The sequence below is a fragment of the Nocardia sp. NPDC004278 genome (assembly GCF_053602975.1).
Genome location: NZ_JBSGEQ010000006.1, coordinates 212,930 through 270,600 on the forward strand (window position 1 = coordinate 212,930; position 57,671 = coordinate 270,600).

Below are 57,671 nucleotides of genomic sequence, written 5' to 3' on the forward strand. Positions count from 1 at the left end.
GTCTCGGCACCAGCCTCGAGCGCTTCACCGAAATCGACGGCGGCGCGGTCTTCGCATACTGGGTATCGGATCCGACCGCCTACGGCGTCGTCGAATTCACCGACGGCCGAGCGGTTTCGATCGAGGAAAAGCCCAAGGTGCCCCGATCCAATTACGCCATCCCCGGGCTGTACTTCTATGACAACGATGTCGTGGAGATCGCCCGCGAGCTGCGGCCGTCGGCGCGCGGCGAATACGAGATCACCGATATCAATCGCGCCTATCTGGAACAGGATCGGCTGCGCGTCGATGTGCTCGCCCGCGGTACTGCGTGGTTGGACACCGGCACCTTCGATTCGCTGCTGGACGCCGCCAACTATGTGCGCACCATCGAACAGCGGCAGGGCCTGAAGATCGGTGTGCCGGAAGAGGTCGCGTGGCGGCAGGGCTTCATCGACGATGAGCGGCTGTGCGCGCTGGCCGAACCGCTGGTTCGCTCCGGATACGGAAGCTACCTGCTCGATCTGCTCGAGCGCGGACGGGATTGGTGAGCGATGGAGTTCCGTGAACTCGCCGTGCCGGGCGCATGGCTGATCACACCGCGCCAATTCGGCGATGACCGTGGCATGTTCTGCGAATCGTTCAAGACCTCGGAGTTCGAGAAGGTGACCGGTCGGCAGTTCGATCTGCGCCAGGTCAACTGCTCGGTCTCGGCAGCAGGGGTGCTGCGCGGCATCCACTACACCGAGGATCCGCCGGGGCAGGCGAAGTACGTGACCTGTGTGCGGGGTGCGTTTCTCGATGTGGTCGTCGACGTGCGGCCGGGTTCGCCGACCTACGGGCGCTGGGACAGCGTGGTACTCGACGATGTGGACCGGCGCTCGATGTTCCTATCCGAGGGGCTCGGCCATGCGATCCTCTCGCTGGCCGACAACTCGACCGTCACCTATCTGTGTTCGCTCGAGTACACACCCGAATTCGACCGGGATATTGATGCTTTCGATCCGCGGCTCGGCATCGAGTGGCCCAAGACCGGTCTCGACGGTCAGCCGCTGACCTATATCCGGTCTCCCAAGGACGCCGCCGCACCGCCCTTCTCGTAAACGCCGAACGCCACCGCCTCCGATGAGGGAGGGAAGCGGTGGCATTCGACTTACTGTCGGCCGGAAGGGGATTCAGCCGACGAGTTCCAACTCCGGCTCCTGCGCCCGCGCCTTGGCACGCTTGGGCAGGTAGGCCGTCATGGCGATGAGCGCGCCGACGATGGCCACACCGGCGGCGAACTGCAGGCCGGGCCGGAAGTTGTCGAGCACCGCGGCCGGGGTGCTCGCCCCGTGGCTGCCCGAGGAGATGATCGCCGTGTTCACCGCGAGCACGATGGCCGCACCGACCTGCATGGAGGTCTGCAGCACACCGGCCGCCAGACCCTGCTCATCGTCATCGATGCCATTGGTCGCCTGAATGTTGATGGCGGGGAAGCCGACCCAGCCGATGCCGATCAGCAGCACCGCGGGCAGGATCATCGTCAGATACGACGGCGTGGTGTCCAGCCGCAGGAACAGCAGGTAGCCGATCGCCATCACGACCATGGTGACGGCGATGATCGGTCCGGTGCCGAACCGATCGACGAGCTTATCGGAGAAGAACGCCGACGCGACCACCAGCAGACCCACCGGCAGCAGTGCCATGGCCAGCTTCAGCGGCGACCAGCCGAGCGAATCCTGCAGGTACAGGGTCACGATGAACTGCCAGCTGAAGTACGAACCCGCGACCGCGATGATCGCGAGGCTGGCCCGGACCAGCGTCACCTTGCGCAGGATGCCCAGGCGCACCAGCGGGTACTTCACCTTCTTCTCCACCGCGACGAATCCGGCGAGAAGCACGGCGGCGGCGATGAACGAGATGATGGTGCGCGGCGAGCCCCAGCCCGCCTCGGGTGCGGAGACGACGGTGTAGACCAGCAGCAGCATGCCCGCCGTGGACAGCAGCGCACCGAGAATGTCGTGCCCGCCCTCCTCGGCGGCCTCGTCCTTGGGCACCAGCACCCAGGCCGCGCCCAGCGCGGCGAGCGCGATCGGAACCGGAAGCAGGAAGGTCCAGCGCCAGCCGATGCCGGTCATCAGACCGCCGAACAGCAGGCCCATGGAGTAACCGCCCGCACCGAACACGGTGTAGATGGACAGCGCCTTATTGCGGGCCGGGCCCTCGGCGAAGTTGGTGGTGATGATGGACAGACCGGTCGGGGCGGTGAACGCCGCGGCCAGGCCCTTGATGAAACGGGTCAGGATGAGCAGCGGGCCGGAGGTGACCAGACCGCCGGCCAGCGAGGCAATTGCGAACACGGCGAGCGCGATCAGGAAGACCTTGCGCCGCCCGAGCAGATCGGCGGTGCGCCCGCCGAGCAGCAGCAGGCCGCCGTAACCGAGCACATAGCCGCTGACCAGCCACTGCAGGGTGGAGGTTGAGAGATCGAGTTCGGCGCCGATGGACGGCAGCGCGACACCGATCATCGAGACGTCGAGACCATCGAGGAACAACACAATGCAGAGCGTGATCAGCATGCCCCAGAGACGGGTGGACCATCTGATCGGATCGGTCGCCGTGGCGTCCGAAAGGGTTGCTGCAGAAGTCATGGGCGGAACATTACATGCGGCCACATTAAATGCCAACACATTTAATGTGGTTGCATGGTTTACTCCGGAGCACTAGGATAGGGCCATGTCGAAGCCGTCGACAACAGAATTAGTAGGGCGCGATGTGGCGCCCGCCGGGTTGGTCGCCGAGTGGCGCGAGCTGCTCGACCGGCACGCCGCCGTGAGCTGTGCGCTCGAGAAGGAGCTGCAGGGCAGGCACGACATCGGACTCAGCGAATTCGAGACGCTGGACCGGCTGATCGATGCCGACTGCGGCAACTACCGGATGAGCGATCTCGCCAGCGACATCTATCTGAGCCAGAGTGCGCTCTCGCGCGCGGTGGCGCGCCTCGAGCGCGACGGACTGGTCTCGCGCAGCATGTGCACCGAGGACCGGCGGGCGATCTTCGTCTGTCTCACCGAGAAGGGCCGCGAGGTCTACGAATCGGCGCTGCCGACCCATCGCGAGGTGCTCGGGCGCACCTGGGGCAGCCGCCAGAAGTGCTGAGCGGGCCAGCTACCCGGGCAGCTGCTAGATACTCTCGCGCGCTTCGTCGATGACGCGGCGCGCGTCAACCGCAGCCGATTTGATGTTCGCGAAAGCCTTTCGGTACCGCTCGACTTCGGGTTCCTTGTCCAGGTACACCGGACCGGTGAACGCCTCGACATAGACCACCGGCGGCTCGCGCAGTTCGCCCTGCGCCTCGGCGAAATCCAACAGCACGAACCGGCCGGAATCCATGCCGTCGTGATAGCCGGAATCCGAGGGCACCAACTGAATTCGCACATTCGGCAGATCACACATGCGCCGCAGGTGGCTCAGCTGCTCGGCGGTCACCGCGTCACCACCGATGCGCCGCCACAGCAGCGCCTCGCTGATCACCACATCCAATTGCAGCGGCGCATCCTTGCGCGTGACCAGCGCCTGCCTGGCCATGCGCAACTGCACCCGGCGATCGATATCGGTCTCCGCTGCCTCCGGCCGCGCGGACCGCAGCAGCGCGCGGGTATAGGCCTCGGTCTGCAGCAGTCCGGGGACCAGCTCGCTCTCATAGGTGGACAGCGCGCGAGCGGCCTCCTCCAGCCCGATGTACACCTCGAAGCCCTCGGCGATCACATCGCTGTAGCCGGTCCACCAGCCCCTGGCCTTGGTCTCCCTGGCCAGCGCGGTCAGCGGTTCGACGAGATCGGTTGGCGCACCGTAGATCTTGCACATGGCCTCGACGTCCAGGCTGCGCAGCGAGGTCTGACCGGTTTCGATGCGCCAGATCTTGGCCTCGGACCACTCGAGCTGCTGGGCCGCCATCCTGGTGGTCATCCTGGCCCGATTGCGCAGATCACGCAGATGCCGTCCGAGCTGCCTACGCGGCATGGTCGAACCAGTCGTGCCCTGCGGTAAAGCCATGCTTCCCCCTCGCGCCGTGCGCCGAATCACCCGGATGTCCTCCCGAGTCTGCCGGTCCGGCGCGCCTCCAACCGGTATCCGCAACAGATATCCGGATATCCGAACAGCATTGTTTCACAGTAAAACTGACACTGGTCACGACGGGCGTCCCAGGTACGCCGGTGGCGCACGAGCGCCGAAGAGGTTCCCGCTCGGGATGATCCGGCAATTCAGCCTGGTTCTACTTCCGCGTGCCGCGCTTGCCGAAGCGCCAGAACTGCACGGCACGAACGTCTTCGGAGAGCTGGTTGACCGGCTCGGCGACATCGGAGAGCGCCTGGAACAGATCGTCGGCGAGATCGGCGATGTGTTCGACCCTGGACGCCAGCTTGGCGGCGTTCTCGAGGAATTCGAGCAATAGGCGCACCACGGCCGCGATGGTCAGGCCGAGCGGTACCGCGAGCAAACCGGTCAGCACCCCGAGAACCGCCGAGACCTGCCACATCAGGACCGTCAGCGCGATCGGGATACCGATCGCGAAGGCCAGGCCGAGCATGTAGGCGAGGGGCAGCAGGGTACGGGTCGCGGGACGGTGGAACTGCACGTCGAGCAGGCCGCGGGCGGCCTCGGCGCTCCAGGCCCGCGGACTTTCGAAGGGTTCGGCGGGTTCCGGCTCGTCCGTACCGCGCGCGAATCGCCTCGACGCATTCTCTTTCCAAGCGATCCAGCGGGATTCGGTTTCGAGTTCGGCCGAATCCGGCGCCTCGACCACGTCGGGGTCATCGGGCGCATTCGTCGCCCGGCCCCCCGTCGAATCGCTTCGCGATGCACGCCCACCCGTCACTCGACCGCCGCCCCCCATCGAATCGCTTCGCGATGCTCACTCATATGGCGATCCTTCCCCCATTTCCACGGCCCGCCAATAGATGCCCGGGTGATAGCTATTGCGCACCGGGTGAGACGAATCCGACAGTCAACAAGATCTTTTGTACAACCCGTAACGCTCTGCCCACCCCGTCCCGATACCCACCACGTATGCAGGACCCAGGTCTATCGGGGAATGGAGAAAAACAGTGCGCACCACGTTTCCGACTTCCGCATCGGCGGCAGATATGACTGCCGCGGCGCAGGACTACATCCAGCGCGGGTGGACGATCGCTGAAACGGCCAACGGGATCTGCCTGATCACCGACGAGGACGTATCGGGCATCGAGATCAGCGGTGAGCTGGCCGGCGAGGTTCGCCGGTACCTGCGCGCTAACGACCTTGCCGGCCCGGTGATCGAGATCCCCGGTGCCGAGCGTCGCGAGATCCACTTGGTCACCGGCCTGCGCAAGGCCGCGATGGCGCTGGAGGCACTGCGCGAGGCGGGCGCCACTGTCTACACCGACGGCGACGGCATCCCGCTGCCCCCCACCCAGCTCACCACCGGCGAGGCATGCTGGGGCGTCACCCCGGGCGAGGCCCGCTGGATCCCGCCGGTCGTCGCGATCGGCGCGGCCGTTCGCTCGGCGCTCACCCGGCGCGGCGCATCCGCCGTGGCCAGCGTCGCCTGCTGAGCTCACGCATCCGTCGGGCGGGGTCCGCACTGCCCTGACCGACCGTGACCGGTATCCGCTCATTCGCGGATACCGGTCATTCTTGTTTCCGCATGCGCAGACATCCATCGCGCGCGATGATGTGGATATGGCCCAGATCACTGATGACACCCGGACGCTGTTGCGGACCTGCCCGCTGTGCGAGGCGGTCTGCGGACTCGAGCTCACCCTCGATGCACAGGACCGGGTGACCTCGGTTCGTGGTGATCGGGACGATCCGTTCAGCAGGGGGTTCATCTGCCCCAAAGGGGCCAGCTTCGGACATCTGGATCAGGATCCGGATCGGCTGACCGCCCCGATGATTCGGGATCGGGCCACCGATACCTGGCGTACCGCCTCCTGGGACGAGGCATTCGATCTGATCGCCGAGCGATTCCCGGCGATCGTGGCCGAGCACGGAAATCAATCGGCAGCACTGTATCTCGGCAATCCGAACGCGCATACGGTCGCGGGGGCGCTGTATGTGCCCGTGCTGGTCCGGGCGCTCGGCACCAAGAATCTGTACTCGGCGAGCACCGCCGACCAGATGCCCAAGCAGGTGGCGAGCGGATTGATGTTCGGGGATCCGCTGACCGTGCCGGTGCCGGATCTGGATCGCACCGACTATCTGCTCATGCTCGGCGCGAATCCGCTGGAGTCGAACGGATCACTGTGTACCGCACCGGACTTCCCGGGCAGGCTGAAGGCGCTGCGCAAGCGTGGCGGCAAGTTCGTCGTGGTCGATCCCCGGGTGACCAGGACCGCGAAGCTCGCCGATGAGCATCTGTTCATCCGGCCCGGTAGCGATGCCTATCTGTTGTTCGGGATCGTGCATACGCTGTTCGCGGAAAACCTGACCGATATCGGGGTCGAGGTGGCGGGACTGGACGAGGTACGCAACGCCGCCGCGGAATTCACTCCCGAGGTGGTCGCTCAGCGAACAGGCGTACCCGCCGAGGCGGTACTGCGACTCGCCCGTGAGCTGTCGGCCGCGCCGACCGCGGCGGTCTACGCGCGCATCGGCACCTGCACAGCCGAATTCGGCACGGTCACGCAGTGGCTGGTCGAGGTGATCAATGTGCTCACCGGCAATTTGGACAGACCCGGCGGCGCCATGTTCGCGAATGCCGCGGCCGGTGGCATCAATCGCACCAAGCCGTTCCGCACCGGGCGCTGGGCCAGCCGGGTGCGCGAGCTGCCCGAGGCGATGGGCGAACTTCCGGTGGCGACGTTGGCCGATGAGATCACCACGCCAGGGGCCGGACAGGTGCGCGCGCTCGTCACCGTCGCCGGGAATCCGGTGCTGTCCGCGCCGAGCGGGCCGCGGCTGGATGCGGCGTTCGCGGCGCTGGAATTCATGGTGAGCGTGGACCGGTACCTGAACGAGACCACCCGCCACGCCGATGTGATCCTGCCACCGCCGCGGCCGGTGCAATCGCCACACTACGATTTCGCGCTGCTGCAGTTCGCGGTCCGCAATTACGCGCGGTACTCACCGCCCTTGGTGCCACTGGGTGAGCAGCCCTCGGAGGCCGCGGTGCTGGCACGCCTCGGGGCAGCGCTGACCGGCCAGCCGCATTCGGGCGCCGACGGACCGGATCCGTTGACCGCCGTGGACGAGTTGGTCATCGCGGGCACACTGCACAAGGCGGGTATGGCGCAGCGGCGGCCCGAACTCATCGGGGCGAACAGCACCGAACAGCGCATCGATATGCTGCTGCGGCTCGGGCCGTATGGCGAATGGAATGGCGGCACGCTGAATCTGCGGGTGCTGCTGGACAATCCGCACGGCGTCGATCTCGGTCCGCTGCAACCGCGACTGCCGGGAGTGCTGCGTACGGCATCCAAGAAGGTGGAGTTGGCGCCGCAGCCATTGCTGGACGATGTCGCGCGGATGCGCGCCCGGCTCGCCGACGCCGCGCCGGAAGTGGTGTTGATCGGACGGCGGCAACTGCGATCCAACAACAGCTGGATGCACAATATCCCCACGTTGGTCAGCGGATCGAATACCTGCACGCTGCATATCAATCCGGCGGATGTGGCGCGGTTGGGGCTCGGCACTACCGCCGTGGTCAAGTCCGCCGCGGGGACGCTGACCGTGCCGCTGGAGCCGACCGAGGCCATCATGCCGGGGGTGGTGAGCCTGCCGCACGGGTGGGGCCACACCGATAGTGCGCAGCCGGTGGCCAGGGCGCACGCCGGGGTGAATGCCAATGTGCTGACCGATGATTCGGTCGTTGACGTGCCGTCCGGGAATGCGGTCTTCAATGGCGTTCCGGTGACCTTGACACCCGCCTGAATTCATCCCGAATCCGACCGGCCGCGCATAAGATCCCGGCCGGTCGGATTTTGGCTACCTCACGGAAACCCTTGCGCTGACCAAACATTCAGTGCATTCTCAACGTGGATTTCGCTGCTTTGCCGGACTAAAATGTACGAGATTTCGGTTTAGTCGCGGGGTTCAGCGCGGAACCTACTGAGCCGTGCCGGATTCCAGCTACCAGAGGGGGCACAGATGCCCGGTACAACTTGCGGCAGTGACGGCGAGCACGAACTACAGGACAGGTACGGCACGCAGGACCGGGCCGAACGCTTCTACCAGGACCAAGTGCTCGATCGGCTGAATCCGACAATGATCGAATTCATCGCCAGGATGGATATGGCCTTCATCGCCACCGCGGATGAACACGGCGAATGCGATGCCAGTTTCCGCGCCGGTCTGCCCGGTTTCCTGCACGTGATCGACGAACGCACGATTGCCTACCCCGAATACCGGGGCAACGGTGTCATGGCCAGCCTTGGCAACATCCTGGAGAACCCGCACGTAGGCATTCTGCTGATCGATTTCGTCCAGGACCTGATCGGATTGCACATCAACGGCTCGGCCCGGATCGTCGACGATTCCGCACTGCGCCACACCGTGCCCGAACTCCCGAAGAGCGTCAAAGGACGTGCCGCCGAGCGCTGGGTGGTGGTCGATGTCGAAGAGGCGTACATCCACTGCCGTAAGCACATCCCGCATCTGGTACCCGCGACACGGGAGCAGCGGGATTGGGGTACCGACAATGTGCGCGCGAAGGGCGGGGACTACTTCGGCGCGAAGGCGCAGGCCAACGGCGAGGTCCTGGTTCCGCGCTGAGCCGGCGGGCGCCCTCAGCGGAGCTTGAAGATGACCACGCGCTGGACGACGAAGTTGATGACCGTGGCGGTGCCCTGAGCGATCACGAAGGCCAGCGGCTGGCGCCACCAATCGCCGGGCAGGGTGGCGTAGAGCACCTGGTTGATGCCGACCTGGACGGCGAAGGTGACGGCGTAGAGGATCACCACCGCAATGAACCGGGCGCGGCTCGGCGGAGCCTGGAAGGTCCAGCGGCGATTGATCAGGTAGGCGGTGGTGGTGCCCGCAATGAAACTGATCGACTTGGCGACGCTGACCGGCAGGCCGATCAGATTCAGCAGGAAGCTGTAGATCCCGTAGTCGACGATGGCCGACAGGCCGCCGGTGAGGGTGAAGCGGACGATCTGCGTCTTCAGGTCGACTTCGGTGCTGTTTTCGATTCGGCGCTCCCGGGGCCCTACCTGCTCACGCAGGCTGCCTCCTTCGGGCGCGTCGCTCGCGCCGGCAGACTCGTCGACCGGCGGCAGTTCGGCCGGGAGCGGCAGGTGGGGTTCGGCTTGCACGCCGACGAGCGTAACGGCGTGACGAGGAACACGCGGACCGAGCACCGCTTGGACATTTGTGCGGCGCGATGGAACCCATGTCGGACCTCACATACTGGGGAGTACGGCGACGCCGACCGGATATCGGCTCATGCATGTAGCCTCTATGCCGATGTCCACGAAAGCTCCGACCGCCACCACAACCGGTAACACCGGCGATGTCACCGACGGCACCTTCACGCTGCCGACGCGGACCAAGGCATTGACCGGGTGGGGTCGCACCGCAGCAACATCTTCCGAAGTGCTCTCGACCAGCGATCCCGAACTGATCGCCAAGGCCGTCGCCATGGTCGCCGAGGACAACGACTCCAAGCCGGCCCACCTGCGCCGCGGCATCATCGCGCGCGGGTTGGGACGCTCCTATGGCGATCACGCGCAGAACGCGGGCGGCCTGGTCGTCGATATGACGGCGCTGAACAATATCCACCGGATCGACCGGGACACCCGGATCGTCGACGTGGACGGCGGCGTCAGCCTGGACCAGCTCATGAAGGCGGCCCTGCCGTTCGGGCTATGGGTTCCGGTGCTGCCCGGCACCCGCCAGGTGACGATCGGCGGCGCCATCGCCTCCGATATCCACGGCAAGAACCATCACAGCGAGGGCAGCTTCGGCAACCACGTGCGCTCGATCGATCTGCTCACCGCCGACGGGCAGGTGCAGCACATCACGCCCAAGCGCAATGCCAAGCTGTTCTGGGCGACCGTCGGCGGCAACGGGCTCACCGGCATCATCCTGCGAGCCACCATCGAGATGGCGCCCACCGAGACGGCGTACTTCCTCAACGATGGCGTGAAGACCACCACGCTCGATGAGACCATCGCCGCGCACAGCGACGGCAGCGAGGCGAACTACACCTACTCGAGCGCGTGGTTCGACGTGATCAGTCCGCTGCCGAAGCTCGGCCGGGCCACCATCACCCGCGGCCGCCTCGCCAAGGTCGACGAACTGCCGAAGCGATTGCAGCGCAAGCCGCTGAAATTCGATGCGCCCCAACTCATGACGGTTCCGGATATCTTCCCGAACTGGACCATGAACAAGCTGACGCTGATGTCCATCGGCGAGGCGTACTACCGCATGGGCGGCAACTACACCGGCAAGGTGCAGAACCTGACCCAGTTCTACCACCCGCTCGATATGATCGCGGAGTGGAACCGCGGCTATGGTTCCAATGGGTTCTTGCAGTACCAGTTCGTGGTGCCGACCGAGGCGGTCGAGGAATTCAAGCGGATCATCATCGATATCCAGGCCTCCGGGCACTACTCGGCGCTCAACGTTTTCAAGCTGTTCGGACCGGGTAATCCGGCTCCGCTGAGCTTCCCGATGCCGGGCTGGAACATCTGCGTCGACTTCCCGATCAAGCCGGGGCTGAACGAACTGGTGAGCGAGTTGGACCGCCGCGTCATGGAGTTCGGCGGGCGGCTGTACACCGCGAAGGATTCCCGCACCACCGCAGAGACCTTCCACCAGATGTACCCCCGGATCGACGAGTGGATCAAGATCCGCCGAAGCGTCGATCCCACAGGCGTATTCATGTCCGATATGGCGAGAAGGCTGGAGCTCCAGTGATTAATGCCGTAGGCAACCCGCAGACCATTCTGCTGCTGGGCGGAACCTCGGAGATCGGCTTGGCGATCTGCGCCGAGTACCTGCGCAAGAGTCCGGCGCGCATCATTCTGGCCGCATTGCCGGGCGATCCGCTGCGCGAGGACGCCGTCGCCCAGATGAAGGCGGCGGGCGCGACCCAGGTCGATGTCATCGACTTCGATGCGCTCGATACCGACAGCCACCCGAAGGTGATCGACGCGGCCTGGGACGGCGGCGATGTGGATGTCGCCATTGTCGCCTTCGCGCTGGACGGCGATCCGGAAGAGCTGTGGCAGAACCAGCGCAAGGCCGTACAGGTCGCCGGGGTCAACTACACCGCGGCGGTTTCGGTCGGCGTGCTGGTCGGCGAGAAGATGAAGAAGCAGGGCTTCGGGCGGATCATCGCCATGTCCTCGGTCGCGGGTGAGCGGGTGCGCCGCTCGAATTTCGTCTACGGCTCGACCAAGGCCGGACTGGACGGGTTCTACCTCGGCCTCGGCGAGGCACTGCGCCCACACGGCCCGCGGGTGCTGGTGATCCGGCCGGGCATGGTGCGGACCAGGTTCTCCGCGCACGTCAAAGAGGCTCCGCTCACCGTCAACAAGGAAGACATCGCGGCACTGGCGGTTTCGGCGTCGCAGCGGGGCAAGGATTTGGTCTGGGCACCGGGCACCTTCCGCCTGGTGATGATGATCCTGCGCCACATCCCGCGCCCGATCTTCCGCAAGCTGCCCATCTGATCTCCCCGAGCCGCACCTCGTTCACCGCGCACGGCGTGCGCGGCACGGGTGCGGCTCGTCTGTATCCGCAACACGCGGTTCCGTGGCAGCCCAGAGCCGACGCCGAAATAAAGTCCGGCATCAGCGCACGCCGCGGCGCCATTTCGGTGGATACCATCGTCGCGGTTCGCCGGGACCGGTCGATGCGGGATTCGGCACCCTGCCCGTGCAAGCGGCCGGGCGGCGTGGCAAGTTCGGAGCCGACCTCGAGCCGTCGCATTGTCGAAGGAGCACTCCGTTGAGCACAATCACGGCAGAACGCGCCGAGCACTCCGCACCGGAGCGCGGCCGTGGGGCGCTGCTGGTTCGGCATATCGGCTCCGGGGTGGGTGAAGCGGTGCTGGCCGCGGTGGTCGCGACGGTGGTGGCCGCCATTGGGCTGGTGGCGTTTTCGATGGTGCAGTGGCCAGCGTTCAATTCGTCCAATGTGACCCGTGCGCTGACCACCGTCGGGCAGGTCGGGGCCGCGGTGCTGCTGGGGGTGGCGATCTGGCTGGTGCGGGCGCGGCGGTGGCCCTGGGTCGCGAAAACGCTGTCGTGGGTGGGGATTTCGACGTTCGTCACGGTGACGCTCGGGATGCCGCTGGCGGCGACGAAGCTGTATCTGTTCGGCATCTCGGTGGATCAGGAATTCCGCACCGAATATCTGACGCGGCTGACCGATGGCGCGGCACTGCACGATATGACCTACGCCGACCTGCCCCCGTTCTATCCCGCCGGGTGGTTCTGGATCGGCGGTCGGGTGGCGAATGTGCTCGGGATGGATGGCTGGGAGGCGTTCAAGCCGTATGCGATCGGGTCGCTCGCGGTCGTCGCGGTAATCGCATGCGTCCTGTGGTCCAAGCTGATTCGCGCCGACTGGGCGATCGGGGTCACCGCGGCGACGACCGCGGTGACGGTGGCCTACGCGTCGCCGGAGGCCTACAGCGCGGTCATCGTGCTGCTGCTGCCACCCGCGCTGGTACTCGCGTGGGGTGCGCTGTACCGCCCGCTCGCGGTGACCAGCGCCGTTGCGGGCACGGCATCGGATGTCGAAGCGGCGACCGGTGGCGCTGTCGCGTCAGGTCACGCTGCGGCACCGAGTACCGATGACATCGCGAGCAGCGCCGCAGCATGGGATGGCGCAGCCGCGTCGGTCGACAGCGCGGATGACGGTGGTGCGGATCGCGGCGCAAAGCCCGCAAGTACCGAAACGGCCGGAGGCTGGGGTGCGGTGCTCGGCGCCGGTCTGTTCCTCGGGATGGCGGCCTCCTTCTACACGCTGTACTTCGCGGTGGCGGCCTTCGCGGTCGGACTGATGGGTCTGGTCTCGGCGGGGCTCGCGGTGCACCGGTCTCGGCGCGGGGCCGGATCGGGTGCGGTGTGGCGGGCGGCGGTGCCGCCGCTGGTCCGGCTGGTGGCGATCGGCGCGATCGCGGGTGTGGTCGCGCTGGTCGTGTGGCTGCCCTTCGTACTGAAGATGCTCAGCGGGACGATGCCGAGTTCGGGGACGGCGTTCCACTATCTGCCGGAAGGCGGGGCGGAGTTGCCATTGCCGATGGCGGAGTTCTCGCTGCCCGGCGCTTTCTTCCTGCTCGGGACCGCATGGCTGGTGCTGCGGGCCGGATCGTCACGGCGGGCGCAGGCGCTCGGCATCGGTGTGGTGGCGATCTACCTGTGGTGCCTGCTGTCGATGACGGCGACCGCAGCGGGCACGACATTGCTCTCGTTCCGGCTGACGCCGGTGCTCGAGGTGCTGCTCGCGGCGGCCGGTGCCTTCGGTTTCGTCGAGTGTGCACGGGAGGCCTACCGGGCATTGAACGAGCCGGGGCGGTTCAAGATCGCTGTGGTCGCGGTCGCCGTCGTCGGCGCGCTCGCGTTCACCCAGGACATCCCGCGGGTGCTGAAGCCGGAGATCACCACCGCCTACACCGATACCGACGGCCATGGCGAGCGCGCCGATAAGCGGGCTCCCGGCGCGGCGGCGCACTACCGCGATATCGATGCGGCACTGCTCGCACAGACCGGCCGACCGCGCTCGGATTCGGTCGTACTCACCGCCGATACGAGCTTCCTTTCCTTCTACCCGTACTACGGTTTCCAGGCACTCACCTCGCACTACGCGAACCCGCTCGCCGATTTCGCCGGCCGCGCCGCGACCATCGAGGCCTGGAGCAAGCTGGAATCCCCCACCGCGCTGGTCGACGCGCTGAACAAGAGCCCATGGCGCGCGCCGGACGCGTTCCTCTTCCGCAGCAGCGGTGACGACTACACCCTGCGCCTGGCCAAGGACGTCTACCCCAACGACCCCAATGTGAAGCGCTACACGGTGAGCTTCCCCAAGAAACTCTTCGCTGACCCGCACTTCACCACCACCGTTATCGGCCCGTTCACCCTGGTCGTGGTCAATCGCTGACCCGCTCGATTCATCAGTGCTACCGCTGTGAACGGTCTCGTCGTCGACGCATGATTGCGCGAGGACATGGGTAACTTGCCGGGGACCGACCAACCGAACCCGCATTGACCGACGGCAGCCTCGCGGCACTCGAGCCGCAGCTGTTGCCGGGCGGGACACAGGGTAGTTGGGTACGGTGAACGGCTGATTCAACCGATAGCGGGAGAAGTTTGTTTTGCGGATCGAGGCACCACCGGCAATAGGCGTCGTCACCAGGGGATCGACACCGGCTGGCGGGCCTGGACCCGATCAGCGAACGGCCGAGCCGACACGGAGACGGATCCGGGTCGGCCGGAGTGATCTGGTCGTCTCGGCGGGCTATCTGGCGCTGGCCGCCACGGTGCTCTCGGGGCAGTGGCGCAATACCCACAGCGGGTATCTGATCAAGAGTGGTCAGGACCAGACCATGTGGGAGTGGTTCTTCGCGGTCACCGCCCATTCGGTGGCGCATCTGGAGAATCCGCTCGGCACGAATCTGCAGAACTTCCCGGCCGGGGTGAACATGATGGCCAATACCGCCATGTTCGGGGTCGGGGTGCCGTTGACGCCGGTCACGCTGCTGTTCGGGCCGACGGTCACCTTCGTACTCGTGCTCACGCTCGGGCTCGCCAGCACCGCCATCGCCTGGTACTGGCTGTTCTCGCGGGAGTTGGTGCGGTCCCGGCTCGCCGCCGCGATCGGCGGATTGTTCTGCGGATTCGCGCCCGCGATGATCTCGCACGCCAATGCGCACCCGAACTTCGTAATGCTGGTGCTCCTGCCGGTCATCGCCCTGCTGCTGATCCGGATCGCACGCCGAGCGACGGCGGACCCGGCCGACGACTCCGGCGCGAGCATCGCAAAGACCAGGCCGCGCAGGCGAGTTCGCGATGCGGTCGCGCTCGGTCTGCTGGTCGCGACGCAGATCGCACTCGGCGAGGAACCGCTGCTGATCTTCGCGCTCGCCTTCGGGCTGTTCGCCGTCGTGTACTACCTGCACACACCGCGCACCGGCTGGCGGGTACTGCGCGCGGTCGCGCCGACCGTCGCATTGGCGGCGGTGATCACCCTGATGCTCACCGAGATTCCGCTGTGGTGGCAGTTCTTCGGGCCGCAGAGTTATCGCTCGATCGATCACGGGCCGATGGGCAACGATCTGAAGGCGATCGTGCAGTTCCCCTCCGAATCGTTGGGTGGGCTGTTCGCGCCGGGACAGTATGTGGCCATCAACGACACCGAGCAGAATGCCTACTTCGGCTGGCCGCTATTGCTATTGCTGGTCGTGACGGTCGCGCTGTTCTGGCGCGACCGGGTGGTCCGGGCCGCGGCCGCGGTGATCGTGGTCTTCGGTGTGCTGTCACTGGGTGCTGTTGCCATGTTGGGCAAGCAATCGACCGGAATCGAATTGCCGTGGCAGTGGGCCGAAAAGGTCCCGCTGCTCAATACCGTGCTGGAGACCCGGCTCACCATGGCGGCGATTCCGGCCATCGCGGCGGTGCTCGCGCTGGCGACGCAGCGGGCGGTCACCTGGTGGCGGCGGTCACCGGTCGATTGGCGGCCGCTGGCCTGGTTCCCGGCGCTGGCCCTGGCGTTGGTTCCGCTCGCCCCGACGATCCTTCCGGTGATCGAGCGCGCGCCCACGCCGGAGTTCTTCGCCGACGGGACCGTGCGGCAGTATGTGAGCGGCGGTGCGGTCGTACTGGTGCCGCCACCGCGCCCCGCCGGGGCGCAGGCGCTGCGCTGGCAGGCCGACGCGAATTTCGACTTCCCGCTGGCCGGAGGCTATTTCGTCGGCCCGACCGGCGCGAATAAGAAGGGCATCTACGGACCGGACTTCCGCCCGACCACCGCCCTACTGGTCCGCGCCCAGGACACCGGCGACGTCCCGCCCATCGACGCCGAGACCCGGGCGCAGGCATTGGACGATCTGCACTTCTGGGAGGCCGATGTGGTCGTACTGCCCGCGACCAAGAATTCCGAGGTGCTGCGCACCACCATGACCCAGCTGCTCGACCTCGCGCCGCGACAGGTCGATGACGTGTGGCTCTGGGACGTCCGGCCGCTGCGCTAGCCGGAGTGCGGAGCATGGATCATCTCGGTGGCGGGGGTCACCAGCGGGGGTGGTTAGCATGGTCCCTCGTGCGACCGGACCGAACTTCTGCGGCGTTCACCCGCAACCGCTTGATCGCCCTCGTCTCCGGACTTCTCGGATTCGTGCTGGCGCTGCTGACACCGTTGCTGCCGGTGAAACAGGACCAGGCCGCGCTCGACTGGCCGCAGGCGGGCAGCAGCACCAGCGTCGAGGCCGCACTGGTGTCGTATGTGCCGCTGCGGCTGCATGCGACGCTGCCGTGTTCGGTGGTCACCGCCGGGCCGGGCACGGTTGTGTCGACCATTCCGGTCGCGTCGGGTCAGGCGAGCGCCAAGGGGCTGGTCGTCTCGATCGCCGATGGCACGCTCTCGGTGCTGCAGCGCGATATTCCGCTGCTGTCGGCGCCCGTCGCGGAGATCGCCGGATGCGAGTCCGTCACCATCGACTCGACGGCGGCGGCGACCACGGTGGAATTCGTCGGTGTGAAACGCCAGGACGGTACGCCGTTCCGCAATGCCGTCACCCGTGATATCCGCCCGCAGGTGGTCGGCGTCTTTACCGATCTGGACGCCGGGAAGCTCGACGGCGCGAAACTGCACGCCGATATCGACGCGCGCTTCTCCTCGACACCGTCGGCACTGAAACTCGGAGCCATGATCGCCGCGGCGGTCTGCACCATCATCGCGCTGATCGCACTGCATCTGCTCGACAATGCCGATGGACGGCGGGCCCGCCGCTTCCTGCCCGCGCACTGGTGGCGGTTCACCCTGGCCGATGCCGCGGTGCTCGGCATCCTGGTGCTGTGGCATTTCATCGGCGCCAACACCTCCGACGACGGCTACATCTTGAATATGGCCCGAGTCTCCGAACATTCCGGGTACATGGCCAATTACTACCGGTGGTTCGCGGTGCCCGAGGCCCCGTTCGGCTGGTCCTACGAGGTACTGGCCTGGATGACCAAGATCTCCGATGCCAGCCCGTGGATGCGGCTGCCGACGCTGGCCGCCGGAATCGTGTGCTGGATGGTGATCAGCCGAGAGGTGCTGCCGCGCTTGGGCGCCCGGGTGCGCAGGAATAAGGTCGCGCTGTGGACGGCCGGGCTGGTCTTCCTCGCCTTCTGGCTGCCCTATGACAACGGACTGCGCCCCGAACCGCTGATCGCCGCGGGCGCGCTGCTGACCTGGTGCTCGATCGAGCGGGCCATTGCCACCGGGCGGCTGCTGCCCGCCGCGGTCGGCGTGCTGATCGCGGCATTCTCGTTGGCGGCCGGTCCGACCGGGCTGATCTGTGTCGCGGCGCTGATCGCGGGGTCGCGGCCGATGCTGCAGATCATTATCCGGCGGGCCCGCGATGCCGCGGGAACCCTGGCCGATACCGAACCTCGGACTGCCACCGCTCCGGCCGATCACAGCACCTCGCGCCTGGCCTCCGTTTTCCGCTACGCGGCGCTGCTCGCGCCGGGACTCGCGGCCGGAACTCTCGTGCTGGTTGTGGTTTTCGCCGATCAGACGCTGGCGACGGTCATGGAAGCGACCCGGGTGCGCACCCTGGTCGGGCCGAATGTGGCCTGGTTCGACGAACGGACCCGCTGGGATTCGCTATTGATGCTCTCGCCGGACGGATCGCTGGCCCGGCGCTTCGGTGTGCTGATCATGCTGCTGTGCCTGCTGGTCTGTGTGCTGCAGGTGCTGCGGAAGGGGCGGATTCCCGGCACGTCGCGTGGGCCGTCGGTGCGGATTCTCGGCATTGTCTTCGCCTCGCTGCTGCTGATGATGTTCACCCCGACCAAGTGGACCCACCACTTCGGCGTATACGCCGGACTGGCCGGGTCACTGGCCGCGCTCGCGGCGGTCGCGGTCGGCACCAATGGGATTCGCTCACCGCGCAACCGCGCACTGTTCGCGGCGGCGGTGCTGTTCCTGCTGGCGATCACCTTCACCGGCTCCAATGGCTGGTGGTACGTCTCCAGTTACGGCGTGCCGTGGTGGGATAAGGCGCCGCTGATCGGGGGTAAGGGCCTTTCCACGCTGTTCCTCGGGCTCAGCGCGGTTGCGCTGGTGGCCGCGGTGTGGCTGCACTATCGCGCGCCCTACCGCGAGAAGTCCGATGCGCCGGGCCGTTTCGAGCGTTATGCCTCAGCGCCGTTGACCATCGCGGCTGCGCTGCTCGTACTGTTCGAGGTCGCCTCGCTGGCCAAGGCGGCGGTCACGCAGTACCCGGCGTACTCGATCGCGAAGTCGAATCTCCAATCGCTGAACGGAAATACCTGCGCGCTCGCCAATGAGGTGCTGGTGGAGACCGATACCGCCGACTCACTGCTGCTCCCCTACACCGGCTCCCCCGCCGATGGACTGTCGACGGAATCAAAGGGATTCATCCCGAGCGGCGTGGCCGCCGACCTCACCGCCGATGCCGAGGAGACGGTGACCGGCGGTGCGAATTCGGTCAATAAGGATTCGAAGAACAAGACCACCAACACCACCGGCGCCGGTACCGGCGGCGGCACCAGTCAGCAGGCCGGAATCAACGGCAGCACCGTCGCCTTGCCCTTCGGACTGGATCCGACGCGGACCCCGATCATGGGTAGCTACCAGGAGAACGAGCAGCAGCAGGCCACGCTGACCTCACAGTGGTACCGGCTCGATCTGACCGACAGCATGCGCAACGATCCGGCCTACCGGGTGCTCGCCATTACCGCGGCGGGCCGCATCCGCTCGGTCGACGCCGACGGCGTTGTCACCTACGGACAGGAACTGCACCTGGAGTACGGCGTGCGCGGAGCCGACGGTGCGGTGCAGACGCTCGGTTCGGTCGATCCGCTCGATATCGGGCCCGCCCCGTCCTGGCGCAATCTCCGTGTGCCACTGGACAAGTTGCCGACCGAGGTCAATGCGGTGCGGCTGGTCGCGGTCGACAACGACATCACCAAGAAGCAGTGGCTGGCCGTCACCCCGCCCCGGCTGCCCAAGCTGGCCACCCTGAATTCCGTTGTCGGCCGGACCGATCCGGTCCTACTCGACTGGCATGTCGGCCTCGCCTTCCCCTGCCAGCGCCCGTTCGACCACCACGACGGCGTCGCCGAGGTCCCGAACTGGCGCATCCTGCCCGACCGCGTCGGCTCCGACGCCGCCAATGCCTGGCAGGACGATATCGGCGGCGGACCGCTCGGCTGGACCGGACTGCTGCTGAAGTCCCAGACCATCCCCACCTACCTCGACCACGACTGGAAGCGCGACTGGGGCTCCCTGGAAAAGTTCACCCCCTACGCCCCCACCGCCCAGCCCGCGACCATTGCGACAACCGTCGCAACAGTCAACGGCTGGCAGAAATCGGACCCGATCCGAGCCCGATAGCCCACTGCGCGGTGGGCATTCCAGCCCCATTCAGATCAAGCGTCTAGTTGCTAGACTTGTCTTCGTCTATCAACTAGACAATACTGATGATTGCGGAACACTCTACCCGTGTGATCATCAAGGAGTTGGCCGATGCCGGATGGAGCCGCAAGCGCGATGCCAAGGGTAGTCACAGCCTCTGGCAATGCCGCGACGGTCGACACACGATCACCGTTCCAGATGGACATCGCACGATACGTCCCGGCGTGGTCCGCGTGATCCGCAAGGCGATCATGTCGTGCGACTGTCAAGGAGGTGCCTGATGGCCTACACAGTTCGTGTATCCCGCGAGGGCCGGTGGTGGGCACTGGCCATTCCCGAACTCGGCGAGGACGCGCTGACCCAAGCGCGGCGGCTGTCCGAAGTGGAGCGCGAAGCCAGGGACTACATCGCCGTGACCATGGACGTGGCACCGTCGAATGTCGAGGTCCGCGTGGTCCTCGATGATGTCGGACTGACCACCGAGGCGCTGGCACGGTCCGAGGAGCTGCGCGCATTGCGCGCCAAGGCCGATGACATTCAAGAGCAGATCACGGTGAAGTCGGCGGCGCTGGCCAAGGAACTGGCCGCGAAGCGGCTGCCCGTGCGCGACATCGCGGCACTGATAGGCATTTCGCACCAGCGCGTGAGTCAACTTCTTTCGGCCTGAACACAATCACGCGTGGTTCAGACGTCCGTTGTGGGATATAGAACCGATGCGGATGCGTATTTCGGTACGGCGTTGCGGTCGGGGCCCGCGACGGATCGCTCAGTCGACCAGGTCGCTGGGATCGGTATTGGCTCCACACAGCACGACACCGATTCGTTCACCGTCGCGTGGCTGGTATGCCCGGGTAGCCAGCGCCGCCAAGCCGGTCGCCGAGCCGTGTTCGACGACGAGTCGATGCCGCTCCCACAGCTGCCGACGCGCCCGTACGATCGCGTCGTCGTCGACGACTACCGAGCGCACGTCTGTGGCCGTGGCCCAGGCCAGCGCGGCAGCGGAAACCCTTGGCGCGCCGAGAGAATCGGCCGCGATGGAATCCACGTCCACGTCGAGCACCGCGCCGGCAGCCAATGCGGCATTGAGCGCCCGGCTACCATCGGGTTCCGTGCCGACCACTCGAATGCCGAAATGGTCGGCGACCGCGGCGATTCCGGAGAACATGCCGCCCGCGCCAACTGCGAGGACGATCGTGTCCAACCCGGCTACCGCGTCGACGAATTCGAGCAGGATGGTGCCCGCGCCGGCCGAGGTCAGGTTGTCGTCGTAGGTGTAGGCGTCGATCGCACCGGTGCTCGCCATGAACTCGTGGGCGGATTCCCTTGCGTGATCCTGTGTTTCGCCTGCCAATCGAACCTCGGCGCCCAACCCACGCAGCCGCGCTACCTTGGCCCGAGGCGTCGAACCGGCCAGAAACACCGTCGCCCGCACGTCGAATGTCCTTGCCGCCCAAGCGAATCCGATATCGGCATTGGCGCCGGTAGCGGACACGATACCGGCATCCGGCATGGTCCGAGTTTCGATCAGTCCCGCCATCAGGTTGGCCGCGCCGCGAGCCTTGAAAGATCCGGTGTGCTGCAGGAATTCGAGTCCCAGGAAAATTTCGGCGCCGCCCGTCTCGGTCGACGCCCGGAGGGAACCGGCGACCTGCTCGTCATCCGATTGCCGGCCCATCGGCGCGATGGTCAAGGGCCGGACTACCCCGGCAATACGTGCGGCGGCCGCCTCGACCTCGCCATAGGTAGGAGTGCGCATCCGACGGTTCTCCTCATCGATCTCAGGTTTCCGTCGACGCCGCCAGGTCCGGCAAGACCCGGCGTGATCGCACATGCCCTCATCTCAATACCGTTCGGTACTTTAATCGCAGCTCGGCGAGTCGGCATTGCGAGCCTCGAACCGCCGACGCACCGCCCTCGGCCTGAATACCCGGGTCCGAGGGCGGCTTGCGGCCTTCACGAAGTCGCCGTGCCCGCACTCCACCGATCGAGCGCGGCATACGCGGGCTGCCACTGATCGCGGTACGCGGCACGCACCGGCTCCGGCAGCGGGGCGAGCAGCACTTGGACCGTCTGCTCGTCGGCACCGTCCAGCAGCCACGGAATCAGTTGCGGAGCAGCGGGACCGATGCGACTGCCGTGCAACTGACCGAACGCCTGCCACTGCTCCGGTGTCACGACCGCCTGAATCAGCGGCAATGCCTCGCCCTCCTCGTGCTTCAGGTGCCCGGTCAACCCGGTCGCCAAGGCATCGAGCAGACCGGCGAGGCGTTCCGGGCCACCGTCGGGATCGGCGAAGGTCGCGTCGATCTGCTCGAGCAGCGGATCGATAACGGCATGCTCGGCCTCCATGGCGTCCAGCAGTGCCAACTCGTCGGGTCGCTCGGCGAGCGTCTGCCGCATCACCGGCCACAGCGCGTCATCCTCTGCGGTGTGGTGCACCAGAAGGGATTTGGTGAACATTTGCCAACCGGCAGCGGTGGCGAGGATCTTGCGCGGATCGTCGTCGATCCGATCGGCGATTTTGGCGATGTATTCGAGTTCGCGCCGCAGCGCATGGTGCATGGCGTACATCGTCGTCATGTCGAGGGTCACGGGTTTCTCCTGGTGGAACGGTATGGATCGGTTGCGCCAACGGGGTCGGCGCTCACGGACGCGCCGCTTCCGGCGGCGGTGCGGAGAGCAGGGCGTGCACGATGCCCCGCCCGATCCGCAAGGTCGCCGCGATCGGGTCGGGACTCGGATCGCGGCGCGCCGTCGGCCGCAGCGCCCATGAAGCGGCCGCGAATCCGGCGAGAACCGTTGCCGGCATGGCGAATTTGCGTGGATTGCCGTTCGCCAGATGCGAGGCCGCGCCGCCGAGATAGACGGCGAGGGAACCGGCGTAGGCCCACTCCTTGAGCCGCGGCATTCCCGGGGCCAGCAGCACTGCGGCCATGGGCAGTTTGCAGACGCCTTGAATCGTCAAGAAATACCTGGGGTAGCCCAACTGATCGAAGGTTTCGACCGCGAACGGCTCCCGGGTCAGATCCCACATGCCGCCTTTGAACATCTCGGCGGCGACCGGCAGCGTCGTCACCCAGTACGCGGCGGTCCGGATCCGAGAAAGTGCGTCTGATCGCGAGTTCTGTGAAGTCATCGTCACACTCCGTTCAGGCCCAGCTGGCGCCCGCGGGCTCCTTGATGGTGGTGTTGAGGCGGTTGAACAAGTTGGTCAGCGCAATCATGAGAATGACCGCGGAGAGCTGGTTTTCGTCGTAGTGATCGGCGATCTCGTCCCACACGGCGTCCGGCACGGCATCCTCGGACTTGTCGGCGATCCGGGTGGCGACCTCTGCCAGCAGCAGCGCCGCGCGCTCGGCCGCACTGAACTCGGCGGATTCTCGCCACGCGGCGACGGCGAACAGCTTCTCGTCGCCGGCCCCCGCCTTACGACCGCCCGCCAGGTGTGCGTGTACACAGGCGCTGCACCCGTTGATCTGGCTGACCCGCAGTGCAACCAATTCCAGCAGTTCGGCGGAAACTCCGCCCTGATAAGTGGCCTTGTAGAGGGTGTTGATGCCCTTCATCGCGTCGGGCAGGACCATGGCGGGGTTCTTCATGCGAGCGTTCATGTCAGGTGTTCCTCTCGGGGGTGTTGATAATTCGAAATCAGTGGTGGATGCGGGCCTGCTGGTCGAGCCAGTCGGCGAAGCACGGACCGGACAGGACGGCATCCGGCCCGGGGAGCAGAGCGCCGCTCTCGTACAGGTCGCGGTCGGGGTTGGCCGGATCGCTGACCTCCTCGATCGGCCTGTCGTCCCCGCGTCGCGCGTTCACCAGCCGGGCCATCTCGGCCAGGTATTCGGCGCGCGGTCCGGCGATCTCCGGGAACGAGCCTGCTCGGTGCGCCGACCATGGGCCGGTCGCGAATTCGGCCAGCTGTTCGGCGACCGCGCGTGCGGAGACCAGTTGGGTACGCATCTTCGGGATGTAGATCACCGAATCTTGTGCGCCCCACTGCATCATCTGTTCGACGAGCTCGTGGAACTGCGCGGCCCGCAGAATTCGCGTCGGCACCGGGCCCGCCAGCAGTGCCTGCTCGTGCACCAGCTTCGCGGCGTTGTATCCAGCGGTGGAGCCGTCGATGCCGATGATGGACACGGCCACGATCCGCCGCACTCCGGCCGCTTGCGCGGCCGCGTGCAGGTTGCGGGCCGAAGCGGTGAAGAAGTCGGTGGCTGCCTGCTGCTCGAAGGACGGCGTGCTCGACACGTCGATCACTGCGGTCACGCCGTGCAACGCTTCGGCGAGTCCGGCACCGGTGACCACATCCACTCCGGTCGACCGCGACATCGCCACGACCTTGTGCCCTGCCTCGGTGAGCACGTCTACGACGTGGCGGCCGAGCCGTCCGGTGGCGCCCGCTACCGCGATCGTGCTGTCTGGCATAGTCATTCCGCTTCCTTTTTGTCGTGGGCGTGGTCCGTATGCCGGACCAACGGCCAGTCGATGTCCACTCGTCCGGCCAGGACGAGGTAGTTGTCGAAGATCGCCAGCGCCACGTGAGCGATGACGTCGACGAGTTCGGTAGGCGCCAGTTCCGCCTGGGCTGTGGCGAGTTCGTCGTCGGTGATTGCGCCGCGGCGGCGGATCAGTGCCGCCGCAAAGGCCAGAATCGCCGCGTATTTCGGATCGTCGGCCGCGCCGAATCGGGCGTTGCTGAGCTCGTCCTCGGTCATCCCCGCGAGGCGGCTGCCGAGGAAGCTGTGCGCCGAAAGGCAGTAATCACACCCGTGCTCCTGGGCGACCAGCAGCCCGACGGCCGAACGTGCGAACGCCGGCATCTCGCTGCCGCCCAGCGCTTCGGTAAGGGCGACATACCCCCGCAGGGCGGCCGGGCTTTGCGCCATCACCTTGACGTTGTTCGGTGTGACGCCGAACAGCTGCTGGCTGACAGTGAAGAGGTGTCCGGCAGCGTCACCCGCGTTCTCCGGGTCAATAGGGGGCATTTGCGGCATGGGAACAGCGTGTTGCGGCCTGTTGATACTTTTGCGATGCCTTCACGATGGGTGTTGTATGGAGCCGAGATGGGTGTGCGTTTTACGGTCCTCGGACCAATGAAAATCGTGGTCGACGGCCGCGAATCGGCCGCGGCGCCGAGACATCGGGCAGTGTTCGCCTATCTCCTGGTCAATGTCGGCAGAGTGTGCAGCGCAGACCGAATCATCGAGGCCATGTGGGGCACCGATCCCCCGGACACGGCGCGCTCGCAGATCCACGCCGCGGTGACGGCGATCCGCAAGGTGTTGCGCGAAGCTGATGCGGCGCAGGTACTGCAGACCAGATCTGCCGGATACGTTGCACTGCCGGAGCCGGGGCAGTTCGATCTCGAGGAATTCACCAGCCGGGTCGGTGCCGGCCGATCGCTGGCCGCCTCCGACCCCGCGGCCGCGGTGGCGGAACTGCGTGCGGCGCTGGCGCTGTGGCACGGCGAGGCGCTCGCCGATCTGAACGCCGACTACGTCGCGCCCGCGCGGCGCCGCCTGCAGGACAAGCAGTTGGCGGCGTTCGAGCAGTTGACCGCGGTGGAACTCGGGCTGGGCCGGCACGAGGCGGTGCTCGACGAGTTGGCAGCGATGGTGACCGCAAACCCGCTGCGGGAGAAGCTGGTCGGTCAACTGATACTCGCACTGCATCGAGCGGGCCGACAGGTCGATGCGCTCGCCGCCGCACGATCGTTCCGGACGGCACTCGCGCAGGCACAGGGTCTGGATCCGGGACGCGCATTCGTCGAGCTGGAGCAGGCAGTATTGCGTGACGACGGCGAACCTGCCACCCGCGTAACGGCACTGGCCGCCCGCACCGAACCCGTGCCACGTTGTGCAAACTTCTTGCCCTACGACATACCGGATTTCGCGGGCCGAAACGCCGAACTCGAACACCTCCTCGCACCACTCACCGGCACCGCGTCGACCGTCTCCACGATCGACGGCATGGCGGGCATCGGCAAGACCGCGCTTGCCGTACACACCGCGCACCGAGTAGCCGACCGATTCCCGGACGGTCAGCTGTTCATCGATCTCCAAGCGCACACGATCGACCGGCAACCGGTGGCGACGGATGCGGCGCTGGAAATCCTGTTGCGCCAGATCGGAATTCCCGCCGAACGCATTCCGCAGACCACCGCCGATCGCGGCGCGCTGTGGCGGTCGGAACTGGCCGGGCGGCGAGTGGTCGCGGTGCTGGACAACGCTGTGGATGCCGATCAAGTCCGGCCGCTGCTGCCCGGCGGGGCGGACAGTCTCATCCTGATAACCAGCAGGCGGCGGCTGGTCGACCTGGATGGTGCTCGGGCATTGTCGGTCGATCCACTGCCGGCACGCGATGCTGTCGACCTCTTCGACCGGATCGTCGGCGAACGCGCCACCGCCGAACCGCTCGCGGTGCTGGACGTGCTGCACCTGTGCGGATTCCTGCCATTGGCGGTGCGGATCGCCGCCGCTCGACTACTGCACCGTCCGCAGTGGACCGTCGGCTATCTGGCGGGGCGGCTGCGTGGGGAGCGGCGCAGGCTGGCCGAATTGTCCACGGCCGAACGGGGTGTCGTTGCCGCCTTCAACCTCTCCTATCGGCAGCTTCGCGCGGACGGGCAGCGGATGTTCCGGCTGCTCGGCCTGCACCCTGGGCGGGATATCGATCCCGGCGCAGCGGCCGCGCTGGCCGATATCTCGGTGGACGACGCCGAAATGCTGTTGGAAGACCTCCTCGACGTTCATGTGATAGCTCAATACGAGCCCGGCCGCTATACCTTTCACGACCTGCTGCGCCAGCATGCCCGCGCCATGGTGTCGGTGGACGAATCCGACGATGCCCGAACCGCCGCGCTGTCACGACTTTTCGACCACTACGTGCACACCGCGCGGGCAGCGGTGGATCTGCTGTTCCCCTACAGCGCCGATCACCGCCAACCGCTGCCGCCCTCCGCGGCCCGATTGACGACGCTGGACGACGCCGAGGACGCGGCCGAGTGGCTCGATGCGGAACGCGAAAACCTCATCACCACTGCGGCCTACGCGTCCGACCACGGTACGCCCGCGCACGCCAGAGACACGGCTGAAACCCTACGTCCCTATCTCGACGGCAACTCCCGCCACTCCGACGCCGCACGCTTGCACCAGGTGGCACTGCTGGCGAGCAGACAGCTGGCCGACTCGATCGGCGAGGCCAGAGCGTTGACCGACCTGGGCTGGGCCTGCTGGCGACAAGGCGATTACGAGTGGGCGACCACGCATTCGCAAGCGGCACTGCGGATTGCCCGCGCCTCCGGGGATCGCTATCAAGAGGCCAGAGCGCTGAACACGCTCGGCAATGTAGCGTGGCGCAAACGGGACTACGACGAGGCCAGGCGATACCTGCGCGAGGCGCTCGAGCTCGCCAACCGTCTGGGTAACAAAGTCGGCGAGGCGCACGTGCTCGGCAACCTCGGCATGCTGCTCGGCGCCGACAACAACCAGTACCGCGACGCCCGTGCACATCTCGACCGCGCGCTGGCACTGCACCGCGAGGTGGGCAATCAGCGCGGCGAGGCGTTGGTGCTGAACTATCTGGGATCGCTGTGCCGCCGCAACGACCTGCTGGACGAGGCCAGAGACAACCACTCCCGGGCCCGCGACCTATATCGGATGCTGGGCAGTCATGGCGATGAAGCGTCCGCGCTCAACGGCCTCGGCGAGACAGCCTGTACCGCAGGTGATCCTGGCTCAGCCGCCGAAAAGCACAGCACCGCATTGGCGTTGGCCGACGAGGCATTGAACCTACCCGAGCGAGCGCGCGCCAACGACGGGCTGGCTCGCGCGTACCGAGATCTCGGCGACGTCGGTCGAGCGCGCGAATACGCCGGTATCGCGATGAGCCTGTACGCGGATCTCGGCGTCCCGGAGGCCGACGATATGCGCGCTTTCCTGGATATGCTTGCAGACTCCGATTAACCCCGATCTCCACGTCAGAATCGGCAGGGCGTCGTCCCGGCGAAATATGACGTCACGATCCTGCTTGTCTGCGTTGACGGGTCGGCCACTACGCGCACGCTGCGCTCGGACTTCGGCGCGCGCGGCCGTTGTCGACTTCGACGCCTTTTGGGGCTAGGGGACGAGGACCAGGCGGCCACGGAGGCCTCACACCGCTGGGTCACAGCCTGCAGCCTGTGATGCGCGCCATAAAAATGTGGGCCGAGGAACGCATGGACGAAGTGTTCGCGGCACGCGCACGTTACGACGGTGAACCAGCGTGACCATGTCGTAAATGTTGGTTGCGAATGCCTTCCCACCAGTGAAGCTGGCCGTAACCTTTATTCATGACCGCGGCCTTCGATGATATGGATCTGCGCGACCTCGTCGGACTGCTCACCGATGATGAACAACGGGAGCTACGACCGGCGGTGCTGCGCGTGTTATCCCGCCAAACCCCGCAAGAGCTACTCCGTCGCGAACTCGGCCTGCGTATGGCAAAAGTCTGAGCCTGCCGTTCAACAACCAACCGACCACCAGGCCGTCGCAATGGCGCGAATCGCCTATGCGGCGGCCTTTTGCTGTCAAGAGCACGTAAACGCAGGCCAGACGCATGTTCGGCACCACACCCGGGCAATAGAGTGGGCGCTCACGAATGGACAGCGCCGCACTATGAGAAACATTCCGTGCGGTCGCATTTAGATAAAGAACAGGCCCGTCGAATCGGTGTAGTGCCGATTCGACGGGCCTGCGTCGGTAGGAGTGTTAGAACACCCGCAGCTGTCCGGGCGACCAGAATCCGGAACGGTTGGCCTTGCCGGTATCCAACTTGGCCGGAACCGCATTCGGGTAGTACTGGTCGTACCGTTCCAGCGAACCCCAGTCCCGCGCCCAGTCGTTCTTCATATAGGTCGGAATGGTGCTCGACTTCGCCAGCATCTGGGAGAAGCCCAACAGCCCACCGAACTCCTCGGCCTGCCAGGTATTGGTCGAACTGATGGCCAACGGCCGGTCCGGCAGAATCCGGTAGCCCGGCACCTCGGCCACCCCGTTCTTATGGTCCAGCGGCCGCTGGCACGGGAACTGAAGTCCGACCGCCCAGTCCAGCAGCACCGGCTGCTCGGAGCCGATAAAGCTATTGAGCGAGGCCAACTTCGGCATCCGCGGCGGGGTGAACGCCAGCCACTGATCACCGATCAGAATCGGGTCGTTGGCGACGATGCGCACCGCATCGGCATCGGGCGCGATCTCATCGAGCGGGATGCGCAGATTGCGCCACGACGGGAACGGGCCGATATCGCGCGGCAGGTAGGTGCCCAGCATCTGCACGCTGCCGTCGGGCAGGTGCTTGCCGTAGTCGACGGTCAGCGACTGGCCGTATTTGGTGTCACCGGTGTCGTCGACGGACAGGATGCGGCCCGCGGCCGAAATGACCACCAGCGGACGATCATCCGAGCGCGGCGCCAGCTGGTACCAGCTCGACACCAAATGCGCGGGCTGCTGCACGCCCAGCTGGTAGCTGCCCATCACCGGCGTGGTGGCCGGATCGAGGCCGAAGGGCAGGGTGGCCCGGCTGCCATTGACACCGGTCGCGCCGTAGCCGCCGTCGGTGCCCGCGTTCTGTCCGTCCGCACCCACCGGACCCACCGACTGGGTGGAGGTATTGCCGGTACCCGGCTTCACCTCGATGGTGTCGGCGCTGAGCTTTTCGGGCACACCGTTCGGGTCGAAGCCGACCGGATCGGCCCCGGCCAGCGGATCACCGTTCTTCGGCGGATTCGCCGGATCGGTGATCGGGGTCAGCGTGCCATTGCCCTTGTCCACATCCGGTTCCACCAGGATGTCATTGGCCAGACCGCACGAATTCCCGCTCAGCGCATCGAAATTCGAGCGTGCCAGCGAATACGCCGGATACTGCGACACCGCGCCCTTCACCAGCGAGAACACCTCGAGCAGCACCATCAGTGCGGCGACCACGGTCAGCGGGATGGCGGCGAATTTGCGAATCCGCTTACCGCGCACCGACTTCGCCGAGGGCTGCGGTTTGGTGTAGTCCTCGCGCAGCGCGGCCCAGGCGACCAGCGCCAGCGCCAGCCCGAACAGGATGAGCATCGCCGTATTCGACTGGTGGCCGTGCAGCGAGATCCGCTTGTCGAACCACGGCACGCCGAAGCTGGACACGTACCAGTAGCCATTGATGCCCGAGAACGCGATGGCCAGCACGAACAGCAATCCGGCGAGGAAGATCGCCCGATTCTTCCTGGCCCGCAACGCACTCGCGGAAACCGCCACCGCGGTGACCGCGGCCAGTGATCCGGCGATGCCCGCATATGCGCCGAAGTGATGGGTCCACTTGGTCGGGTTGAACATCATGAAGAAGATGGTGCCGAAGACCACACCCATCAGCCGCCAGCTCGGACCGCTGGCGATACCGGGCACCTGCCTGCGCCGCAACAGCACCAGCATGGTGGTGAACAGGCACAGCAGCATGATCAGGAAGGCGAACCGGCGCGAGAGCGAACCGTCGACGGTCTCCACGAACAGGTAGTAGTAGCGCAGGTAGTCCTCGTACCAGGCCAGGTTCGGCCCGGTCACCTGCCGCACCCGGTTGGCCTCCTGGATTCCGGCGAAGGTCTGGTCGGTGTAGACCACGATCAGCACCAGCAGACCCGCCGCCGCAATCGGTGCGAGCAGCGGCAGTGACGAACCCCACTTGCCGACACCCTGCGCGGCGAACTGCCGGTGCCGTCGCACCACGATCCGCACCAGCGGCCGAATACCGGCGAGCAGCGCCGCAACACACATCAGACCGGTCGGTGCCGCCGCCAAGGTGAATGCGGCGACCAGGATCGCGACCGCGGCGGGCAACAGCCGACCGGTCGCAATGGCCCGCTCGATCGAAACCCAGGTCAGCAGCGCGCCGAGCGCGACGATCGGCTCCGAGCGCAGGCCGTTGTCGAACGGCAGCCAGAACGCCAGGAAGACCAGTCCACCGGTCCACAGCGCCACCTTGCTGTGGCGCACCCCGCGCCCGAGCCGGGGCACCACCTCGCGGCTGATCACCAGCCAGCACAGGATCGCGCAGAACAGCGCCGGCAGCCGGACCCACGGGCTCGCGGTGGAGATCTCCGAGAAGGCCTGGATGACGTAGTAGTACCAGCCGAACGGCGCCTCAGGGACGCCGTACCAGCGGAAGTAGTTGGCCATATAGCCCGCGTGCGGCGCCACCCGGACCATGCTCAGGATGTAGCCGTCATCGGAGGTGTTGGCGCCGACGAAATGCCACACCAGCAGCGTGCCGATGATCGCGCCGTCGGCCCAGGTCGGCTTCAGCCAGTGGGCGGGCAGGAACCGGCGGTGCCCGCGCCCGTCACTGCCGTCCAGTTTGGCCAGCGCGCCGAGCGCGATCAGGGTGCACAGCACCGCCGCGATCATCGCGATCAACTTGACCGGGGTCGGGCTGGAGGAGAACCGGGTATCCACCGTCATGTGCATCGACAGCCCGGTGGGCGCCGCGCCCTTCATATCGGTGAAGACGCCGACCACCTGTGGCCGCAGATCACCGTTCAGCTGCCCCGCTACCGGCACCGCGACCTTCTGCGTGGCTCCGGGCGCCGCACCCTCGACCGGCCGCTCGATCGTCGTGGTGAGGCCTTCGAACGACGCCTTGGTCCGATTGCTGTCGGAACTGATGGTGATCGAGCTGCACCCGCCCAACTGGGCACGCTCGGCCGAGGCCACCACGGCATTGCGGTCGATCACATCCACGGATGTGTCGGAGACCCGCACGAACATCGCCTCGAGCGATGCCCGGTCGCCCTGTGGCGGCGCGGTGGCCAGCAGCATCCCGCCGTAGCTCGGCAGCTGATCGACCGCCGAGCACGGAATGCTGGCCTCGAGGTCGACCGGCACCTGCGACATCAGCGGCGCCTGCACGCTATTGATGGCGCCGCCCTGCGGCCAATTCAGCGTCGCGGTGGTCTGGCTGACCGGCAAGAACGGAGCTGCCAGCGCGAACAGCGCGCCGAGCACACCGGCGATCAGCGCGACCATACGCGCGGTGCGGAAGTCACTCGGTGCGACTTCCGGCGCGGCGGGCGGTTTTGTCAAGACAGCGGTAGCGGCGTCGGGCACGGTTGGCAATGGTATCCGCCCGCGTGTCGCAACGGGCGCTGGCTGCGCACAAGTTGCGTGCAGCTCCCAGCAACTTCTGAGACGACTCCCAGTCGCGCGGCCCGAATCCCCTGTAAAACGCGGGGAATCACGACTCGGAAACGGATTCGTCGGACGATGCGCGGCACGGCGTGGCTAATGGGACGGGACCGAAAAGGTGACCCGAAATGCTGACCGGTAACGGACACGATGGAAAGGTAGGGGGTATGACAAAGGCGAATCTCGAAACCAACTTCGGAACGATCGTGCTCGAGCTCGACGATGCGAAGGCACCTGGCACCGTCGCGAACTTCGTGGATTACGTGAAAGCGGGCCACTACAACGGCACCATCTTCCACCGCGTCATCCCCGGCTTCATGATCCAGGGCGGCGGCTTCACCTCCGATATGAAGCAGAAGGGCACCCAGGCACCGATTCAGAACGAGGCCAACAACGGCCTGAAGAACAACAAGTACACCGTCGCGATGGCCCGCACCAACGACCCGCATTCGGCCACCGCGCAGTTCTTCATCAACGTCTCCGATAACGACTTCCTGAACCACTCCGCGCCGACCCCGCAGGGCTGGGGCTACACGGTCTTCGGCAAGGTCACCGAGGGCTCCGAGGTGGTCGACAAGATCGCCGCGGTCGCCACCGGCTCGGCGGGCATGCACCAGGACGTGCCGCGCGACGCCGTCATCATCGAGTCGGCTGCCATCGCCTGACTTCCGCTGCCACGGACCGGAATCGGGCCCGCAACCCCGCGCGGGTTGCGGGCCCGATTCCGTAGTCGAAGTTGCGGCTGTGTCAGAGCGGGAGCAGGTGGTGCTTGCGCGGGTTGCGCGGGAGCTGCTTATCGCGCAGCAGGCGTAGGGCACGCCGCAGCTCGAGGCGGGTGGCCGAGGGTTCGATGACGGCGTCGATATAGCCGCGCTCGGCGGCAACCCATGGGGTCGCCATGGTCGCGTTATAGAAGTCGATCATCTGCTGGCGCACCGCGGCACGCTGGTCCTCCGGCGCCGCCTCGATCTGCCTGCGGCCGATCAGACTGACCGCGCTCTCCGCGCCCATGACCGCGATTCGCGCGGTCGGCCAGGCCAGATTCACATCCGCGCCGAGCTGTTTCGAGCCCATTACCGCGTACCCGCCGCCGTAGGACTTGCGGATCACCACAGTCACCTTGGGCACGGTGGCCTCCACATAGGAGAACAGGAAGCGGCCGCCGCGCTTGATGACGCCGATCTTCTCCTGTTCTACGCCGGGTAGGAATCCCGGTGTGTCCACCACGAATACGAGCGGAATCTCGAACGCGTCGCACATACGCACGAAGTGCGCCGCCTTATCGGAAGCCCTGGCGTCGAGCGCACCGGCATACACCATCGGCTGATTCGCGACCACGCCGACACTGCGCCCGTCGACCCGGGCGAATCCGGTGATGACATTGCGCCCAGCCGCGGCGCCGACCTCGTGGAAATCACCGTCGTCGAAGATGCGCAACAGGATCTCGTACATGTCGTAGGCGGAGTTATCCGAGTCCGGCACAATCGAATTCAGTTCCAGATCCGATTCGGTGAGCTCCGGCTCCAGACCGGGATTCACGACCGGGGGCCGCTCCTGGCAACTGGTCGGCAGGAAGCCCAGATAGCTGCGCACCCATTCGAATGCGGCCTTCTCATCCGGGGCCACGTGATGGATGTTGCCGTACTGCGCTTGACTGTGCGCGCCGCCGAGTTCCTCGAGACTCACGTCCTCGCCGGTGACCTCACGGATCACGGCGGGCCCGGTGACGAACATGTACGCCTCTTCGGTCGCCACCACCACATCGGTATTGATGGGCGCGTAGACCGCACCGCCCGCGCACTTGCCGAGAATCAACGACACCTGCGGCACCATCCCCGACAGCGGCTCGGCGCGACTCCCGAGCTCGGCGTACCAGGCCAACGAGGTCACGGCCTCCTGCACGCGCGCACCGCCGGAATCGTTGATGCCCACCATGGGGCAGCCGACCTTCGCGGCATACTCCATGATGTTGGCGACCTTGCGGCCGAACATCTCACCGACCGAACCGCCATAAACGGTCTGGTCGTGTGAGAACACCGCGATCGGACGCCCTTCGACCAGACCGTGCCCGGTGATCACGCCGTCGCCGTACAGCGCGGACGGATCACCCGACTTACGCACCAGCGCACCGATTTCCACGAAGGTTCCCGGATCCAACAGCATATTGATCCGGTCGCGGGCACTCGGAATTCCCTTCTTCGCCCGCTTCGCCACCCCCGCTTCACCCGCCGGTTCCTGCGCTAATTCCAATCTTTTGCGCAGGTCGGCGAGCTTCCCGGCAGTAGTGCTCACGTGGCCCCTCTCATCAGGCGCCCCTACGGGGCAATTACGGCAAGTTTCGCGGTGAGGTCGGCTCCGATCTTTCCGATCCTTGGCTCGTCAACGATCTGGAGATGGTCACCCGGGATATGAATAACCTCTAGGTTCGGAATGTATTCATCCCAACCACCATTCGGTCGCCGGTCCGCGAAACGGGGCTCCAACTCGATCGCGCCATCGTGGTACCGATCGGCCAGATAGAGCACCACGTCGCCCTCATAGCGCGCGGGGCGCAGCTTCTGCAGCGCACGGTTCTCGATCCAGGAAGTGCGCTGGTGTTCGAGCACACCTCCGGGGATCTTGGCTCCGCTGATCTTGACCAGATCGCTGATCATCTTGAATTGATCCTCGTCGTCGGCCAACGCGAGCTCTTCCAACTGCTCTTGCGGGAGTTCGCCTTCGACACCGTAGGTCTTCTTTGCGAATGCCTGGTAGCGCTCGATGCGTCGGATCCGCTCCTCCGGACTGTTGTCCTCCGGCTCGGTCGGTATGGCCAGATCGATCAGACCGACCATGCGCACATCCGCGCCCTCGGCGCGCAGAATATGCGCGACCGCCATCGCGAGCACCGCGCCGAGCGACCAGCCGTACAGCACGTAGGGGCCATCACCCTGGATCTGACGCAGCTGCGGCACGTATTGCTTGGCGCGTTCCTCGATCGCACCATCGGCCCGCTCGATGCCGTACATCGGAGTATCGGCAGGCAGACGCTTCAACAGCGGTTCGTACACCAGGGTGTTGCCACCGGCCGGGTGGAAGACGAAGACCGGCACCGCATTCGAGCCCTCGACGCGCGGCCGCAGCGGGCGAACGAACCCATCGACATCGGCGCCGCTGTCCTGCAGGTTGCGCACGATTTCAGCGAGCTGCTCAATGGTCTCGCAGTCGAGCACATCATCGACGGTGACCTCGGCCTTGATCCGCTCGCTGAGTCGGATCGCCAACTTCTCGGCGACCTCCTCCTCCAGGATCGGCAGGGTATTGAAAATGCCGCCCGCCGACTTGCCGGTGACGATCGCCCAGGTGGCGAAGGTCAACCGCTCGGCGGCATCGCGCGGCGGCACATCGTCCTCGTCGGCACCGGCGGGCTGACCGAAGATCGAAGCGGCAGCCACGGCCTCGGCCCCACCGACCGCGGTGGTGTCCTCGGCGTCCAGCGCGCGATCGATCGCGGCTTCGTCGGCCTCGGCCGCGGCGGCCTGCTCGGGCGTGGCCGGGGCAGGCGCGGCGGTACCAGCGGCAGCACCGGTGATACCGGCAGCAGTCTCGGCTTCAGCGACTATCTGCTCGGCCTCCGCCGCCACCGTGGTGTTCTCGGCACCCAGCGAAACTCCTTCGGCGGCAGCCGCATTCGCCACCACGGCCGCCGGATCCGCGCCAGCCGCGACAGCCGCGCGGGCCGCCGCAATGAATCCGCCGTCGACCGCGATCTCCTCGCCAGCGGCCTGCTTCTCGGCCATCGCCTGCACCTCGTCGCGGTGCTCGATGGCGTAGTGCAGCACCTTGGCGACCTCGTTCAGGTTGGCATCGCGCACGGCCTGGATCTGCAGCTGCGGAATATCGAATTCGTATTCGACCCGGTTCTTGATGCGCATGGCCATCAGCGAATCGAGGCCGAGTTCCATCAGCGGGATCTCCATCGGCAGATCCTCGACCGCATAGCCCATCGACTCGGCGACGATCAGCGCCAGCCGCTCCTCCAGGGTCTGGGTGCCCGCCGGATCCCAACGCTCACCGAAGGTTTCGACAATCTCCAGATCGGCGTCCGCGGTGGTCGCGACCTCGGCAGCGGAAACCGCCTCGGCGACAACGGGTTCGGGCAGCGGCGCACTCGATGCGACGACCGCCTCGAACAGCAGCTGGAAGCTCGCACCCGCACGGGCATGCACCTGCACCGATGCGCCACCCAGATGCGACGTCAGCGTGGTGGTCAGCGTTCCGGCCGTCGGCAGCACCGCATGCGGGACCGATGCGCCGAGCGAGACATCGCTGAGCACCTGTGCCGCAGCGGATTTCACCAGCGCCGCGAGATCGGTGACGGCCGAGGCCGGCACCTCCCACACGTGCCGCCCGTCGGGCAGCGCGACATGCGCACCCGGCACCCGGGCGTTACCGCTGCCGCTGGCCATCTTCGCCTTCGGCCAGTACTGCTTGCGCAGGAATGCGGTACGCGGAATTTCGGCGTACTCGCCAGCGGGCAGCAGCGACGACAGATCGACCCGATGCCCGTGCACATAGAGCTGGGCCAGCGCGGCGATTACGCCCGCCGATTCGTCTTCCTTGCGCTTGAGCGTCGGGATGAGCTGCGCATCGTGCACACCGGCCGCGAACGTCGTCCCCAGCACCTGCATCAGCGCAACGGAATTCGGCGCCAGCTCCACGAAGGTGGTGTGCCCGGTGTCCACCGCGAGCTTCACCGCATTGGTGAAGTACACCGCGTGGCGCATGTTCTTGACCCAGTAGTCCTCATCGTGCACCGGATCGCTGCCGGGACGGTAGAACTCTTCCTTGTTGACGGTCGAGTACAGACCCGTCTTCAGCTTGGTCGGCTCGATACCGGCCAGCTCGGCCGCCAACTCACCCAGCAGCGGATCCATCTGCGAGGTGTGCCCGGCACCGCGGGTCTGCAGCACGCGGGCGAATTTGCCCGCCTGCTCGACCTTCGCCACGATCGCCGCGACCTGATCCTGCGGTCCGCCGATCACCGTATTCGTCGGTGCCGCGTACACCGCGCACTCCACGTCGGGATAGTCGACCAGCATCGCCTCGATATCGGTGGCGCTCAGCTCGACCAGCGCCATATTGCGCACATCGTCATCGCTGATCATCGCCTCGCCCTCGCCCATGAGGCGCGAACGGGCGCAGATCACGCGCACCGCATCCTCGAGCACGAGACCACCGGAGATATAGGCCCCGGCGACCTCACCCATCGAATGACCGACCACCGCATCGGGTTGTGCGCCGTGCGCGCGCAACAGCGCGGCCAGACCGATCTGAATGGTGAAAATGCCGACCTGCGAGGTGCCGACGTTGTAATCCTGGGCGTCGTCCAGGATCATCTCGCGCACCGAATATCCGGCCTCGTCCTGCACCAGCTCGTCGACCTCGTCGACGGCCTTGCGGAAGATCGAATTCTCCAGGTAGAGCTGCTTGCCCATCTTGCGGTGCTGGGCACCGAATCCGGACAGCACCCAGATCGGGCCCTGCGCGGCGGGCGCATCCGCGGTGAACACCCCAGCCGCAGGCTTGCCTGCGGCGATCGCACGCAGCCCGGCGACGGCCTCTTCATGAGTCTTGGCGATGACCACGCCGCGCGAACGCCAATGGCTGCGCTTGGCCAGTGAGCGCGCAACATCCTCGAGCGGAGTGTTACGGCCTTCAGCGGTCTCCAGCCAGTCGGCCAGCTCGGTTGCGGCGCGGCGGCGGCGCGAAGGCAGGTAGGCCGACACAGCAAGGATCACTGGCAGCGGTTCGGCCCGCTCGCTCGACCATTCCGCAACGGCCGCTACGTCTCCCGCAACCTGCTCGGCACTCTTCGCAACGATCTCATCGGCCTCGGTGACCACATCTGTGGTCTCAATATCCGCGTCGGTCGTTTCACTCTGGTCTGCCGATTCGTCGGCCTCGGTGACAAGTTCCGCGGTCTCGTCTGCTGAGCCGACAGTCTCGTTCCGCTCAGCCCCAGCCGGTGTCGGCTGCTTGTATTCCTGGATGACAACGTGGGCATTGGTGCCACCGAAACCGAAGCCGGAAACACCGATGGTCGCGGTGCCGCTGTAGCGCGGGAACTCCGTCGGCTCATCGACGACCTTCAGGTGAGCCTGCTCGAATGGGATGTACGGGTTCGGCCCGACATAGTTGACGTTTGGCGGCAGTACGTTGTTCTGCAGTGCCATGACCACCTTGGCCAAGCTGGCAGCGCCGGCACCGGACTCCAAGTGACCGAAGTTCGTCTTCGCCGAGCCGAGCAGCGCGGGCTTATCGTCGTCGCGACCGCGGCCGACCACCCGGCCGAGGGCGTCCGCCTCGATCGGGTCACCGAGCAGCGTGCCGGTACCGTGCGCCTCGATGTAGTCGACCGTGGACGGCGCAATGCCTGCGTCACGGTAGGCACGGCGCAGCACGTCGGCCTGGGCATCCGGGTTCGGTGCCACGATGCCGTTGGACCGGCCATCGGAGTTGACCGCCGAGCCCTTGATCACCGCGAGAATGCAATCACCGTCACGTTCAGCATCGGCCAGCCGCTTGAGCACCACCAGACCGGCGCCCTCGGACCGGGCAATGCCGTCGGCATCGGAGGAGAACGCCTTGATACGGCCGTTCTTCGCTAAAGCGCCGATCGAGTCGAAGCCGAGGGTGATCGCTGGCGCGAGCAACATGTTCACCCCGCCAGCAAGGGCCAGGTCGGCGTCACCGTAACGCAGCGCGCGCACAGCCTGGTGCACCGCGACCAGCGTGGACGAGCAGGCAGTGTCGACAGCGACCGAGGGGCCACGGAAGTCATAGAAGTAGGAGATCCGGTTGGCGATGATGGCTGAGGATCCACCGGTCAGCGCATACGCATCGGCCGAAGCAGGCGCAGTCGGATCAGACTCACCCAATCCGAGTGCGGTCACCAACTGGAAGTCATTGGTAGAAGTGCCGACGAAAACGCCAACCGACTCGCCCTTGAGCTCGCTCGCGGGAATTCGCGCGTGCTCCAACGCTTCCCAGGTCAGCTCCATCATGAGCCGCTGTTGCGGGTCGACCCGCTCGACCTCGATCGGCGACATCGCGAAGAACTCCGCGTCGAAGTTCTTGATGACGTCTTGGTCGAGGTAGCCGCCAAGTGTATTGCCCTCGGCGACCTTTGCAGCCACCGCCGGATCGGCGGTGAACTCGTCCCACCGTCCCTCGGGCCGCTCCCGGATCGCGTCACCGCGATTGATCAGGAATTCCCAGGTCGACTCGGGGGTATCACCCGCACCGGGCAGCCGCGTCGACAGGCCGACGATCGCGATATCGTGCGCCTCGCCCGGCTGGTATCCGGCCGTGTAGAACGAGTCGTCACCCGACTCCTCCGGCGCCTCCGGCTCACCATTGATGACGACCTCGGCCAGCGACGCGATGGTCGGATGCTGGTAGTAGATCGTCGCGGTCAGCACCACACCGGTCAGCTCTTCGATATCACCGCCGAGGGCGATGGCATCGCGGGAGGCCAGCCCGAACTCCTCCATCGGCCGGTCCACCGTGATCTGCTCGATCGGTTGACCGGTCGCGTCGGAGACCCAGCGCCGCAGCCACTCCCGCAGCTCCGGGACCGACATATCGGTCGTCGCGGCGCCGGGTTTCGCGGCGGACTGCGAAGCGTCAGCGGTATCGATCGCGTCCGCCGCGGCGGGCACGATTTCGGTCGTCTGGGTGGGCGTGCCCTCGTTGTCAGCCATCAATTCCTCAAGCTACCTGTCTGGGTACCGGGCGCGCCGTTGAATTGACGCCTGGCGGGGGAAGGGCCCGCCGCGCGTCCACGATCGGGCCGATCCTGGTGAATCGACCTGCGAGCAGCCGCTACGGCGCCACCCTCGGGCAATTACTCTTCCGGTGCATCGGGGAAGGCCTGCTGGGTGTAACCACCCCGCAGCGTTCCCTCCAGATAAGCAGTCTTGCAGGCGCGTCGCGCGATCTTGCCGCTGGAGGTCCGCGGAATCGACCCGGCGGGTACCAGGAGCACATCGCGCACGGTCACACCGTGGCGCTGGGATACCGCGGCGCGGACCGCGTCCGCGATCGGCAGCGGATCGGCCTTACCGGCGCCCGGCCCGCGCTCGGCAACGATGACGAGCTGTTCGGAGGCGTCATCGGCGTCGAAGCTCAGGCCCGAATGGCTGCCCTGTTCGAACACCTCGACGGGCAGCTGGTTCGCGGGCACCGAGAATGCCGCGACGAAACCGGGCCGCAGCGCCTTCGAGGCCTCCTGCGCGGAGAACTCGAGATCCTGCGGGTAGTGGTTGCGGCCGTCGACGATCACGAGGTCCTTCACCCGGCCCGTGATGTACAGCTCGCCCTCGAAGTAGACGCCGTAGTCGCCGGTGCGCATCCAGTTCGCATCGGCCGCGGTGCCGTCGGTGTGGCTGCCCTCGATAAGACGATGCGTGACCTTGTTGTGGAAGGTGGCCGCGGTCTCGTCCGGGCGACCCCAGTAGCCGATGCCCATATTGTTGCCGTGCAGCCAGATCTCGCCGACCCGGCCGTCGGCCAGTTCGTGTCCGCCGCCGTCGGAGTCGACGGTTTCCGGATCGACAATGGCCGCCCACTGCGACAGCGCCACATAACCGCAGGAGACCTGCGCGATGGAGTTCTCGGCGCCCTGCTCGACCCGGACCATCCGGCCCGCATTGAGCTCGTTGCGGTCGACATAGACGACCTTGGCCTCGTCCTCGGCCTTGGTCGCGGAGACGAACAGCGTCGCCTCGGCCATGCCGTAGCAGGGCTTGATCGCGGTCTTGGGCAGGCCGTACGGTGCGAACGCCTCGTTGAACTTCTTCATCGACGAGGTGGTGACCGGCTCGCTGCCGTTGATCAGGCCGATGACATTCGACAGATCCAGCGACTCGCCGCTCTTCGGCAGACCACGCGCCGCGGCGTGCTCGAATGCGAAGTTCGGTGCGGCGGCGAAGGTTCCGGCACCGTCGTTGTGTGCGGCCAGTTCCTTGATCCAGCGGTACGGGCGGCGCACGAACGCGCTCGGCGACATGATGGTGATGTACTTGCCGCCGACCGCGGGCAGGATCACCGTCAGCAGGCCCATATCGTGGAACAGCGGCAGCCAGGTGACACCGCGCGAGTTCCAGTCCAGGTTGATCGCCTCGACCATCTGCAGCAGGTTGGTGCCGACCGCCCGGTGGGTGATCTCGACGCCGGCCGGTACGCGGGTGGAGCCCGAGGTGTACTGCAGGTAGGCAATATCGTCGACGGCGACATCAGGGCGCACCCAGCTCTCGCCGACACTGTCCGGGATCGCGTCGACCGCGATGATGCGCGGACGCTGTGCGGCGGGCAGCGAGCGGAAGAACTGGCGCACACCGGCCGCGGAGGAGCTCGCGGTCAGAATGGCCGAGGGTTCGCAGTCGCCGAGCACCGCGTGCAGGCGGTCGGTGTGGCCCGGCTCGTCCGGGTCGAACAGCGGAACCGAGATGGTGCCCGCGTAGATCGCGGCGAAGAAGGAGATCACGTAATCCAGGCCCTGCGGGGCCAGGATCGCGACCCGGTCGCCCGGGTTGGTCACCTGCTGCAGTCGAGCGGCCACCGCGCGCAGCCGAACACCGAACTCACGCCACGTCAGCTCCAGCGCCTCACCGTCACGCTCACGCGAGTAATCGATGTAGCGGTACGCGAGCGTGTTCGCGTCGTTGCGGGTGTGCTTCTCGACGTGGTCTACCAGGGTGTGGTCATCGGGAATACGGATGTTCCCGGTCTCATCCAGGTAATCGTCGAAAGTCTCGTCCATTCCTTCATCTCCTCCGAGGCACACGCAGCAAGACGGCGATATCGCCGCTGTTACCTGTGAGGCCCCGACTCGCTATCGCAGCGGGTGCTCTACATGCGAGAGCCAGCCTGCAGATTTTATTGCGGTCTGCGCGGTAGACCGCTATCGGCTAGATGTTCTCAAACCAGAGTCATGTTACAGAGAAGACCGGGTCACTCTCCCCGCAGCAGCGGAATCACGGGCGCGAACGCGTCCATCTGGGTGGGGAACACACCGACATAGGACATCGATGTGAGTTGCCGCACCTGACGGATCTGTTCGGCGATCTCCTCGAATGTGCCGATCGCCACATACGGGGAGGCGAGAATGTCCTCGACCGACAGCTTGACGTCCACCTCGAGGTCGGGGTGCAGACCGCGATCGATCGCGGACAGCGCCATCTCGGCGGTCTTCTCCCGATCGTCGGTAATGACGATCGCGGTGATGGCCCAGTTCAGCTCGATATCGGCGAACCGGTCACCCGCCGCCTCCTTGATCAGGTTCACCTTCTCGATGGTCTTCTCCAAGGTGATGCCGGAGAGCAGACCCTTGCCGTTCTTGGTGGTGACCGGAACGACCGAGATGATGTCGGCGTGCTTGGCGGCCAGGCGCAGCATCTTCGGTCCGCCGCCGCCGGTGCAGATCGGCGGGCGCGGACCCTGGCGCGGCCGTGGCGTGCCCTTGACGCCGTGCACCTGGTAGTACTTGCCCTCGAAGGTGCACTCCTGGCCACGCAGCAGCACATCGAGGATGCTCAGCGTCTCGTCCAGCTTCGCGAGCCGCACGCCCGGCGCCTCGTAGGGCAGACCGGCGGCAAGGAACTCGTCCTGCTTCCAGCCTGCGCCGATGCCGACCTCGAGGCGGCCCTTGGACAGCACATCGATGGTGGCCAGATCCTTGGCCAGCACCACGGGATGCCGGAAGCCATTGGCCAGCACCGAGGTTCCCAGCCGGATCCGCTCGGTGGCCTGGGTCAGCGCACCGAGCGCGGCGATCGGGCCGATCTGGTCACCCAGATGATCCGGCACGACAAAGGTGTCGAAGCCGTACTCCTCGGCCTGCTGCGCCGTCTGGATGAACTTGCGGGCCCCGCCCTCTTGCTTATTTCCCTCGCCCGCCGCCGCGAAGCGGAAGGATCGCAGAGGAGTGCCCAGTGCGGTCAACTCAGCATCCGCTTCACGGCTCGCCGTGGTGGCCGGTGCGGCGGCTTCTGTCATGAACTCATGCTCCTGGCTGTAAGGAAATGTGGGCGCGACGCGAGGCCACACGTGCCCACGCTTCTGGGGGCAGTTGCCTGCGTCGCGATCATCAGGCGCACTTTACAGCGTGCGACGGAACTCCAGTGCGGTTGTCGCAGCACCACGCGTGCGAACACCGGTCCGAGCGCACGTTTGCTGTGCGATCTCACGAATGCGCCGGATGCGGCGCCCCCTCGATCAACCCATTGGCCCAGCTCACCGTCCACTGCGTCGCGGTGGTGCCATTACCGTCGACCACGTAGCCGTTGTACAGACTGTGCACCGGGTTGCCCACCGCGCGCACCAGGGTCAGCACACTGCCCACGATGTTCAGGGGGCTCAACGCGTCTCGGGGTGAATCGCAGATCATGTCGCCCGGCGCGCAGATGGTGTACGTGCGGTCGGCGAGCGAACCGAACCCACCCGAGCGCGCACCGGTCATCGTGATGCCGGGAACCTTCAATCCATTGAGCGCGACTTCCGCGCCGACACCCGCTGGCGCCGTGCCGACCTGGATGGCCTGGCCGGTTCCACCGTCACCGGTGCGGCGGCCGTCGGCGATCAGCGTCACGCCGAGCACCTTATCCGCGGGTACCGGTCCATTGCCTGCGCCGATCTGGTTGGCGATATCGCCCGCGATCACCGCGCCCTGGGAGAACCCGGCGATCACGTACGTGGTCAGCGGACAGTCGCGATACCGACTCGCCATCATGTCGATCGTGCGCTGCCAACCCTCGGAGCGGCTGTTGTTGTACGACTGCTGGCCGTCCGGCGGGATCGCGATCGGATTGGAGAACTGCGCGACATACGGGGTGGTGTAGACGTCCACCCGCCCCTGCGGGAACTGCTGCGATAGCGGCCCCGAAACATTGAGCATCAGCGAGATCGGATTCGCCGTCGGATTGTGCGGATCGTCATTGCTGTTCGATTCCCAGGTCCCGGGCACCGAGATCATCTGCACATCGGGACACCAGGCCGGTTGCGAGGTTGGCGGTGCGGGCGGCGGCTTCGGACCCGGCTTGGGCGGGCGCAGTCGCCCGGCCAGTACGAACCACAGCACCACCGCGATGATGACGACGAGCACGACCAGCCCGATGAAGAGCAGGCACCCCACCGGTTTCCCGGACCGGCGGGACGCCGAACCGCGCGCACTCACTGGCAGTACGTCGCCTTAGCCGTATCGATGTAGATCCTTCCGGCCTTCTCCACCGGCATCTTCGCCGGATCGAAGGACGGATCCGACCCGGCCATCGCGGAGACGAAGGTCATCAGATCCTGGTCGGAGGCATTCGCCGCGACGCCCTGGCAGACGTAGGCGCCGATGCTCAGCGCGATATCGGGTGACGCGGTGGTGACGCCAGCGGCCTTCAGCGCGTCCAGGAACTTCTTGTCCTTGTCGGTGAGCTTGGAGCTGTCCTCGGTCGGGACGGCATTGGTCGGGACCGGCTGCGGGCGCTCGGGCGTCGCCGTCTCGACGGTCGTCTGCGCGGGCTCGGGGGCCTGCGGCTGTCCGGTCGCACCAGCGCTGGTCGGGGCGGCGGTCGGCGACGCGGCCGTCGTGGTGTGGGACATCGTCGGCGTACTCGTCGCCGTCGAATCGTTATTGCCGCAGGCAGCGAGCAAGCCGGTAGCGGCGATCCCCACGACTACGCCGATAACCTTTCCACGGGTCCGATGCATGAATTCGTGTCCTCGATCTGTTCGCTAAGGGTTGGGTCGCCACCCAGGCTAGAGGAAAGCCAGCAATGGCGACTGCTCGCAGGTCGCTGAAGGGGGTCTGCGGGTGCAATTGATCAGAAAACAGACTGACCGGAATTAGATACCGTGAACTTCAGGCTTGCCATCGCGCACGGTGATGTAGCCGGTCTGGAAATTCTGCTGATAGCCGCCCGGAATGCCGAACTCGTCACTGGTCGGATAACCGAGCCTGCCGTTCTCATAGCCGAGCACCGACCACATATCCATGATCGGGCCCGAACGCACCGGCCACGCGCCCGAAAGCGGACTCCAGTAGATATTTCCGCCCTCGAACTTGCTGAAGCGGCCGAAATCCTTCGAGGGAGTCTCCTCCGTGGCCGGGAAGCCGAGTTGGCTGTTCTCATAACCCAATTCGGCGTACTTGCCCAGGATCATCCCCTGCACCCGGTGCGCACCGGTCCTGGCGCTGTAGAAGAACGGGCCGTTCTCGAAGGACTGGACCGCGCCGTCCTTGGCGGGTGTCTTGACCTCCGGCGCGGTGGGGTATCCGGCCGGGCCGGTCTCGAAGCCCTGCCTACCCCATTCATCGAGGATCGCGCCGCGCACCACCTGGGCGCCGGTCCGCGGGGTCCAGTAGAGCATTCCGTTCTGGAAGGTCTGCATGCGTCCGCGACCATCGGGCAGCCCGCGCTCATCGCCGGTCGGCAGGCCGAGCGGACCGCCCGGCCCCAGCGCCGCCTGATAACCGCCGCCGATCATGCCCGCGACCGGATGCGCGCCCTCGGGCGGCGAATAGAAGACCCGGCCACCCTTGAAGTCCTGTGCGGTACCGCCCGCCACCTGGTACTCCCTGGTGACGCAGTCGCCGAGCCAGCCGCTGCCGCCCACCAACGCGCCGATCGCACCGGCTGTCTGGCACGGCGGTTTATCCGGATCGACACCGAGCGCCGCGGCGGCCTGCGGCCAGGACTGGCGCATTTCGAAATCCCAGTACGGCCAAGAATGCGTGCCGGAGGGGCGGTAGTTCACCTGGGCCGGGATGGATAGTTTGCCCAGTTTGGCCACGAAATTCTGCGAGGTCAGCCGGGACAGGATCTCCAGCCCCATGCCCGCGTAATTGGTGCTGACCCCCGGAATGCCGCTGGCCTGGTCGAACGGACCGGTCGAGCCGCTGCCGCTGGAGATGTAGAGGCTGACGCCCTTGAGCTTGTCGGCCAGCGCGTAGGGGTCGTGCCCGTCCCATTCCGGTCCACCCGGCGGACCCCACATGGCGGCCGAGTCGAATCCGCCCGCATCGCGCAGGGCGAACTGGATCGCCTGCGGCATGCCGAGCGTCGTCGTGGTCAGTACACCGGAGTAGGACCCAGCGTATTTGACGAAGTTCGGATTGCGCCCGGCCAGGAACATCGCGGCCGTGCCGCCCATCGAAATGCCCTCGACGCCACGGATATCCGAGGTTCGCCACTGACTCTCGAGCAGCGGCGGAAGTTCCTTGGTCAGAAACGTTTCCCACTTGTAGTTGTGGCCGTTGTCGGGCTGTAGCCAGTCGGAGTAGAAGCTGGCCTGACCGCCGACCGGCAGCACCACGGTGACGTTCTTATCGGCGAAGAAGTCCACCGCACCCGCCTCATGGGTCCAGCCGCTCTCGTCATCGGTGGCACGCAGGCCATCGAGCATGAACAAGGCCGGGAACCTGGCATCGGGGTGGGTATTCCAATCCCGCGCCAGCAATAGCTGCACCTGGACGGGCGTGGCCATCGATGGCGAATCGACCCACAGCGCGACCCGCCGATCGGTGAGCCAGACCACCTTCTGCACCGTCGGGACCGCGACCGGAGCGACCGCGGGCTGTGCGTTTGCGGGTGCGGTGATCGGGGAAGGACCTGAGGCGAGCGGAATCACCACGGCGGTGGCGAGCAGCGCGGCCCGGCGGGCCACACGTCCGTCACGCCATCCGCGCCGCCCCCTGCTGCCGAATGCAACTCCTGCCACAAGAGCTTCCTACCCCCGCTACCTCGCGGTTCCTGGTAGGACACGCGGCAGCAGAGCGCACTGTCTGATTCAGCGATCCGAAAAACACAGCGGGCAGCCCCGAAAACCGAACGGCGCCGTCTGCTTCCGAGTCGGAAGCGGACGGCGCCGTTCGGCGTCCTATCCCTGAATCACCAACCGCCGGTGGCGTCGAGGATGCCGTTGTGGGAGTTCCACAGCTCGGCCTCCCAGTACTTCCACGAGTGCGTACCCGCGGCCGGGAAGTCGAACTGCGCCGGAATGCCGAGCGAGGCCAGGCGGGACTGGAACGCACGGGTGTTCACCAGCGAGAGCGCTTCCAGCGCCATACCGTTGGCGGTGTTGAAGTAGCCGACCGCGGAGTTCGGCCGGTCGTACTGACCCGGCAGACCGCTGGCCGCCGAGATGTACATCGGCAGACCCTTCAGCTGCGGGGCGAAGACGAACGGGTCCATCCGCAGCCACTGCGAGCTCCACGGCGCGGCCATCGAGTCGACGTTGAAGCGGCCCGCGTCCAGCATCGCGATGCGGATCGCCTCACGCATGCCCGGCGCGGAGATGTTCAGGTAGCCGGAGTAGGAGGCGGCGTACTTGAACTGGTCGCGGTGGTAGGCAGCCAGCGCCAGCGCGGCAGAGCCACCCATGGAAAGGCCGACAACCGCGTTGTTCGTGCGCGACACGCCGTAGCCCTCGAGGAAGGCGGGGAGTTCCTTGGTCAGGAAGGTCTCCCACTTGTAGGTGGTCTTCTGGCCGTTGGTGTTGCTCGGCGCATACCAGTCGGCGTAGAAGCTCGACTGACCGCCGACCGGCATGATCAGCGAGATGTTGTCGTTCTTGAACTGATCGAGGGCGTTGGTCTCGAACGACCAGGCATTGCGGTCGTCGCGAGCACGCAGACCGTCGAGCAGGTAGACCGCCGCGTTACCGCCGCGCGCCGCCCACTGCACCTGGACCTTGATCGGGCCCATCACCGACGGGACCATCAGGTCCTCGAAGCCGCCGGACGGCGCCCGCAAAGCGGGGCCGTGGACCGGTGCGGCCATGGCGACGGTCGGGCCCGTCACGCCCGCGGCGATCGGCAGCGCCAACGCAGCGGCACCGACACCCAGAATTCGACTACGCCAACCACGAGGGTTGCCTCGCCGTCCCGACTTGGTTCTCTTCGGCGCGGCCGCCCTGCCGAAACGCATGAATCCTGCTCTCTTTCTGCTGTTGTGGTGCCGCCCGTAGCCCATGAGGGGCCGGGCAGCACCCGTGCTGCCAACGAGACGCGCGTCACATGCCAACCGGTACCCGACATTCCGGCACAAGAGACGGCGCTACAACGATCTGGTCACACTTGCGCTCGCTGGAGGTTATTCGACATGCGAAGTCTTAGCAAGACCGGGGTAATCGAGTGGCCGAATTCCGCACGTTCACAAGCTGTGATCGTGCGGTGACCTTAGCGCGTTCGCCCGGAGATGTCGTGTCGGAACGGGAATTTCGAACAAAGATTAGGGGCACTAGGGAGTCCGGAATCGCTCACCCGAGGTTCCTGCTCAGATCCGGCAGCATCTCGAACACTTGATCGGCCCAGTGGTGCGGGCCGACTGCCGGGCAATCGAAGACCGCCTTCGCGGGGCCGAGCGAGTCGGCCGGGCCCGGGTATCGGCCATTGCGATCGTCTCGAGCGTGATCGCATCGCCGAGGTGGCAGACGTCGATCGGCGCATTGATCACATCACGCGAGCCGTTCTGGCCATTGCCCGAGGAGATCCACAGCCGAGTTCCATTCGCGCGCAGCAGGTCGGCGCACATGAACGGGCCATTGCGCGGCCAACACAGATCCCACTTGACGTCGATAGCGAAGCCGCCAGCGTCGAGCAGAACCAGCCGCAGACCCCGCGCTCACCGGGCGCGGACATTATTCGGATAGCCCGAATACAAACCGGCATAGCGGAATTGGTCCGGGTGATGCACACGCACCGGCATAACCACATTGATATTCCGCGATCACGAATGGCAGCGCCAAAACTTGGGCCCCCGACCATCGAACGGTCGCAGCCGCCCACCACCGCGACCACTGGCAACTATCCCGCGCACTCCGCTGGATCGCATCAATTCGACCTTTGCCCGTGCGATCACCGTTGATCGCCACCGCCGAGCACGCGGATCGACACTCACACCGACGCCTCCCGCGAGCAGAACATCTCAGCGTTTACCGCTTGTACATAGGCATATTCGAATCACACCCGAGCCGAAAGGCTGCCGCAATACCGGATCGTGATGGAGTCCAGAGAATTACCAGCGTGGACTCACACTACGGACCCACACCGGGCATGCGCACCGAAACTGCTTCACCGACAACCACACAAGCAACAAGTAAGCAAATATGTTGGTCCGAACAAAAGAAACGGACCACCCGGTACTTCAGGCGGTCCGTTTCACGGTTGGGGCTAACCGATACTGGCCGAGAGGTCCGGGATCATGCGGTAGGCCTCGTCCTGCCAGTTGGTCCACGCGTGCAGACCGGCGGACGGGAACGAATACACCACGTTCTGCGCTCCCAATGTCATCATGCGGACCTGGAATGCCCTGGTATTCGCCAAGGCGAGCGCCTCGAGCGGCGCACCCCTGACGACACGGTCGGTGGCCGCCAGGAACGGGATGGTCAGATCCTCGGACATCGGCAGCCCACTACCGGCGGCCACCCATACCCGGGTGCCGTTCGCGATCAGGCGCGGTGCGAAGACGAACGGATCCATCCGCAGCCACTGCGGACCCCACGGCGGCGCCATCGAATCCACGTTGTAGCCGCCCGCGTCGATCATCGCCGCCCGAATCGCCTCCCGCATACCCGGCGCCGAAATATTGAGGTAGCCCGAGTACGAACCGGCGAAGCTGAACTGATCCGGGTGATAGGCCGCCAGCGTCAGCGCGGCACTGCCGCCCATCGACAGACCGAATACACCATTGCGATTCGGATTGAACCCCAAGCGATCTCGCAGCGCGAACCGCAGTTGCTGGGTCAGAAAGGTTTCCCAGTCGTAGCGGTAGCTCTTACCCGGCCCCGCCAGGAAGGCCTCCGTCGCACCGGATCCGGTGGACGAACCCGCCGATCCCGGCGAGATGCCGAAGAAGTTGCTCGGCGCGTTCCAGTCGGCGTAGAAGCTCGACATGCCACCCACCGGCAGGACCACATTGATGTTCCAGCTCGCCAGGACCTCGGGGACGTTGGTCTCGATCTCCCAGCCATTGAGGGTTTCCGGCGCCCGCTGGCCGTCCAGCACGTAGACCACGCGGTTGGTATTGCCGTCCGCCGCGCGTAGCACCCGGGTCTTGATCGGGCCCATCACCGGCGAGTCGACCCAGAAGTCGAAGGCCGCCGGGTTGAAGCCCGCCGACGCGGTGGCGCCGCTGCCCGCGATTGCGATGCCGAGCGGTAAGAGCACGGCCGTCGCCACGCCGAGCACCCATTTCTTGGCCCAGGCACCACTGGTCGCCCGGGTCGAGGAACCGACGGAGCTTCCGGGCCAACGCTTCCAGCGCACACTTCGCATTCGACTCGACCTTTCGTCCAGACGGCCTGTCAGCAAACTATTTGCAACTTCGACCGACCCCCTCATCGGATATACAGACGGACCATCCTTCGCAAAACAGACATTCCACCTGTATGCATGCTCTCTGTACATCAATCAAACGATGAACGCCTCTATGTTGCTGGAAAGTGATTCATCCCACAACTATCGACGAGGGCCCGCAGCCGATTCGTTGTCAAGCTGGGTTACGGACTGATACCAGCAAACAGAAAACCGCCCGGTGTGCGAACACACCGGGCGGTTTTCGAGAAGGTCGAGCTAGATCAACCGATGTTGGCGGAGAGGTCCGGAATCATGCGGTAGACCTCGGACTCCCAGTTGCGCCAGTTGTGGATACCGACCGACGGGAAGCTGTAGCTGACATTCTGAGCACCCAGCGTCGCCATCCGCACCTGGAAGGCCCGGGTGTTGACCAATGCGAGCGCCTCGAGTGGCGTGCCCTGGATGATGTCGATCGGCGAGGACGCGTCGCCGGGACCGGGCAGTGCGCTACCCGCGGCGACCCACAGCCTGGTGTTGTTCTGGATCAGTCGCGGCGCGAAGACGAACGGATCCATGCGCAGCCACTGCGGGCCCCACGGCGGCGCCATCGCGTCGATGTTGTAGCCGCCCGCGCTGATCATGGCGAGGCGCAGCGCCTCGCGCATGCCCGGCGCGGAGATGTTCAGGTAGCCGGAATACGAACCGGCATAGACGAACTGATCCGGGTGGTAGGCCGACAGCGTGAGCGCGGCGCTACCGCCCATGGACAGGCCGAAGACACCGTTGCGGGTCGGGCTGAAGCCGAGCCGGTCACGCAGCGCATTGCGCAGATCGCTGGTGAGGAAGGTCTCCCACTTATAGGTGTTCGACTTGCCCAGCGTCTCGTTCCACCCCGAGGAGCCCGTCATCGCGGAACCCGAGGAGGAGCCGTTGGCCGAACCCGACGAACCGGTACTCAGACCGAGGAAGTTACCGGGAGCGTTCCAGTCCGCGTAGAAGCTGGAGGGACCGCCGACGGGCATGACGACGTTGATATTCCACTTGGTGAGCTCACGGGCGACCTCGGTCTCGGCCTCCCAGCCGTTGAGGTCACCGCGGGCCCGCATGCCGTCCAGCGCGTACACCACGCGCCCGGTGTTGCCGTCCGCGGCGCGGAAGATCCGCGACTTGATGGGACCCATGCTGGAGTCCACCCAGAAGTCGAAGGCGTCCGGATTGAACGCCGCCGACGCGGAGCCCGCCGGACCTGCTACTGACACCCCGAGCGGCAGCAAGATAGCCAGCGACATCAGCACCGACCGCTTGAACCACGAACCGGCTCTACGGGTTTTCAGACGTCCATTCTGCGCGCTTCGCCCGATCACGCCTCGCATCTAGTTTCGGCCTTTCGTTATGCGGCCGTGTCTCGACCGCTTCTCTACGTTGACCGCTGGTGTTCGCCCACGTTGAAGGGGACGCCCTCCAGCGGGCGTACTCACGTACCCTATCGCTACATCGATGTGGTGGCGTTATCAAAAAGAGATAAAGCGATATGCGCCACGTTTATTGTCGCAGGTCATCGATACATCTGGGGCCCAGGGAGGTCCCTGAGCCCCGTGTGACTGGAGAGGCGAGCACCGGCCACTCGGACGGCAGTTACCTCAGCGTTGCGGCTGCGGGAACGGGTCGACCAGTCCGCAGCGCTCGATCTCGTACTTCGGCACGCGATCGATACGGTACTTCGCGAACCGCAGCGCATTGCGCAGGTTGTGCTCGAAGCGGCCCAGGGTCAGCGGATCTCGGGAGGAGATCAGCAGCGCCACGGTATCCGGGCAGGTCATCGCGGTGCGGGCCTGGGTGACCCACTTTTCGTCCATATACCAGGGCATCCACGGATGCCGATCGACCATGCCGGCATCCACCACGACCCAGTCCGGGTACAGGCTCTTGTCGTGCCCGATCCGACCGTCGGTGAGCCGGTCGGTATGCGCGGCCAGCGGATAGGCCAGGCCCATCTGATCGATGACGCGCACGTCCAGCGGGACGTTCATGCTGGTCATGCCGAGGTTCAGGAAGTAGACGGTATGTCCGGCGCCGCCGTCGGGAATCGGCTGCGGCGGGGGCGCGATGTACCAGAACATGAACGACGGCGAGTTCAGCAGCACACCGCCATCGGGGGTTTCGGCGATGTTGTTCACCATGGCGCGGATGCGCGGGTAGTCCAGGTAATCCTCGGCCAGGATGGGGTGATCGTGGCCGGTATTGAGCACGTAGTAGACGCGCTCGTCGACGATGCCGGACGCGCTGATCTTGGTGCCGGTCTTGATGGCGGTGGTGTTGGCCGCGAACAGCGCCCAGCCCGCGGTGCCGAGCAGCGCGCACAGGATCACCGCGAAGGACCACTGTCCGGCCGTCGCCGCCCGCAGGCCGCCCTCGGGCACCCGCAGCGGCACCACGGCAACCGGCAGCAGCAGGCAGAACAGCTGCGGCAGCAGCATCCGGCCGTGCATGAAGTCGCCGCCGACGCGCAGGGCGTAGACGGTGAGCACGAATCCGCTGCCCAGCATGAGCGTGACGACCGCGCTGGGCGAGTGCAGCCATTCGCGCACCCGGCGCACCGTCCAGCGGCGCTGCTCATCCGATGCGGGTGCATCCGCGGTCTCGGTGCGGGCCGAACGAGCCGCGAGCACACCGATGAGCAGCAGCACGAGCAGCGGCACCCACAGGTAGTACGGACCGACCAGATCCCACAGGTATTTGAAGCCCTGCCCCCACTTGGCACCGCCCGCGTCCTTGGCGACCGCGGTATTCGGATAGGGCAGGCCGTAGTAGCCCATCCGCCAGACCTGATAGCCCATCGGCACCAGTCCGGCGGCGGCAACGATCAAGCCGCGCAAGAGGATCGGGCGCAGCCGGGACTCCGGCATCGGAGCCAGGAAGATCATCAGCAGCGCCAGCGCGCCGACCAGGGTCATCTCGGGCCGGATCAGCGGAGCGAGTCCGGCCAGGAACACCAGACCCAACAGCGCGGGCAGTTTCACCCGCTCGGTCTGACTCCAGCGCATCAGCTGCCACCACAGCAGGCCGAGCCAGCAGATGACCAGACCGCTCTCCAGTCCGGAGGTGGCGTAGTCGCGGGCGGGGGGCACCGCGATGTAGACGAGCACGCCCGCTGGCAGCAGCAGCGCCGATTTGGTGCCGCCCCACAGCCGCGCGGCGCCGAGCATGGCGAAGACGATGGCCAGCATCGAGACGGTCAGCGCGACGCCGAGCACGACGTACTCGAGCCGGGCCCTGGTGAGCCAGCTGAAGAACCACACCAGATAGGTCCATGCGGTACTGGTGTTGGTTTCGACGCGCTCGCCTGTATTGAAGACCGGCCCGTTGCCCGCCAACAGGTTTCGCACCGTGCGCAGCACGATGAGGCCGTCGTCGGCGATCCAGCGCCGTTGCCAGGCGCCGACCGAGAAGAGCACGACGGTGAGCGCGATCCCACCGACGAAGGTGGCTCGGGATAGCCGCGCGGACCGCAAGCCGGAACGAGCCGACCTCTCGGTCGGCTCCTCCGTTGCTTGTGCTGTTCGCTCCACTCCCTCTACCAACAGTTCGTCAGGTGAGATAGACAGCGACACCTACCGCTCCGATCCAGGCGATTGCGAGGAACTGGAGGATGCGATCCCCCAGTGCGATCTCTTCGGGTTCACCGGCCTCGCCGCCATCGACGTCGACCGCGTAACGCAGGATTGCGATAGTAAACGGAATCATCGAAATCGCGAACCAATTGGTGTGCTTCAGATTGTCCTGCTGGAACGCCCACAGGCCGTAGAACACCACCACCGCCGTCGCGGCGAGGGTCCAGATGAAGCGCAGATAGGTCGGCGTGTAGTACTCGAGCGACTTGCGGATCTTGGCGCCGGTGCTCAGCGCGATCTGCAGTTCCGCATAGCGCTTGCCCGCGGCCATGAACAGCGAGCCGAACGCCATGATCAGCAGGAACCATTGCGACAGGTCGATATTCGCGGCGGCGCCACCGGCGACGGCGCGCAGCAGGAAGCCCGAGGACACGATGCAGATGTCCAGCACCGCCTGGTGCTTGAGGCCGATGCAGTAGGCCAGCTGGATGCCGATGTAGACGGTCATCACCACGGCCAGGTGCCACGAGGCGAGGAACGATCCCGCGATCGATCCGACCAGCAGCACCACCGACAGCAGATAGGCCAGATTCACCGGGACGACGCCCGCGGCGATGGGGCGGAACCGCTTGGTCGGATGCGCCCGGTCGGCCTCCACGTCGAGCGCGTCGTTGACCAGATAGATGCCCGAGGCCGCCATGCAGAAGACCACGAATGCGAGGCCGACGTGCGCGAGCACCGTCAAGTCGGTTGCGGTATCGGGACCTGCCGCCAGCGGTGCGGCCAGTACCAGCACGTTCTTGACCCACTGGCGCGGCCGGACCGCCTTGAACAGCCCACCCGCCAGCGTCTTGGGTGGGCCCTTGACGACTGCTTCGGCTAGGTCGGTGCTGGTCGGCTCTTCACTCATGTCAACCAAGGTCTCTTCTTGTGCGGTCACTATCGAGTCTCTTTTCGGCGGCAAGCACAACAGCGGCGGACGCGGCGCCGAGTGCGGAACCGGCGAGCACGTCGGAGGGATAGTGCACCCCGAGCACAACCCGGGAGAGCAACATCGGTGGGACGAGCACCGCAGGCAAGGGTAGCCCGGTCAATCTTCCGAGCAACACCGCCGCCGCCGTGGTGGAGGTGGCGTGCGAGGACGGGAAGCTCAGCTTGCTCGGCGTCGAGACGTTGACCTGCACCGATGGATCGTTCGGGCGGGGCCGCCGGACAATGCGCTTGATCACGATGGATGCGGCGTGCGCGCCGACCGCGCCGACCGCAACCCCGGCCCACTGCCGCCGCCGCGGCTTGTCGACGAGCCAGCCCGCCGCGGCGATGCCGACCCAGCCGAGCGCGTGCTCACCGAAGTGCGACATGCCGCGGGCCGCCTTGACCACCTCGGGCCTACCGCCGATGGCGGCCTGGACCGCATTGATGATCTTGACCTCGGGTGACTGTCCCGATGGGACCGCGGACACCGGACCGCCGTGGCCGTTCGCACTCGGCGCGGACACCGCGGTGTTGTCGTCCGCGGCCGGGGCTTCCAAACTCACTGCTGCTCATCTCTCGTGTCGATACCGAAGACGTTCTCCCAGGCCGCCGTGCTGGTCAGCTTCGGGTGGGCGGCGCGATAGCGCTGCTGCATCTCCGGGAAGCGGGCGGCCAGCTCCTTGCGCAGCCGCATGGCCTCCTTGAACAGCCCGAGCGCCTGGCGCGGATCGCGCTTGCGGTAGACGACGCCGCGACCATCCGCGGTGGTGACGGTGACGCCGTCGACCTGCGAGAGCAGGAACCAGCGGGCGTCCAGCGTCGGCACATTCAGCTGCGGACGCTCATGGTGTTCGGCATGCGCCGGGCGGAAGTTGTGCACAACGCCCTTGGCCAGGCGGACCACCTTGGCGAGCGGATTCGCCGGTTCACCGACCGCACCGACGCCGCTATGGCTGGCCAGCGGCAGTTCGGTGGAGGACGGCAGGATGACCGCGTCCGGGTACTGCTTGCGCATTTCGTGTACCGCGCCGAGCGCGCTCGGCAGCAGTTGGAACAGGCGCTCCGGGCCGGCGAGGAAGTCCTTGATCGCCAGATTCTGAATGGCGACCGTCGAATACTCCAGGCAGAGTAGGTGTTTCAGGGTCGCCTTGACCGTGTTGACGACCATGCCGCGCCCATTGCCCGGCATATGCAGGGATGCGACAACGAGCCGGTTGCGCAGGTGGAAGTACGCCTGCCAGTCGATCGCGTCGTCCTTATCGCTCCACGCCATATGCCAGACCGCGGCGCCGGGCAGGGTGACGGTCGAATAGCCGTGATCGCGGGCGCGCAAACCGTATTCGACATCGTCCCACTTCAGGAACAGCGGCAGCGGCTGACCGATCTCCTCGGCGACCTGACGCGGGATCACACAGGTCCACCAGCCGTTGAAGTCGACGTCGATGCGCCGGTGCAGCAGCTTGGAATTGTCGCGGTCCTTGAGCGGGTGCTTGGAGAAGTCGTGGTCGTATTCGACGTTCGGCGCGGAGGTCCACATGAAGATGCCGCGATCCACGACCTCACCCATGCTGTGCAGGTGTGAACGCTCCTGCAGGTTGAGCATCTGACCGCCGACCAGCATGGGCGATTTGGCGAAGCGGGCGAAGGCCAGTGCGCGCAGGATCGAATCGGGTTCGATCTCGATATCGTCGTCCATGTAGACGATGTACTGGGCATCGGTGGTCTTCAGCGCCTCGTACATGACCCGGCTGTAACCACCCGAGCCGCCGAGGTTGGGCTGGTTGCGGATGGCGAGCCGATCGCCGAGCACCGCGGCGGCATCGGTGAAGCCGGGTTCGTCGACCACCTTGCGGTTGCCCTGATCGGCGACGATGACCGCGGCGATCTTCTCCAGCACCAGCGGATCCGAACCGAGCGCGGCCAGGGTCTTCACCAGATCGGTCGGCCGGTTGAAGGTCGGCATGCCGACCGCGATGGTGCCCGCACCGGGCGCCTCGACCGGTGCGTACCAGCCGCCCGACAGCAGGGTGACCGCGGTATCGGTGGTGATGTCGAACCAGATCCAGCCGCCGTCTTCGAACGGGCCGAGGTCGGTTTCGAATTCCACGTGCACCGATTCGGTGCCCGGCGCGACCGCGAACTCCTTGCCCTGCACGTGGATTCGCGAACCGTCGGCCTTGGACCGGTAGACGTCGACGCGGCCGTGTCCGGCCAACTCGAGCCGCAGCACCACCGAGGACAGGATGCTCCAGCGCCGCCAGTAACTCGCGGGCAATGCGTTGAAGTAGGTGCAGAACGACACCTCCGACTCCGCGCCGATGGACAGCGAGGTGCGGGTGGTGGCGTGCGCGCGCCGGGCGTTGGTCGGCGACTCCTCGAGGTAGAGGGTGCGCACGTCCAGCGGTTCACCCGGCCGAGGCAGGATGATGCGCTGCAGCAGCGACTTCGCGCGAGTTTCGGTGGTCATGTCTTCCAAAATCGATTGGGAGGTCATTCGTTGCTTTCATCCGAAAGAGGCTCGCCCGACTCCAGGTGCGGCCGCAGGACATTGTCGAACATGCTCAGCGCGCTGCCGATTGCCATATGCATATCCAGGTACTGGTAGGTGCCGAGACGACCACCGAAAAGTACCTTCGCCGTTGCAGTTTCCTGCTTGGCCAGGCTGCGGTAGGCCTGCAGCTTGGCGCGGTCCTCCGGCGTGTTGATCGGGTAGTACGGCTCGTCACCGGTCTGCGCGAAGCGCGAGTATTCGCGCATGATGACGGTCTTGTCGTTCGGGTAGCTATCGCGCTCCGGGTGGAAGTGCCGCGGTTCGATAATGCGGGTGTAGGGCACGTCCGAGTCGTTGTAGTTCATCACCGAGGTGCCCTGGTAATCACCGGTATCGAGCACCTCGGTCTCGAAATCGATGGTGCGCCAGCCGAGTTCGCCCTCGCTGTAGTCGAAATAGCGGTCCACCGGGCCGGTGTAGACGACCGGTGCGTCCGGGTTCTCGGCGCGGATCTGCTCGCGCACATCGAACCA

43 protein-coding genes (2 of these 43 running past the window's edge) are annotated in these 57,671 nt (G+C 66.0%); 17 read left to right on the plus strand and 26 right to left on the minus strand.

The window, feature by feature from the left end:
• On the plus strand, positions 1–530 hold the 3' portion of the coding sequence (rfbA, locus tag ACWEO2_RS11995; protein ID WP_354959674.1) for a glucose-1-phosphate thymidylyltransferase RfbA. It extends 343 nt beyond the left edge of the window; only the last 530 of its 873 coding nucleotides appear in the window; the start codon falls outside the window, past its left edge; its stop codon occupies positions 528–530.
• Positions 531–533: 3 nt separating this feature from the next.
• Positions 534–1,082, plus strand: coding sequence for a dTDP-4-dehydrorhamnose 3,5-epimerase family protein (locus ACWEO2_RS12000; RefSeq protein WP_452405300.1), 549 nt, complete (start codon positions 534–536; stop codon positions 1,080–1,082).
• 72 nt (positions 1,083–1,154) lie between these two features.
• Here ACWEO2_RS12000 and ACWEO2_RS12005 read toward each other — a convergent pair whose 3' ends face one another.
• A complete protein-coding gene (locus ACWEO2_RS12005) occupies positions 1,155–2,612 on the minus strand; it encodes an MFS transporter (RefSeq protein WP_452405301.1) in 1,458 nt (485 codons plus the stop codon).
• Between the two features lie 85 nt (positions 2,613–2,697).
• Between ACWEO2_RS12005 and ACWEO2_RS12010 the strand changes: the two genes are divergently transcribed.
• Complete coding sequence (locus tag ACWEO2_RS12010) at positions 2,698–3,120, plus strand: MarR family transcriptional regulator (RefSeq protein WP_452405302.1); 423 nt, start codon at positions 2,698–2,700, stop codon at positions 3,118–3,120.
• 24 nt (positions 3,121–3,144) lie between these two features.
• Here ACWEO2_RS12010 and ACWEO2_RS12015 read toward each other — a convergent pair whose 3' ends face one another.
• Positions 3,145–4,017, minus strand: a complete 873-nt coding sequence (locus ACWEO2_RS12015) for a helix-turn-helix domain-containing protein (protein ID WP_452405303.1) — start codon at positions 4,015–4,017, stop codon at positions 3,145–3,147.
• A gap of 220 nt (positions 4,018–4,237) precedes the next feature.
• Complete coding sequence (locus ACWEO2_RS12020) at positions 4,238–4,768, minus strand: DUF4282 domain-containing protein (RefSeq protein ID WP_452405304.1); 531 nt, start codon at positions 4,766–4,768, stop codon at positions 4,238–4,240.
• 301 nt (positions 4,769–5,069) lie between these two features.
• Between ACWEO2_RS12020 and ACWEO2_RS12025 the strand changes: the two genes are divergently transcribed.
• The 3 genes from ACWEO2_RS12025 (at position 5,070) to ACWEO2_RS12035 (ending at position 8,712) form a co-directional block, all read left to right on the plus strand.
• A complete protein-coding gene (locus tag ACWEO2_RS12025) occupies positions 5,070–5,555 on the plus strand; it encodes a hypothetical protein (protein ID WP_452405305.1) in 486 nt (161 codons plus the stop codon).
• Positions 5,556–5,682: 127 nt separating this feature from the next.
• Positions 5,683–7,872, plus strand: a complete 2,190-nt coding sequence (locus ACWEO2_RS12030; RefSeq protein WP_452405306.1) for a molybdopterin-dependent oxidoreductase — start codon at positions 5,683–5,685, stop codon at positions 7,870–7,872.
• 216 nt (positions 7,873–8,088) lie between these two features.
• Positions 8,089–8,712 carry a pyridoxamine 5'-phosphate oxidase family protein gene (locus tag ACWEO2_RS12035; RefSeq protein ID WP_452405307.1) on the plus strand — a complete coding sequence of 208 codons (624 nt, stop codon included), beginning with the start codon at positions 8,089–8,091 and terminating at the stop codon, positions 8,710–8,712.
• A gap of 14 nt (positions 8,713–8,726) precedes the next feature.
• On the opposite strand, the gene ACWEO2_RS12040 is transcribed toward ACWEO2_RS12035, so the two are convergent.
• Positions 8,727–9,299: a GtrA family protein gene (locus tag ACWEO2_RS12040; protein WP_452405308.1), complete on the minus strand. Its 573-nt coding sequence runs from the start codon at positions 9,297–9,299 to the stop codon at positions 8,727–8,729.
• A 106-nt stretch (positions 9,300–9,405) separates the two neighbouring features.
• Here ACWEO2_RS12040 and ACWEO2_RS12045 point away from each other — a divergent pair, with 106 nt between their 5' ends.
• From ACWEO2_RS12045 to ACWEO2_RS12075, 7 genes are all read left to right on the plus strand, one after another.
• Positions 9,406–10,860, plus strand: coding sequence for an FAD-binding protein (locus ACWEO2_RS12045; protein ID WP_452405309.1), 1,455 nt, complete (start codon positions 9,406–9,408; stop codon positions 10,858–10,860).
• On the plus strand, positions 10,857–11,618 hold the full coding sequence (locus ACWEO2_RS12050; protein WP_452405310.1) for a decaprenylphospho-beta-D-erythro-pentofuranosid-2-ulose 2-reductase: 762 nt from the start codon (positions 10,857–10,859) through the stop codon (positions 11,616–11,618). The genes ACWEO2_RS12045 and ACWEO2_RS12050 overlap by 4 nt, the downstream gene beginning before the upstream one ends.
• Before the next feature lie 340 nt (positions 11,619–11,958).
• On the plus strand, positions 11,959–14,052 hold the full coding sequence (locus tag ACWEO2_RS12055) for a galactan 5-O-arabinofuranosyltransferase (RefSeq protein WP_452405432.1): 2,094 nt from the start codon (positions 11,959–11,961) through the stop codon (positions 14,050–14,052).
• 238 nt (positions 14,053–14,290) lie between these two features.
• The gene (locus ACWEO2_RS12060; RefSeq protein ID WP_452405433.1) at positions 14,291–16,141 is read left to right on the plus strand and encodes a glycosyl transferase; all 1,851 of its coding nucleotides are present in this window, start codon (positions 14,291–14,293) and stop codon (positions 16,139–16,141) included.
• 68 nt (positions 16,142–16,209) lie between these two features.
• Entirely contained in the window at positions 16,210–19,515 is a 3,306-nt protein-coding gene (locus tag ACWEO2_RS12065; protein WP_452405311.1) for an arabinosyltransferase domain-containing protein, read from the plus strand.
• Between the two features lie 110 nt (positions 19,516–19,625).
• Positions 19,626–19,817 (plus strand): type II toxin-antitoxin system HicA family toxin, encoded by a 192-nt coding sequence (locus ACWEO2_RS12070; RefSeq protein WP_452405312.1) that lies wholly within the window; start codon positions 19,626–19,628, stop codon positions 19,815–19,817.
• The gene (locus tag ACWEO2_RS12075; protein WP_452405313.1) at positions 19,817–20,203 is read left to right on the plus strand and encodes a hypothetical protein; all 387 of its coding nucleotides are present in this window, start codon (positions 19,817–19,819) and stop codon (positions 20,201–20,203) included. Before ACWEO2_RS12070 ends, ACWEO2_RS12075 begins: the two co-directional genes overlap by 1 nt.
• Positions 20,204–20,302: 99 nt before the next feature.
• On the opposite strand, the gene ACWEO2_RS12080 is transcribed toward ACWEO2_RS12075, so the two are convergent.
• The 6 genes from ACWEO2_RS12080 to ACWEO2_RS12105 all read right to left on the minus strand — a co-directional run bounded on the left by ACWEO2_RS12080 (position 20,303) and on the right by ACWEO2_RS12105 (position 24,524).
• A complete protein-coding gene (locus tag ACWEO2_RS12080; RefSeq protein ID WP_452405314.1) occupies positions 20,303–21,292 on the minus strand; it encodes a pyridoxal-phosphate dependent enzyme in 990 nt (329 codons plus the stop codon).
• Positions 21,293–21,489: 197 nt separating this feature from the next.
• Positions 21,490–22,128, minus strand: coding sequence for a hemerythrin domain-containing protein (locus ACWEO2_RS12085; protein WP_452405315.1), 639 nt, complete (start codon positions 22,126–22,128; stop codon positions 21,490–21,492).
• 52 nt (positions 22,129–22,180) lie between these two features.
• Complete coding sequence (locus tag ACWEO2_RS12090) at positions 22,181–22,672, minus strand: DoxX family protein (protein ID WP_452405316.1); 492 nt, start codon at positions 22,670–22,672, stop codon at positions 22,181–22,183.
• A 13-nt stretch (positions 22,673–22,685) separates the two neighbouring features.
• The gene (locus ACWEO2_RS12095; RefSeq protein WP_452405317.1) at positions 22,686–23,147 is read right to left on the minus strand and encodes a carboxymuconolactone decarboxylase family protein; all 462 of its coding nucleotides are present in this window, start codon (positions 23,145–23,147) and stop codon (positions 22,686–22,688) included.
• 37 nt (positions 23,148–23,184) lie between these two features.
• Entirely contained in the window at positions 23,185–23,970 is a 786-nt protein-coding gene (locus ACWEO2_RS12100) for an SDR family oxidoreductase (protein ID WP_452405318.1), read from the minus strand.
• Positions 23,967–24,524, minus strand: a complete 558-nt coding sequence (locus ACWEO2_RS12105; RefSeq protein ID WP_452405319.1) for a carboxymuconolactone decarboxylase family protein — start codon at positions 24,522–24,524, stop codon at positions 23,967–23,969. The genes ACWEO2_RS12100 and ACWEO2_RS12105 overlap by 4 nt, the downstream gene beginning before the upstream one ends.
• Before the next feature lie 108 nt (positions 24,525–24,632).
• On the opposite strand from ACWEO2_RS12105, the gene ACWEO2_RS12110 reads away from it, so the two are divergent.
• Both ACWEO2_RS12110 and ACWEO2_RS12115 read left to right on the plus strand, forming a co-directional pair.
• Complete coding sequence (locus ACWEO2_RS12110) at positions 24,633–27,503, plus strand: AfsR/SARP family transcriptional regulator (RefSeq protein WP_452405320.1); 2,871 nt, start codon at positions 24,633–24,635, stop codon at positions 27,501–27,503.
• A gap of 365 nt (positions 27,504–27,868) precedes the next feature.
• On the plus strand, positions 27,869–28,030 hold the full coding sequence (locus ACWEO2_RS12115; protein ID WP_354960027.1) for a hypothetical protein: 162 nt from the start codon (positions 27,869–27,871) through the stop codon (positions 28,028–28,030).
• A 256-nt stretch (positions 28,031–28,286) separates the two neighbouring features.
• On the opposite strand, the gene ACWEO2_RS12120 is transcribed toward ACWEO2_RS12115, so the two are convergent.
• A complete protein-coding gene (locus ACWEO2_RS12120; RefSeq protein WP_452405321.1) occupies positions 28,287–31,655 on the minus strand; it encodes an arabinosyltransferase domain-containing protein in 3,369 nt (1,122 codons plus the stop codon).
• A 245-nt stretch (positions 31,656–31,900) separates the two neighbouring features.
• Here ACWEO2_RS12120 and ACWEO2_RS12125 point away from each other — a divergent pair, with 245 nt between their 5' ends.
• Positions 31,901–32,398 (plus strand): peptidylprolyl isomerase, encoded by a 498-nt coding sequence (locus ACWEO2_RS12125; protein WP_452405322.1) that lies wholly within the window; start codon positions 31,901–31,903, stop codon positions 32,396–32,398.
• An 82-nt stretch (positions 32,399–32,480) separates the two neighbouring features.
• On the opposite strand, the gene ACWEO2_RS12130 is transcribed toward ACWEO2_RS12125, so the two are convergent.
• The 8 genes from ACWEO2_RS12130 to ACWEO2_RS12165 form a co-directional block, all read right to left on the minus strand.
• On the minus strand, positions 32,481–34,025 hold the full coding sequence (locus tag ACWEO2_RS12130; RefSeq protein ID WP_452405323.1) for an acyl-CoA carboxylase subunit beta: 1,545 nt from the start codon (positions 34,023–34,025) through the stop codon (positions 32,481–32,483).
• Between the two features lie 23 nt (positions 34,026–34,048).
• A complete protein-coding gene (gene pks13 / locus ACWEO2_RS12135; RefSeq protein ID WP_452405324.1) occupies positions 34,049–39,478 on the minus strand; it encodes a polyketide synthase Pks13 in 5,430 nt (1,809 codons plus the stop codon).
• A gap of 143 nt (positions 39,479–39,621) precedes the next feature.
• Positions 39,622–41,538, minus strand: a complete 1,917-nt coding sequence (gene fadD32, locus ACWEO2_RS12140; RefSeq protein ID WP_452405325.1) for a long-chain-fatty-acid--AMP ligase FadD32 — start codon at positions 41,536–41,538, stop codon at positions 39,622–39,624.
• A gap of 191 nt (positions 41,539–41,729) precedes the next feature.
• Positions 41,730–42,773, minus strand: a complete 1,044-nt coding sequence (locus ACWEO2_RS12145; protein WP_354959971.1) for an LLM class F420-dependent oxidoreductase — start codon at positions 42,771–42,773, stop codon at positions 41,730–41,732.
• A 187-nt stretch (positions 42,774–42,960) separates the two neighbouring features.
• On the minus strand, positions 42,961–43,956 hold the full coding sequence (locus ACWEO2_RS12150) for a cutinase family protein (protein WP_452405434.1): 996 nt from the start codon (positions 43,954–43,956) through the stop codon (positions 42,961–42,963).
• Positions 43,947–44,474, minus strand: a complete 528-nt coding sequence (locus ACWEO2_RS12155) for a DUF732 domain-containing protein (protein ID WP_452405326.1) — start codon at positions 44,472–44,474, stop codon at positions 43,947–43,949. Before ACWEO2_RS12155 ends, ACWEO2_RS12150 begins: the two co-directional genes overlap by 10 nt.
• Positions 44,475–44,609: 135 nt before the next feature.
• The gene (locus ACWEO2_RS12160; RefSeq protein WP_452405327.1) at positions 44,610–46,484 is read right to left on the minus strand and encodes an alpha/beta hydrolase-fold protein; all 1,875 of its coding nucleotides are present in this window, start codon (positions 46,482–46,484) and stop codon (positions 44,610–44,612) included.
• A gap of 170 nt (positions 46,485–46,654) precedes the next feature.
• The gene (locus ACWEO2_RS12165) at positions 46,655–47,692 is read right to left on the minus strand and encodes an alpha/beta hydrolase (RefSeq protein WP_452405328.1); all 1,038 of its coding nucleotides are present in this window, start codon (positions 47,690–47,692) and stop codon (positions 46,655–46,657) included.
• 498 nt (positions 47,693–48,190) lie between these two features.
• Here ACWEO2_RS12165 and ACWEO2_RS12170 point away from each other — a divergent pair, with 498 nt between their 5' ends.
• Positions 48,191–48,631 (plus strand): hypothetical protein, encoded by a 441-nt coding sequence (locus tag ACWEO2_RS12170; RefSeq protein ID WP_452405329.1) that lies wholly within the window; start codon positions 48,191–48,193, stop codon positions 48,629–48,631.
• A gap of 305 nt (positions 48,632–48,936) precedes the next feature.
• On the opposite strand, the gene ACWEO2_RS12175 is transcribed toward ACWEO2_RS12170, so the two are convergent.
• From ACWEO2_RS12175 to glf, 7 genes are all read right to left on the minus strand, one after another.
• Positions 48,937–50,040, minus strand: coding sequence for an alpha/beta hydrolase (locus ACWEO2_RS12175; RefSeq protein WP_452405330.1), 1,104 nt, complete (start codon positions 50,038–50,040; stop codon positions 48,937–48,939).
• Between the two features lie 302 nt (positions 50,041–50,342).
• The gene (locus ACWEO2_RS12180; protein ID WP_354959977.1) at positions 50,343–51,350 is read right to left on the minus strand and encodes an alpha/beta hydrolase; all 1,008 of its coding nucleotides are present in this window, start codon (positions 51,348–51,350) and stop codon (positions 50,343–50,345) included.
• A gap of 351 nt (positions 51,351–51,701) precedes the next feature.
• Complete coding sequence (zomB, locus tag ACWEO2_RS12185) at positions 51,702–53,642, minus strand: flagellar motor control protein ZomB (protein ID WP_452405435.1); 1,941 nt, start codon at positions 53,640–53,642, stop codon at positions 51,702–51,704.
• A gap of 7 nt (positions 53,643–53,649) precedes the next feature.
• Entirely contained in the window at positions 53,650–54,582 is a 933-nt protein-coding gene (locus ACWEO2_RS12190; protein WP_452405331.1) for a decaprenyl-phosphate phosphoribosyltransferase, read from the minus strand.
• A gap of 1 nt (position 54,583) precedes the next feature.
• Positions 54,584–55,135: a phosphatase PAP2 family protein gene (locus ACWEO2_RS12195; protein ID WP_452405436.1), complete on the minus strand. Its 552-nt coding sequence runs from the start codon at positions 55,133–55,135 to the stop codon at positions 54,584–54,586.
• A 71-nt stretch (positions 55,136–55,206) separates the two neighbouring features.
• Positions 55,207–57,141, minus strand: coding sequence for a glycosyltransferase (locus ACWEO2_RS12200; RefSeq protein ID WP_452405332.1), 1,935 nt, complete (start codon positions 57,139–57,141; stop codon positions 55,207–55,209).
• A protein-coding gene (gene glf, locus ACWEO2_RS12205) for a UDP-galactopyranose mutase (protein ID WP_354959981.1) crosses the window boundary here: on the minus strand, positions 57,138–57,671 show its final stretch. Its footprint extends 699 nt past the window's final position; only the last 534 of its 1,233 coding nucleotides appear in the window; its start codon lies beyond the right edge, outside the window — the gene reads right to left on this strand; it ends in the stop codon at positions 57,138–57,140. The genes ACWEO2_RS12200 and glf overlap by 4 nt, the downstream gene beginning before the upstream one ends.

Excerpts from the sequence above, each read along its gene's own strand:
- ACWEO2_RS12200 (WP_452405332.1), bottom strand. The coding sequence starts at position 57,141 with ATGACCTCCCAATCGATTTTGGAAGACATGACCACCGAAACTCGCGCG.
- ACWEO2_RS12125 (WP_452405322.1), top strand. The coding sequence starts at position 31,901 with ATGACAAAGGCGAATCTCGAAACCAACTTCGGAACGATCGTGCTCGAG.
- ACWEO2_RS12090 (WP_452405316.1), bottom strand. The coding sequence starts at position 22,672 with ATGACTTCACAGAACTCGCGATCAGACGCACTTTCTCGGATCCGGACC.
- ACWEO2_RS12105 (WP_452405319.1), bottom strand. The coding sequence starts at position 24,524 with ATGCCCCCTATTGACCCGGAGAACGCGGGTGACGCTGCCGGACACCTC.
- ACWEO2_RS12075 (WP_452405313.1), top strand. The coding sequence starts at position 19,817 with ATGGCCTACACAGTTCGTGTATCCCGCGAGGGCCGGTGGTGGGCACTG.
- ACWEO2_RS12005 (WP_452405301.1), bottom strand. The coding sequence starts at position 2,612 with ATGACTTCTGCAGCAACCCTTTCGGACGCCACGGCGACCGATCCGATC.
- ACWEO2_RS12000 (WP_452405300.1), top strand. The coding sequence starts at position 534 with ATGGAGTTCCGTGAACTCGCCGTGCCGGGCGCATGGCTGATCACACCG.
- ACWEO2_RS12165 (WP_452405328.1), bottom strand. The coding sequence starts at position 47,692 with ATGCGTTTCGGCAGGGCGGCCGCGCCGAAGAGAACCAAGTCGGGACGG.
- ACWEO2_RS12010 (WP_452405302.1), top strand. The coding sequence starts at position 2,698 with ATGTCGAAGCCGTCGACAACAGAATTAGTAGGGCGCGATGTGGCGCCC.
- pks13 (WP_452405324.1), bottom strand. The coding sequence starts at position 39,478 with ATGGCTGACAACGAGGGCACGCCCACCCAGACGACCGAAATCGTGCCC.
- ACWEO2_RS12030 (WP_452405306.1), top strand. The coding sequence starts at position 5,683 with ATGGCCCAGATCACTGATGACACCCGGACGCTGTTGCGGACCTGCCCG.
- ACWEO2_RS12180 (WP_354959977.1), bottom strand. The coding sequence starts at position 51,350 with ATGTCGCTGGCTATCTTGCTGCCGCTCGGGGTGTCAGTAGCAGGTCCG.
- ACWEO2_RS12110 (WP_452405320.1), top strand. The coding sequence starts at position 24,633 with ATGAAAATCGTGGTCGACGGCCGCGAATCGGCCGCGGCGCCGAGACAT.
- ACWEO2_RS12015 (WP_452405303.1), bottom strand. The coding sequence starts at position 4,017 with ATGGCTTTACCGCAGGGCACGACTGGTTCGACCATGCCGCGTAGGCAG.
- ACWEO2_RS12155 (WP_452405326.1), bottom strand. The coding sequence starts at position 44,474 with ATGCATCGGACCCGTGGAAAGGTTATCGGCGTAGTCGTGGGGATCGCC.
- ACWEO2_RS12100 (WP_452405318.1), bottom strand. The coding sequence starts at position 23,970 with ATGACTATGCCAGACAGCACGATCGCGGTAGCGGGCGCCACCGGACGG.
- ACWEO2_RS12080 (WP_452405314.1), bottom strand. The coding sequence starts at position 21,292 with ATGCGCACTCCTACCTATGGCGAGGTCGAGGCGGCCGCCGCACGTATT.
- ACWEO2_RS12115 (WP_354960027.1), top strand. The coding sequence starts at position 27,869 with ATGACCGCGGCCTTCGATGATATGGATCTGCGCGACCTCGTCGGACTG.
- ACWEO2_RS12190 (WP_452405331.1), bottom strand. The coding sequence starts at position 54,582 with ATGAGTGAAGAGCCGACCAGCACCGACCTAGCCGAAGCAGTCGTCAAG.
- ACWEO2_RS12095 (WP_452405317.1), bottom strand. The coding sequence starts at position 23,147 with ATGAACGCTCGCATGAAGAACCCCGCCATGGTCCTGCCCGACGCGATG.
- ACWEO2_RS12035 (WP_452405307.1), top strand. The coding sequence starts at position 8,089 with ATGCCCGGTACAACTTGCGGCAGTGACGGCGAGCACGAACTACAGGAC.
- fadD32 (WP_452405325.1), bottom strand. The coding sequence starts at position 41,538 with ATGGACGAGACTTTCGACGATTACCTGGATGAGACCGGGAACATCCGT.
- ACWEO2_RS12045 (WP_452405309.1), top strand. The coding sequence starts at position 9,406 with ATGTCCACGAAAGCTCCGACCGCCACCACAACCGGTAACACCGGCGAT.
- ACWEO2_RS12145 (WP_354959971.1), bottom strand. The coding sequence starts at position 42,773 with ATGACAGAAGCCGCCGCACCGGCCACCACGGCGAGCCGTGAAGCGGAT.
- ACWEO2_RS12175 (WP_452405330.1), bottom strand. The coding sequence starts at position 50,040 with ATGCGAAGTGTGCGCTGGAAGCGTTGGCCCGGAAGCTCCGTCGGTTCC.